The organism is Cohnella endophytica (assembly GCF_003628305.1).
Classification (GTDB): domain Bacteria; phylum Bacillota; class Bacilli; order Paenibacillales; family Paenibacillaceae; genus Cohnella; species Cohnella endophytica.
In genome coordinates, this window is sequence record NZ_RBZM01000017.1 from 1 (window position 1) to 57,671 (window position 57,671).

Consider the following 57,671-nt stretch of genomic DNA (forward strand, 5'->3'; position numbering starts at 1 on the left):
GCCACTAACCTAGAAGTTAGCAAGCTAACTTCTAGATTCGTTCGACTTGCATGTATTAGGCACGCCGCCAGCGTTCGTCCTGAGCCAGGATCAAACTCTCCATAATAGTGAAGCCGAAGCTTCTTATCATAGAGCCTTTTGAGGCTCAATCTGTATTGCTGGTTTGTCTCCGCCGACTCGAAAGTCGACCTCGACGATTGTTTGTTTCTTACGCTCAATGTTCAGTTTTCAAAGAACAATTCGTGTTGCTAGTTTGTTGTGCTTGTCTGCCTCGTCCGAAGCAGGAATTTCATCTTACCTCATCCCCGCCAAGCTTGCAACCCTCAATTTTTTCCAATCGATCGATTCTTTTCGATTCGTTTCGACCTTCGAATACTTGATAGTGTTCGTGGCAGGAAATACAATTTACCATAGGTTCGCATTGATTTGCAACCCCTCAAAATATTCCAGTAGATTAGAAGCTAACTACCGTTCCCTATCTTAACGCCGTCGGCAGTTCGATCTCCAAGGTCGTTCCTTCGTTTACGACGCTATGAATCGTGAGCTTCCCGTCGTGGGCTTCGATAATACGATGGCAGACCATCAAGCCAAGCCCCGTTCCGCTTTCCTTTAAGGAGAAGAAGGGTTCTCCTATTTTCTCCATGCGATCTTGAGGAATGCCGACGCCTTGATCGACGATTCTCGTAACCACGCTTCCTTCGGGCTTCGTATACATCGTAATTTCAATCGTACCTCCGCCTTGCATTGCTTCGATCGCGTTTTTAAGAACGTTAATATAGACTTGTTTGATCTGATTCGGCTCGCATTCGATCTGCGGAAGATGCGACTGCACGATTAGCTTGATCTCCACATTAAACAATATCGCTTGCGGATACATGAACACGATGACCCCATCCAATAACGTACGTAAATCAGACCGCACGAAATGCAAGGCCTGTGGCTTGGCCATGCCGATAAACTCGTTCACGATATAGTTAATCCGATCGATCTCCATAAGCATGATATCAACGTAATCCGTCTTTTTGGCTTGTAACAGCTGCATAAATCCCCTCAGTGCCGTCAATGGATTTCTGATTTCGTGCGCGACGCCTGCGGCAAGTTCGCCCGCAATCGATAGCTTATCCGATCTGCGGATCATCTCGTCCGTCTTCTTGCGCTCGGTCAAATCTCTTATGACGACTTGAACCACGGAATTGAGACCGGCTCTGTGTACGCAGATCGAAGACACTTCTACATCTACGAACACGCCGTCTAAGCATTTCAGCTTCAGCTCGATGAACTCCATATATTCGTCTACTTTAATTACTCTTGCCATTCTCTCCTGAATGATCTTGTGATACTCCGGATCGAAAAAATCCAAAATCGGCCGGTCTATGAAGTCTTCCTCTGAAATTCCTCTGAGCAGCTTGATCGCCATATCGTTCACGAAAGTAATAACGCCCGCCCGGTGTAGCAGGATCGGTTCCGGCGACATTTTGAGGACGCGGCTGAACTCCCTCTCCTTTGCTTCCAGTACGGATTCGGCTCTCTTTCGATCCGTCATATCCCGAAACAGCAATTGAATCGAACCGATTCCGTGGAAATCGATCGGAACCGCTCTGAATTCCACATGCAACATTTGCCCATCGAATCGGATTAACCTTTTCTCGAAGCTCTCCGATGCCGTGCCTTGAACGAACAACCTTTCGACATTCTCCACTAGCCCGGGATTATCATCCGGATGCAGGAAACGGGAGATATGCTCGCCGATAAGCTGGTCGGGATCTTCCGCTCCTATTAATCTTGCCGCTGCCGGATTCGCGTACACGATGGCTAAATCCTGAAAAACGACAATAGGCTCCGGCGAACTCTCCACCAGAACCCGATATCTTTCCTCGCTTATTTTGAGTTGGTCTTCGGCCCGTTTCTTATCGGTAACGTCTCTTTCGATAACGGCTATTCCAACCAACTCAGCTTCGTCATTATATACGTGGGATATCGTGACATCCGCGTAGAAATGACCGCCGCCCTTGGTATGCTTTACTGTTTCGTAAACGGTGACATCTTCGCCCCGCACAATCCTCTCGTATATCTCGTAAGAGATGATCCATTCTTCCGGCGTGAGCGGAACCTCTTTCCCGATGATTTCCTCCCTTGTCCAGCCATGCAATTCCTCGAACCGCTTGTTTACTTCAAGCACTTTTCCCTCTAGATTAATCAAGTACACGGCATCGGAGGTAAGGTTCAGGAAAGCATCCAGCACGCGCATTTTAAACTTATCGCTATTGAAATAAGAGTCTTCCATCGTTATCACCTGTCCGGAGGGAGTGTCGAAACCGTGCTAATGCGGATCTTGGTTTGAAGCTGCGGCTTCCCTCTCGGATAGTGTAAGTATTTGTACGGGTAGCAACTTGCTTTCGATATATTGAATAAAATGATTCGTCAGTTCGGGATCGAATTGCGTTCCGCGACATTGGCGTAATTCTTCCAACGCTTCTTCGTAAGACTTCGTATTCTGGTAAGGCCTTTCTGTCGTCATCGCGTCGAAGGAATCGATAATGCAAAGCATGCGCGCCAAGCGCGGTATTTCTACTCCTTTTAATCCATGCGGGTAGCCTCTGCCGTCATATCGCTCGTGGTGCAACTCCACTAACGGAACGAGGTCCTTGTACTTCTCCGTCACAAGTACGATTTCTTTGCCCCACAATACGTGCTTCTTAACGATCTCCCATTCTTCGGGAGTCAATTTCGTCTTTTTATTCAAGATATCCCTTGGAATTTCCAGCTTGCCGATATCGTGAATCAGTGCGCCGAGAACGAAGAGGCGCCGATCCTTTTCGCCTAATTGCAAGAAGTCGGCCATATCCACCGCGTAAGAGAACACGCGCTTCGAGTGTTTAAACGTATAGACGTCTTTGGATAAAAAGATCTTGAGATGCTGCTCCAGATCGTTAATATCCTGTTCAAGGCTTTGAGGAAGATGGTTTTCCTCTCCGTATACGGAAACCGTGTTCTTTCCTTTTGATTTGGCGGCATATAGCGCTTTATCCGCCCAATCGATCCATTGCGACTTGTCGTAGCTCTCCTGATTCATTTCCACGATTCCAGCCGAAAACGACACGCATCCATGAGGGAAAACATCCACTCCGTCGAAAGGCGTATCGTTCGTCTTTTTCCGAAGCTTGTCCATGAAATCTTTGGCTTCCGCCCCCGTAAACCCGGGCATTATGATGGAAAACTCTTCTCCGCCGTAACGAGCGGCGAAGAGTTCCCGAGGATTGCAAGCCTCTTTCATAAGCGAACCGAAGAAACCCAATAACTTGTCGCCCTGCGGATGACCGAAAGAATCGTTATATTTCTTGAAATCGTCCAAATCAAGCATGACCAACGACATCGGCGTGCCTTTTTCCTTCGCTTGCTGCATATATTCATCCAGCTTTTCTTCAAAGAAGCTGTGACTGTAGAGGCCCGTTCGCTGGTCCGTATTCGCTTTTTCGCTCATCTCGTTATACATCTTGAACAGTTGGCGGAAGGCATGGGACAGCAGCATACCGATAGCCAGAAATAAAAACAATCCGAATGAGTGGCTGTTACCCAACAACATAACGAGAACAATAGATAACAGGAGCGTACCCATGTAGGCAAACAATGTATCTTGTAATATATTTTTTACGAAATCATATAAAGTTCCTTTGTACATCAAGTAATAATAAACGCCCACAAAAAGTACGTTAACGGCGAAGTAAACGGCTAAAGCGAGCATATACGCGTATAGACCGCTAAGGCCGAATGCCCCCGTCTTACCTCCTAGCCAATCATACGTTAAGCTTGCGCAAATAATCATAAAGGTATATATCGCGAAATTAAGCGTATGTTTCCACCAGAGTATCGATCGATTATAGATAAGAGAAATAACAGAGCTGAACATCAAAATCAAAAGAGAAAAGCCCACCCCAAACACGAATAAGGCAGCCAGATAGATCGAAGAATCCATCGATTGCCGATTCCCTTCAGGTGGAAGTTGGAAAGTAAAATGCTCTAATATTAGCACCGCTGCTACCATTGAATAAATCGTGACCCATTCCGATAGTGAATAATCATGGAACGTAGTGCGATGAAAAGCGACAAAAAGTATTGCGCCAACTAGACATACAAGAAAAGCATAAGTATTCCTAGGTTGACGTAGCTGTTCGAAAAATCCGAGAGCGCCTCCCATTGTACCCGCCGACCCTTCGTTCTCTCTTTAAAATATTTTAAGGGAGACAGATAATTCTGCCCCCTTGAGTTTGAAGCTTATCCTATTTTATAGCCGGATGTTAGAGCGATGACTACCGAAGCAACGATTACCGCGTTAATGACGATGCGAGAAATTTTGATGCCTTCTAGTTTTTTCATATGTACATTCTCCTTTATTATGGAATGATTAGCCGATTTTATAGCCGGACGTTAGAGCGACGACGACGGAAGCTACGATTACCGCGTTAATGACGATGCGGGAAATTTTGATGCCTTCTAGTTTTTTCATCGATAATTCCTCCTTTAATTGGGGTTGATTAGCCGATTTTATAGCCGGACGTTAGAGCGACGACAACTGAAGCAACGATCATTGCGTTGATAAGAATGCGCGTGATTTTGATGCCTTCTAATTTTTTCATGAATGTCAGCCTCCGAATTATTAGATTTTATGTGAGTTTGTCTCGACAAAGGAAGATCTGTGTTTATGCGCGAGCAATATTTGCTGCAGATAAATAAAAATTCCGAAATTCATAATTACGTCGCCAATGCTAATGACTAGATTCCTAGGATAAGGTAAAGTTAGAGGGATGATATCCGCAAGAAACGGGAGAAACGTCGAATCATTCAATAGTGCGTGCTTCGATGCGATCGCCGTGTCCGTTAATGTCGCGGCATAGGTCGGATCAATTACCGAAATGGCATCTGCCGACACCGGCATCTTGCCGCCATTCAGAAGCATGACGAGAAAGTTGAGCCCCACACCCACGAATATCCACCAGAATCCTTTTTCCTTGCGATTCAGCCACAGCATGTACAACCCCGCAACATAGATGACCATAAACATGTAGCCGTTGTAATCTCGAATCAATTGAACCTTCTCGTGCAGGGAATACAACCCTAATTGGATCAGCAGCAGTACCGGGAAAATCCAACCGCCGCGTATCCGAATCTGCGAGAGTGCGGCTAGACCGTTACGCCAACCGGCTCGAATCCAACCTACAATCAGCCCAATCACGATTCCATCGTAGACCATCTTGGTAAATCCCTTCGAACAACTCGTAGTAGAATTAGATAGCGGTTTTCTTCAAGCCCGGCTTGGGTTGACCCTTCTGTAGGATATAGGTCTTGCCGAACTTCCGGCACTTAACCTTGCCTTCCCTGCATAGCCGTTTAACATGATCTTGGTGTACTCCCCACAGCTTGGATGCCTCTTCCGTGGACATAATCTCGTTCAGCGGGTTCATTGCCTATCCTCCTCCTCGTTTAGCGAGGGGTATTCAAAGGAAGCGGATACATTTATCATTCTGTAAACATTTGTAATTTGCTTCCTGACTAGATTATAGATTGTCCGACAACGGACGTCAACAATTTTTTTCTAAATCTTCCAATCTTTTTGTATTGATTAAAAACTAACCCTATTTTTTAGCGAAAAAAAGAACTCTAGCGCTGACGGCAAGAGTTCCTTCAATCTATCATATTAACTCATAACTGAAATTAGGACAGAAGCGCCCCGCCCTCGATCAGGACAACGGTGCCGGTCGTGAATCGGTTTTTGGCAAGGTAAACATAGGATTCGGCAATATCTTCCGGCTGTGCGATTCTACCGACCGGCAATTGCTGCGCGATCGAGTTGAACATGGATTTCCGATGCTCCTCCGGCATACCTGCGTAGACTGGAGTATCTACGATTCCGGGAGAAACCACATTGACCCGAATCGGAGCAAGGTCGACCGTCAACCCGCGCACCAACCCCTCCAACGCCGAGTTGATCGCGGCTAGCGTGGACGCACCCTTCGGAGGCCGCTTGCCGTAAACGCCGGAAGTCAATGAGATGGAACCTTCTTTGTTTAAATAGGGGATTGCGGCTTTAACGGTAATATACTGGCCCCAGAACTTGCTGTCAAAAGCGGTTTGCGCCTGTTCAACCGGCAATTCGCGGAAATCTCCCATCGCGCCTTCACCCGCCGTGATCACCAGGTGATCGAAATCGCCGACCTTATCGAAAAATTCCGAGGCTTTCTCTTCGCTGCGAAAATCCAATTCGTACGCTTCGACATTCCCGCCAAGCGTTTGTTTGGCTTCCGAGAGCTTGGCAGCGGAACGGCTAGCGATAACTACGTCTGCCGCTTCTGCCAGAAACGCCTTGGCAGTCGACAATCCGATACCGGAAGTACCTCCTACAACAACGACACGCTTCCCTTTTAATGACAAGTCTATCCCTCCATTTTCTGAAATAGGTTCCAACGATATAATCATAAGAAATTCAGCATGCAAAAACAAACCGCGGGAGGTTCAAGCTTACTCCCACGGATACTTGGACACCAGAAAGTCGGCGAACTTCTTGCTTTCCTCTCTTCGGTGTTTCCTCATTACGGTTCTATTTTCGGCAGTTTCATATAACTTCTTTTCCTCTTCTGTCTCCGGCACGATACGAGGGACAAGAATCGTCTTGTTCTGCTCGTCCAAAGCAACGAAAGTAAGAAAAGAGGTCGCCGCGATTTTCCTCTCGCCGCTTCTCAAATCTTCTCTGATCACTTTTACGAACACTTCTATTGAACTCTTCCCCGTCCACGTGACGAAGGACTCCAAGGAAACGGAATCCGTCGGCCTGATCGGATATAAGAAATCCACGGAATCCGTCGAAGCCGTCACCGTCGTTACTCTACACAATTTGGAAGCGGAGATCGAGGCAATATCGTCGATATAGGACATAAGCTTGCCGCCAAACAAGGTATCATGATTATTGACATCCGTCGGAAAAACTCTGGATACTTTAAAACATCGCGTTTCTTTTACGTACTTCTTCTCCAATTCATTCACGCAACTCTCTTCCGGAGTGCAGTTCTCCGGGATATTTTTCCCAATTATAAAGAGGCTATCCCTCCGGTCGCATTGGACCTCGAGGGACAACCTCTGTAATTGTTTCGCGCGGATTGATTAAGATTGAATTTCGTTTACGATTTGACGGAGAGCCTCATCAAGCGGCGTGTTCGGACGTCCTAGCAACTTCACGAAATCATCACTCTCGACCTCCAAAGCTCCATCGCGAATCGCGCTCTGAATCCCAACCAAAAACGGAACGAACGGTTCAGGAACGCCCGCGCCGCTCATGATGCTGGCATATGTGGCGTCATCCACTTGTTGGACGGGAACTTCCCGGCCCAAGATGCCGGCAAGCATCGAAGCCAACTCTTCTTGCGAAGTAAGCTTGCCTGACAACTCATAAACGGTATTCTCGTGGCCTTCGCCGGACAGTACCGCCGCTGCTGCCCGGGCATAGTCGCGACGTGTCGCCCAACCTACTTTGCCGGATCCCGCTGAAGTTAACCAAGGCGCTCCTCCAAGGACCGCTTGAATGCTGCTGGTCTCGTTCTCCAAGTACCAGTTGTTGCGCAGGAAGGAATAAGGGATACCCGTGTTTATAATTGCTTCCTCAGTGGCGCGATGCACAGGCGCCAGGAAAATCGTGTTCTCGCTTGCATTTCCTAGGCTAGTATACGCAATGAAACCGACATTAGCTCGCTGAGCTGCAGCTACGGCAGCGGAATGTTGTCGAATCCGAGTGTCGTTGTCGCCGTCCGTGGACACGATCAAGATGCGGTCGATACCCGCGAACGCTTTGTCCAGCGTTTCCGGTTGATCGAAATCTCCATGCCGTACGTCCACGCCGCGGGCGCGAAGGCTTTCCGCTTTCTCCGGGTTGCGGACGCTGACGGCCAGATTCTCGGCCGGTACGGTTTCCAACAACGTCTCTATTACGATCGATCCCAATTTCCCGGTTACGCCAGTCACTAAAATTTTCATCGCAATTCCTCCATTATGATTAATTTATTTTCTCCCATCGTTATAACCATTTTAGTTACAACAAAGGTATAAAAAAAGCTCTAAGAGCTTTTATTACACGAACTGAGCCGCAAGCTGACTTAAGTTCACTTGAGCCAATCTTTGTTCCATCGCGGATTGGGCTTCCTTCATTTCCGCACGAAGAGCTGCCTCGATGTTCCGGCCAACCGGGCACTCGGGATTCGGTTCATCGTGGAAATTAAACAGTTGACCATCCTCGATGACTTCCACGGCGCGGTATACGTCCAGAAGCGTGATCTGATCCCGATCCTTGAGCAAGGAAGCGCCGCCCACCCCGGGACGAATGTCCACTAACCCCGCCTTCTTGAGCATCCCCATAATTCTGCGGATGATAACGGGATTCGTGTTCACACTGCCCGCAATGTAATCGCCGGTACAATCTTTGGAGCTAACGGCGATCAGAGAAAGGATATGGACAGCAATGGAAAATCTGCTACTAATCTGTTTCACTAAGCATCACCACCGTTGTAACCATTGTAGTTACTTCGAAACGCAATGTCAACCCATGACCAATTTATTCTCGGCCATTAGAGAAAAACTTAATCGATAAATCGAACGTCGTTTCGCTGTCGAATATGATAGAATAGGGCGAGTTTCAAAGCAAGGAAAACGGGGCGAGGAGCAAGATTCTGAATGTTATTAATTCATCTATTCATCTATTTAGGTATCATAGCGGCAGGGGTTTCGGGAGCGCTCGTCGGGATCAAAAAAGAGCTCGACTTATTCGGCGTCGTTTGTTTATGCATTGCAACTTCGCTAGGCGGAGGAATCGTTCGCGATATTTTGATCGGAAACCTGCCTCCCGCGGCTTTCGTCGATGCAAAGTATTTTTTCGTTAGCTTGACATCCGGTCTGTTCACATGGATTTTCTACCAGAAAATCAAACGGATGAATCATCTCGTCATCAGCGACGCGATCGGCCTCGGCGTATTTACGGCGGTCGGCTCCAATACCGCAATGTCCCTATTTAGCGACAACTACTTTTTAATCTTGTCCATGGGGCTAATCACAGGTATCGGCGGAGGCGTTCTACGGGATATTTTTTCTAAGGAAATCCCTTATGTATTCAAAAAAGAAGTCTATGCCATCGCATCGATCGTAGGCGCTTTAAGCTTTATTCTCATTCACGGGACGGTCTCCAATACCTTCGCCATGTACGTCTGCTTGCTTGTCACGTTTTTAATTCGCATCATTGCGGTCATCTATAAAATAAACTTCCCCATCTACCGCGAAAAGACGGATCTCCCCTCTAATCTTTAACTCCGCCATGAATCAGGGGGGGGGGGGCGTCGCACTCCCGCCCCCTCTGTTGGCTCATCGCAATCCGACTTTCACCCAAAGATTGCGCTCATGCTGGACGCAACAAAAAACCCTTGCTTTCGCAAGGGTTTCTTCATAATAATATGGTGCGGTCGAGAGGACTCGAACCTCCACGAGATTGCTCCCGCCAGCCCCTCAAGCTGGTGCGTCTGCCATTCCGCCACGACCGCATATTCTTTTGTCGTCCGATCCGGCTCTCGCCTTACGGAGTAATAAACTGGTGAGCCATGAAGGACTCGAACCTTCGACACCCTGATTAAAAGTCAGGTGCTCTACCAACTGAGCTAATGGCTCGCAATGGTGACCCCTAGGGGATTCGAACCCCTGTTACCTCCGTGAAAGGGAGGTGTCTTAACCGCTTGACCAAGGGGCCTAAACCGGTCTGCGATTACCGTTCTTCGAGGTGCTCGTTTCAGACGACAAAAATGATTATATCCCACGCGCAAGCCAAGTGCAAGTCCTTTTTCGAAAAAATCCAAAGTTTTTTATTATCCATTATATGGGCGGAATTATTCAACCCAGAGTTTCTGTTTTCGAACGGACAGTACCAGAGGTCCTCCTCTGTTATGATGCCCATGCGAGCATTTCGTTCAGTCCGATTATCGGCGCGAAAGACGAATAATGGCGGAATTGAATTGATTCTATGTTGGCCAACATAATCAAAAAAAGCTCATCAGCGCAAGGCTGAGAGCTTCTTTAAGTCGGCTTATTGAAGTTACATGGCGGGGAGAGAGGGATTCGAACCCTCGCACGCATTACACGTCTACTCCCTTAGCAGAGGAGCCCCTTATAGCCACTTGGGTATCTCCCCATGGCTCCCCGAACAGGACTCGAACCTGTGACAACTCGATTAACAGTCGAGTGCTCTACCAACTGAGCTATCAGGGAATGTTCAAAAGCGACAAGTAGTAATTTATCATGTTTAGAAAATGAAGTCAAGCATTTCTGAAAAGTTTTTTATAACTATTGACTTGGAATCGAATACCAGGTAATTTATTGATTAATAAATAAAGTTTTCAGAACACTAACATTGCAGTCATATCCCCCTATTAAGGAGACGGAAAGCATTATGAGTTCTAAAGATGAAGTCGCTGCAAGCCGTAAAGATCAGATTCTGCGCAGCGCGGCCGATTTGTTCGCAACCCAAGGTTACTATAAGACGACTACCGCGCATGTAGCGGAAGCCGTAGGAGTCACTCAGCCTTATGTGTTCCATTTCTTCAAGTCCAAAGAACAGTTATATCTGGCGGTACTGGAGCATGCATTCAATCGCATGCAGAACGCTTTCGCGGCCGTTAACGCGCCCGCCGATCAATTGGCTCAGCAGATGGGCGAAGCCTTTAATACGCTGCTGGCAACCCATCGTAATGAATTATTGCTGCTCATGCAGTCTTACACGACGCCCGAGCCTCAAGTCCGCCAGTTCGCGAAGGAGCGTTACTCGGAAATCTACGAAAGAGTCAAAGAACGCTTCGAGAACGCGGGGATCTCCGATGCCGGACGGGAAGCCAGCGTATTCATCTCTTGCGGGCTAATCATTACGTTGTCCGAAATTTTGGAGATGCCGAAGTTGTCGCCATGGTGCGAATCTTGAGCAATCAAGGTTCTTCCCTGACTTCAATTTATTTATCAATAAATAAAAAAATAAAGGAGAGATTTATTCATGTTTACACCTGCACGCGTTAGATTACTGTTCGTCACCTGTATCGCCTTGTTCATGGCCATGCTGGATAACCTGGTGCTCGGCGTCGCCCTTCCTTCCATCCAAGACGACCTGGGAGCTTCCCTGTCCGATCTGGAATGGTTCATGAATGCTTACACGCTCGCATTCGCCGTATTGCTCATTCCCTTCAGCGTGCTCGGGGACACCATCGGCCGCAAAAAAGTATTTCTCGCCGGCGTCGTCGTCTTCACCTTAGGCTCGCTTTTCTCCGGCCTAAGCGACAGTTCGATCGGGCTAATCCTCTCTCGCGCTCTGCAAGGCGTCGGGGGAGCCGCGATCGTGCCGCTTAGCCTTACGCTAGTCAATTCCGCATTCCCGCCTGAGAAACGGGCTGCGGCGCTTGGAATCTGGTCTGGTATTTCGGGTTTGGGACTCAGCATCGGGCCTCTCGTCGGCGGATTGATTATGGAAGGCGCGCCTTGGCAAATGATTTTCTATGTTAACGTTCCGATCGGAGTGATCGCGTTCGTATTGGGATTGAAATGGTTGCCGGAAACGCATGGTGCTCGCAAACCGTTCGATCCTATCGGTATCCTGCTACTGGTGTCGGGATTGTTCGGAATTATTTTCGGATTGGAAAGAGGCAATGCGGAAGGTTGGGGGACGTTTAACGTGTACGGTTCTCTTGCCGGAGGAGCGTTATTGTTAATCTTGTTCTATGCATGGATGAAAACGCGCCGCACTCCGTTCGTGAATTTCGACTTCTTCCGGAATAAAAACTACGCGTTCTACGCCTTCGCTGGCTTCTGGATGAACGCGGGCGTATTCGGGGCTATCTTCCTGCTTACCTTGTTCTTGCAGAAAGCCCAAGGCAATTCTCCGCTCGGAGCAGGCGTTAGGGAAATGGCATGGACGACGATGACGATGATCGCGGCTCCTCTAGCCGGTCTAGCCATCAATAAGCTCGGGAACAGAACCGTGCTGCTAAGCGGACTGTTGTTCCAAACCGCGGCCCTTGCATGGTTCGCCTTCCTCATCCGATCGCAAGGTTTCGATTTCCCATTCTTATACATGCTTGGGCCTATGATGTTAGCCGGAACCGGGATGGGACTCAGCTTCACGCCGTTATCCCATGGCTTGATCAGCTCCGTACCGGAGAATGCCTCAGGCGAAGCAAGCGGAATGGGCAATGCAACTCGCGAACTCGGCGGTGTATTCGGAATCGCGATCAGCGGATTGATCTTCCAATCGGGAGGCAGTATTCGCGCTCCGCAAGACTTCGCCCATCATATCGTGCCCAGCCTCGGCGTCGGCGCCGCGATGATGGCCCTAGCGTTCCTGGGTATCGCCCTGTTCGTCCGCGGGCGCACCACAGCTAAAGCGCCAAGTCCGGTTGTAGTTGATGCCGCTATTCCGGTTCCAACGAAGCCTTAACCCGCGGCCGCGGATACGATCCTTTAATTGATCGTCTTATCCACCCCGCTACCGCCTGCCTCGACCTGAGCATCAAACAGCTTCAATCGTCCCCGGCATCGCCCGCACGCATACTTTCGCGGGTCGGTCCGTCGCTTGCGCGGATAGCTCATTCCGCAGGCTTGGCAGAGCAGCACGTATTTTACCGGCAACCTTCTAGCAGCTCCCGGCAAGGGCTTGCAGTGTCGGGTTGCGCCGACTTCGACCAATAATCGTTTGAAGTCGGCATCCCGATGCTGGTATCCCTTGCGCTGCAGATGCAGATGATAATGGCATAATTCATGCTTTATGATTGCTTCCGTCTCTTCCGCCCCGTGAACGGCGAGCTGATGGGGACTGATCTCGATATTGTGGCTCTTCGTGAAGTAACGTCCGCCAGTCGTCCGCAGCCTCGAATTAAACGACGCCCGATGCATGAACGGACGTCCGAAGAAGGCGAGCGATACCTTTTCGATCCATTGCTGCAGCTCTTGATCGTTCATGCCTTACCTCCTGGTTACATGCTCTTTATCCGGTCGAAATTAGCGGCGGATACGGCTTGTTCTACTTGAATTGTAGACTGTTGTTGGGCTACACTGTCAAGTAGAAAAGGTTGAGGGGAGAACTTGTCATATGCCTGAAATGTCTTACGTAATCTTGCAAGAAGAACAAGGCGGCCTTCTGTTCGTGGAGATGCCCGCATCCCATGCTTACCAGCTTAGCGCCTTGAATCTTCGACTTCATAAAGAATTGACCAAGCTAACGGCCGATAACGTGCCTAAGCTGCCCCGCGCGATCGCGGAATGCCGCGCCTTGGATTTGCTCGACGAGAATCAAACGCCGGCCGGAGGCCTTCAATACGTGAACGAGCTGGAACAAACTTTTTCTTCGATTCGCGAAGGTTCTTATCCGCTCGTGTCGCTGCTGACGGAAATCCGCGCGCTGCAAGCGCAATTGGAGCAATGGTACGAAGATGAGGATTTGCTGTAATCGCTGAACTCCGCATCGGACCTGCACGGTCATCCGCCTAATCCCATATGCTAATATACAGCATGAGACGGGAGGAGGACGTTTGGGATGCCGCAATGGCTTTGCAATCAGTTGATGTCCGCATTCCAGAAAAAAGATCGCCGGCAAATTCGTCTATTGAACGATTGCTGGTATTATTACCGCGCCAAGCCCGACAAAATGAATGAAACCTCAGGGACCAACCCTTGAACTTCGAAAAAAGGATCTTCCGCCCCGCCTCCCGGCAGGACGTGAAGATCCTTTTTGCATCCTGTTTTTCAACTTGCTTAGAGAGTGAATTCGTTCCAGTTCGTTACTTCGTCGACGGCCAACCTCACGGAAGGATGGCCTTCTTTCACCGCTTTACCGACCGCGATAAGCATGACCGGAACGTAACGTTCGCCGATCCCGAATTCCTGCACGAATTTCGCCGCGTCATAACCGCCCATCGGAACAGTGTCGTAACCTCTCGCTTTTGCCGCAAGCATCAGTTGCATGGAAACGAGTCCTCCGTCGGTGTAGATGATTTTTTTCATGGCTTCAGGCGGAAGGGAAGAGAACATCTTCGTATAATTGGCAACGAAAGCCTCGCCGGTTTCCTTGGGCATATGTCCAGCTTCAACCGCGCGACCGAAAATCGTAGGGAGAAGCTTGTAGCTTTCCAAATCTCCCAGCACCGCGATGATCGCGGAAGCTTCGACGACTTGTTGTTGATTGTAAGCGATCGGGAGCAGCTTTTCTTTTAACGGCTGCGAATCGATAACAAGAAACCGCCAAGGTTGGCCGTTAGCGGAAGACGGGGCGAGAATCGCTTCGCTTAGCAGGTCGGTCATTTCTTCCTTGGAAATCTTGAAGTTCGGATCATAACTTCTAACCGAGCGGCGTTCGCGAACGACCGAAGAGAAGGCCGGGTTTTGAATCGTTTGTGTTTGCGTCATAATAGGTTCCTCCGTATCATTTTATATTCTGAGTCAAAATCTACACAGTTAATCCGAAAATAATGAGCGTTATCACTTGCGCGAAGCCCGCCCAAAACTGCGTCCTTTTCCACACAGTATTGAGCAAAAAAATTAACTGTGTCTGTTATTGCACAGTATATTCCGATCTAAGAGAACTGTCAACTCCCCATATTCTCCAACTGCTCGAACGAATGGCCTTTGCAATCCCGGGCCCGCTCGGCGATCTGCCCGACGGTATAACGTCCGAGTACCTCCAGCAACGAACGATCCATTTCCGTAGTCAGCTCGCAGAAGATGGATTGCATGTTCTGGCCGAAAGCATGAGTGCCCGTCGTTTCTTTTATGCCCAAGCAAAGCGGGTCGCCGACTTGAAGAACGGTAAATACTTCGGCCAACGTGATCGAATAAGGATCTTTGCGCAGTCGGTAGCCGCCATCCCTGCCTTCGCGCGTTTCCAGGATGCCGCCTTTGGCAAGGATGGCCAGAATACGCCTTAGCAGTGTCGCCTCCGATTGCATATAAGTAGCGAGCTCGGCGCTCGGACAAGTCTGAACTCGGTCTTTCGACAAAATGACAAGCGCTTGCAGCGCTAATCCGAACCATTTGGGATGATGGGACCCGACGCATTTTTCCGGCTTCATTTTATCGCCTCCTCGCTCTAAATAGTATCGGAATACGTCAAGGTCGGCAAGAGGTAAATGTAAGCTCTTTCTTGAAAAAGAAAATCCCGGAACGGAACCGAAGCCCGCCCGGGTATAAATAAAAGATAACAATTTATTTCCTAACGCCGAAGACGGCTTGAATCGCTTCCAAGTAGCCCAATCCATTGACCGTGTCCGGCTCCAAGTAGCTTCCTTCCGTCCATTCGTTCCAGGAATTGACCGTAACGATCGGCGTGGTCAAATGTCCTCGGTCCAAATAATCCTTCACCGCGCGCAAAGCTTCCTTGAAATGCTCCGGCGTATTGTCTACCAATACGGGCGTATACGGATATCCTACGTTGGCATGAGTGTCGGACTGCGTCGTTCTCGGCGTAGAATCCCAACCCATCGACACGTTCGGATAATACGGCAAGCTATGCTCCCCTTGCAGCACGTCCCAATAGTCGATCGAGGTCTTGGCGTATTCGGGGTAAGAAACGGTCGGATAACCGTCCAACGGCGTGTGGTGAATCCATACGTAAGAGGTTACGGAATCGAAGCCCAGCGCTTCGACCAGTCGTTTCGGATCTTGAATTTTCGATTCGGTCGGCAAAATCTGGATTCCCCAAACGACGGCATTCAAATTCAACTCTCCGAGTCCCGCTTGTCTAACCCGCTCCCGAAAAGCCAGCAGCGCCTCTCTCGTTTGCTCGACTCCCCCCAAGCCCTTAATCAAGCTCCCAAGCTCGTACAACGAAAAGTAGAGCTTTCCGTCCACCCGCCAATAGGAAGGATGCGAGAAATACTTTTCGATCACATAGTCCGTCGCCCTATCGAATGACTCCCTAGGCGTCGGCCCCTTCGTTAATAAAGTAACGTCTGTCGAGCGCTTCAACGGAAATATATTGACCCAATCATGATTCGCCCACATCAAGGAAAACTTCAAGCGATCATTGTTGGCGGCTTGCATGAACCCTTCTTCAAGCGCGCGTTGCAGAAACGGCTGATCATCGTACCAATACCAGTCATAAATAAACGAAGTGACGCCATGATCGGCCGCCGCGGCGATTTGTTGCTCGGCTACGCGCGGATCGGATTCGTCCTGATATCCCCATAAGGGTATTTTCGGTTGCTGATGGCCGGGAAATCTCGGTGTTGCGGCTTTCACGAGATTCCATTCCGTCCATCCTGCGCCATGCCACTCCTCGTTGCGGGGATCGATATGATAATTAGGGAAATAATAGACGGCGACTTCATAGGGGTTCGGCATAGGAGCTCCTCCTTGATGATCGGGCTGTCTCCCCATTTTCTCTAATCGTCGGCCTCCAGATGAGGGAGCGAATTGAGATAATTTTTCGGAGATAAGCCTTCGATTTTCTTGAATACTTTGCTGAAATGGTGTCTATCTTGATAACCGACCAGTCCGGAAATTTCGTTGATCGTATATTTGTTCTCGGCCATCAGGCTTTTCGCTTTCTCCAACCGGAGCGTCGTTAAATACTCCAACGGAGATTTGCCCGTCGCTTGCTTGAATAACGTGCGGAAATAGTTCGGAGAGAGATACAACGATTGGGCAATGTCATTAATATCGATAGCCTCGTGCAGGTGGCTATACATGTATTGAATGGCTTCGGTTGCCTTCTCCCCTTGGGGATGGCTTTTCTTGACTCCCTCTTCGGTCGACATGTCTTTCACCATCTGATGAAGAATCCGCAGCATGAGCGATCGCATGATCAGATGATAACCGTAAGGCTTGCTCTGAAAAACGTTCAGCATCTCCCGGAACAGCGGCAAATACACGTGCGATTCATGCGAATGAATGACGTAAGGAAAATCGATCTCCGCCAGCTCGAACACCGGGCGGTCCACCAATTTCTCGTCGACGGGTACGTGATCCAGATTCGGATAGTCCACGTCCGTGTACACCACCGGATCGAAGTCGAAAGGCTCTCCCATATACGCGAGATCGAAGTGCAGCGCGTAATAATAAAACGTATTTCCATCGGGATCATAACAATGATGCCGGACGTGAGGACGCATGAAATGGATATCGCCGGGCCTTAGCAAATATTCGACGCCCTCGATGTTATAGAGACATCCGCCTCGGGTAACGTAAATGACTTCGTAATCGTAGATCACCCGGGGAGGCAATTTATAAAAAGACCCGGGCTCCGGAATATGTTCATGGATATATCGCACGTAAGGCGCCAAGTTCATGAAGTCGATTTTCTTGATCATATGTTCACCCATCAATTGTTCCTCCGGCATTCTCATCATCATTGTTCGTCATTCGCGATTACAGTGATTTTAGAATACCACAGAGGGATTTGGAAGACGGACGCAAGCGTTCGGTTATCCTTTAATGGCGCCGGCGGTCAGTCCTTTGATCATGTACTTCTGGGTGACGATGAACAGGAGAATAAGCGGCAAAGTAGCTAACGAGCATAAGGCGAAGATGCCTCCCCAATCGCTGGACCGTTCCGCCTTGAACACGAAGATCTGCGTAATCAGCGTCATCTTGTCCTTGTCCGTCAGATAGAGCAAGGGACCGATGAAATCGTTCCAGAAGCCGAATACGGTCGTCACGATCAGCGTTCCAGTCGCCGGCAGAAGCAACGGGAAAATGATTAGCCAATACATTCTAAGCGGACCGTAACCGTCTATGCTCGCCGCTTCCTCCAACTCTCTTGGAATGCCCTTGGTGAACCCGACGTAGATCATCGTGGCAAAAGGAATCGTACCCGCCGTATACAGCAAAACGAGCAGCGTTCTCGTATTCATCAGGTGGAGCGATTGGGCAAGCTTATAGATCGGCACCATGCTCGTCTGGAAAGGAATGATCATCCCCGCCAAAAACAAGACGAACAAAACCTGGAAAAGCTTGTGCCGGTTGCGGGAGATCGTGTAGCCCGCCATCGAAGCCACGATTATGAGCAAGACCAAAGTCCCTCCGCAGATGAGCAAGGTATTCCCTAACGCGCGTCCGATTTGAACCTTCGCGAATACGTTATGGAAATTTCCCCAATAAATCCGGCTCGGGAATTTAAGAGGCTCGTAAAATTCCTTCGGCAGCTTGACGCTGGCTTCGAACATGTAATAACAAGGATAAAGAACGAACAGGGCCAATAGGACCATCGCTATTTCGAGCAAGCGGTCGAAGAACTTCTCTCGTAAACTTCTAACGGAAGCGGAGCGCATTAATATTCGACCTCCTTGCTTCTCGTTAACTTGAGCTGAAACGCCGTAACGATGGATATCGCGATCATGAACAGAATACCGGCGGCTGTTGCGTAACCGAACGTATTGTTCTTGAAGGCGAAATTGTAGATGACGAGCGCCAACGTAGAAGTCGCGTCGCCCGGTCCGCCGTTCGTCATTATATAAGGCATTTCAAAAAATTTCAGCGCGCCGACCATTCCTAGAAAAGTGCATATCGTAAACGAAGGCATTAACAAAGGGAAGGTTATGAATCTGAATTTACTCCAACCCTTAGCGCCGTCGATCTGGGCGGATTCGTAAACTTCATGGGGGATGGATTGCAAGCCCGCCAAGTATATTACCGCTCCGTAACCCGTCCCGTACCATAGCTGAATCAAGATGATGGACGACAAGGCCGAAGACGTCGTTCCCAACCAATCTTGGATGAGATTCTCGGCACCGAGACGAATCAATAATTCGTTGAATACTCCGTCGTACTGCAGCAGATTGGACCAAGTCACGGATACGACGACGAGGGAAACGATTAACGGCAAGTAGAACGCCGTCCTGAGAAAATAACTGGAGCGAAACGGTTTATTTAGAACCAACCCGAGCAGCAAGGACAGCGGATTTTGCAAAATAACGACGAACAGGCAAATCGTCAGGGTATTCACGGCCGAACGGATAAATAATTTATCTTCCAGCAGGTTTCGGTAATTGTCTAATCCGATGAATTTCGGCTTGCTGACGATATCCCATTCCGTGAACGAATAATACAAGCTGCTGACGAACGGATAAAAGGTAAACATCAGAAAAATGATCAGTGCCGGAAGAGTAAAAGCGATTCCGTAGACGAGCCCCTTGCGCGTTGGATGCATATTCGTTCACCTTGCTTCCGGAAAGCCCGAAGAGGAGATCAGCGTCTCCTCTTCGCCGCGTTTCCCTAATTTTGAGGTTAGCTCAAGCCGGTCACGGTAAAATAATCAAGCTCTTGTCTTTCTCGTAATTTTTCGTGACTTCGTCCAACTCTCCGCCGCCCGCCTTGCCGCCGCCGATAATCTTCGTCACGAGATTCAGCAGACCCGTTTTGACGGATGGTGGATAATAGGCGCCCCACTGGTACGTGGTCGGATTGTTATTCAGAACGTCGATCAATTCCTTCATTGCGGGAAGCTTAGCTTCGATGATCGTGCTCTTCATGCCGGACATACCGCCGTCTCCCGCATGAACGGCGTTCACTTCCGGACTTAAGATAATGGAAAGCAAATCCTTGGCTTCCTGCGGATGCTCCGTCTTGGCGTTAATGGAGACGCTGTGATCCGGACCAACTCCCATGATCACTTTGCCGTTCTCGTCGCTGAGCGGGAAAAACCCGACTTCGAAAGGCTCGAAACCTTTGGTCTCGAAAGTTTCCTGCGCGACTTGCGCCATCCACGGACCTTGATTGATCATCGCCGCTTTGCCCGATGCGAACTCGATCTGGGTTTGCGGCCAATCGATGCTTAACGCGCTTTTGTTGAACATGTTCTTCTGCGCCAATTGCGTGAATTTGTCCACCGCGCTTTTCGTTTCCGGTCCGTCCAATTGCTGAGTTCCTTTATATACGTCGGCTTCGAATGTCGAACTTGTCAGCGCTTCAGCCAATTGAGCATAACCGCCGAAGAAATAATCCAACGTCCATTGATCCTTGAACCCCACCGTGATCGGGGTAATCTTGGCCGCGTTCAGCTTTTCGCCTGCCGCGAGAAGCTCGTTAAACGTCTTCGGAGGCGCAATGCCCAAGTCGGCGAAAATTTTCTTGTTGTAATAGAAGCCGAACGATTGGATCGTCGTCGCCGCTCCGTAGATTTTACCGTCGTAAGCCTCGACGATCTTGGTAGCGTCGACCATATCGTTCACCAGGGGCTCGCCGGACAAATCCATCAGATAACCGGCTTTGCCAAGGCTCGGCACTTGTTGGCTATAAATAATATCAGCAGCCGCGGAGGATGCGAGTTCGGCTTTGAGCTTGTCGAAATATTTCTCTCCCGTTAAGTTATCCCATTGAATGCTGCCGTTCGGGTACTTCTCTTTGAATTTCTCTTCGACGATCTTCTTGAATGCATCCGTCGTACCCTCTCCCTCGGTTAGGAACCATCCGGAGATTCTCAGCTTAAACGGCTTATCGTCGCTTGCGGACGGGCTTTCGTTGCCGGCGCTTTGACTTGCGCTCTCGACGGCGGATCCCGAAGGGGACGCGGATGAATTCCCGGCTTCGTTCTTGCCGCATCCGGCCAACGCGAGCGCGGTAACCAGGCTGGTCGTTAATAAGGTCAATAAAAGCTTTTTCATATTTATTCCCCCTATGTTTGTTCGTTACATCCGTAATTATAAGCGCTTACATAGATTTATGTATTTGGATAAAACGACTGTCGAGGGGGCTTTTTCACGCTTTCGGCGTTCGGTTTCAGAGAGACGCGCGGACGAATGGCCGGAAACCAAAAAGGCGGTGCAGTATTTCCCGCACCGCCGTTTCCTTATCCGGGCTGTCGCATGGTCAAGCTTACGCGGCCCTTCTTCATGTCCGTTCCGAGCACCCATACCGTGACCGTGTCGCCTACGGCGACGACTTCCGTCGGATGCTTGACGAATTTATTGCTGATCTGGGAAATATGAACGAGACCGTCGTTCTTGATTCCGATATCTACGAATGCTCCGAAATCGACTACGTTACGTACCGTCCCTTTTAGCTCCATGCCCGCTTTGAGGTCTTCGATATCCAGCACATCCGTATGGAATATCGGCGGCGGAAGCTCGTCCCGCGGATCGCGGCCCGGACGTTGCAAGCTGTCCACGATATCGCGTAGCGTAGGAACGCCGACCTCGAGACGAGCCGAGATTTCCTCCAGCCGAACGTCCTTCAATTTTTCCTTGAGCGGCTCCGAGCCGATATCCTTCAGATTCAAGCCGAGATCCTTGAACAGCCGTCCGACGACCTCGTAGGATTCCGGATGAATCGGCGTACGGTCGAGCGGATTTTTGCCGTCCGAGATGCGGAGGAATCCCGCGCATTGCTCGTAAGCTTTAGCGCCTAAACGCGGCACCTTTTGCAATTGCTTGCGTTCGACGAATTTGCCCGTTTCCTCGCGAAGCTTCACGATATTTTTGGCCAAGGTCGCGTTGATCCCCGATACGTAAGAGAGCAAGGACGGAGATGCGGTATTCACGTCGACTCCGACATGGTTAACCGCCGACTCGACGACGCCGGACAAGCTCTCGTCCAGTCTCTTCTGCGTGACGTCGTGCTGGTATTGGCCGACGCCGATCGCTTTGGGTTCGATCTTCACGAGCTCCGCGAGCGGGTCCTGAAGCCGTCGGGCAATCGATACGGCGCTTCGCTCGGATACGTCCAAATCCGGGAATTCCTCGGCCGCCAGCTTGGACGCGGAATAGACGCTAGCTCCCGCTTCGTTGACGATCAAATATTGCAGCTCGCGCTCCGGCATGCTATGGATGATGCCCACGACGAATTGCTCCGTCTCGCGAGAGCCGGTACCGTTGCCGATGACGATCAGTTGAATGCCGTATTGGTTGATCATTCGGCGGAATACGACCTCCGCCTCCGCTTTCTTGTTATGCGGAGGCGTCGGGTAAGTGACGGCCACTTCCATCAGCTTGCCGGTATCGTCCACGACGGCCAGCTTGCAGCCCGTGCGGTAAGCCGGGTCCACCCCAAGCACGACTCGTCCTTTAACAGGCGGTTGCAGCAGCAGATTGCGTAAATTCTCGGAGAAGATGCCGATCGCGTGCTCTTCCGCCTTCTCCGTCAATTCGCCGCGAAGCTCCCGCTCGATCGAGGGGGAAATCAGACGCTTATAAGCGTCCTCGGCCGCCACGGCAAGCGTATCCCTCGTAATCGAAGGGCCTTTTAACGTTCGTCTGTTCAGTTCTTCGACGATCCGATCCGAAGGAACGTCGATCGATACGCTAAGCACGTCTTCGCGCTCGCCTCGGTTCATCGCGAGCACTCTATGCGGCGGCAACCGTTTTACCGGCTCCGAATATTTGTAATACATCTCGTAGACGGATTCCGCTTCCGCGTCCTTGGCTTTGCTGAGTAGCACGCCTTGATCCCACGTGAACTTGCGTACCCAGCGGCGAATATCGGCATCGTCCGCAAGTCCTTCCGCCACGATATCGGAAGCGCCTTGAATCGCTTCCTCGGGCGCGTTCACGCCTTTGTCGGCATCGACGTAACGGGCCGCTTCCGCAAGAAGATCCCCTTGCCTAGGCTGCGAAAGAAGCCATTGCGCCAAAGGCTCTAATCCGCGCTCCTTCGCTACGCTTGCGCGAGTCTTCCGCTTCTGTCGATAAGGACGATACAAATCCTCGACTTCTTGAAGCTTGACCGCCTTCTCGATCGCCGCCTGCAGTTCCGGGGTCAGCTTGCCTTGCTCGTCGATCAGCCGAATGACTTCGCCTTTGCGATCCTCCAGCCCCTTCAAGTACGTACGGCGATCATCGATGGCGCGAAGCTGAACTTCGTCCAGCTCGCCCGTCATTTCCTTGCGATAACGCGCTATAAAAGGAATCGTATTTCCCTCATCCAGCAGCGTCGCCACGGTTCTCACTTGGCTTAGGCTAATCCCAAGCTCCGCCGCGATTTGCTTAACCATTCTTTCTTGGACGTTCTTTACAGCCGTCTCGTTGCCGACGCTCATCCTTCGTGCCTCCCGTTGCTTCATGCATTCCTTTATTATGAAGTTCCGGGACTAAAGAAATCAAGCCGTCAGCAAAATAGCTTCGAGCTTCGCGGCCATCTCGAACAAGGTAACGCCGCAAATCTGCGTCCCGAGTTCCACCTTGTCCGACGGTGCTCGGTTCCAGACCGGGCCGAATAACGTTCTCTCTTCGTCTCGTCCTTGATCCCATAAAATTAAGGCGTTACGAACGAGAACATCGGCGACCGTCGGGAAGCGAGAAGGAAAATCGGTAGCCAGATTCGCGGCGTAGCGAACGAGAATGCCTTTGAACAATCCTCCGTCCCCGTTCCCTTCTCCGGGCAGCAAGGCGGTATCCTTGTCCGTCAAACGTAGGATCGCCGCGTTCGCCGTCCGTTCGGCGTCGAGCAAGTAGCTTTCGTCCCCCGTTGCCGAGTAAAGCTCGTGCGCCGCGCCAATGAAAACGCCCTGGCAATAGGTGAACTCCCAATCCTTGTCGATCGTTCCGTCGCCCGTCCTGTTAATTCCATCCCAGACGAATCCGCTATCCGGATCGACCAGCGTTCGTTTCTGCCAATCGTAGATTCGAACCGCCCAATCCAGGTCCTCCGCTTTTCCGACAATCCGGTGAAGACGGGTTGCCAATATAACCGCGGGAGCGTTAGCCGGCGTGTTCTTGTAATCTAACTGACTTTTCTGCCAGGCGATTCCCCCGCCCATATGATCGTTCCAGCCGGTCTTGATGTCCTCCCACAAAACGAGCGCCGCTTGCTTGTATTTCTCCTCTTTCGTTGCCTCGTATGCTCTGAGCCAAGCGATAGCCATCCATTCCATGTCGTCATATAACGCGTTCGGCCATGCTCCTCCGTTACGCTTCAACAATCCGTCGAACAGCTCTGCAAGCGTAAACCGATAATGGGATTCCCCCGTCCTAACTAGACCGTCTACCAATGCCTCTACCGCGTGCGCCATCCACCAATAATGAAAGATCGTATTGCAAGCGCCGTCCGGACATGGAGTTTCGATATCGTACATGCCGATTTCCCTGTTCCAGAAATGTTCGCGAAGGGCCGATTGCGCCCGGTCTGCCCGAAAGTGTCCTGTTTGCAAGTTCATGATTTTCCGCTCGCTTTCGTCTTCATTTGGTTATCGATTTGAATCCGAACTTCTCCAGCGCCGCAGCTTGCTCCAGCAACATCGTTCCGCTGATCTGAGAGCTTAGCTGAACGAGCGCTTCCGGCGGTTGCGCCCAAGACGGCCCGAATCTGGCTTTATCGCCCGTTCGGCCGTAATCCCAGAGACTTTCGGCGTTCGTATAAATGAGTTCCTCGATCGGACCGCTCCGACTCTTGTCTTCCTCGACCAGCTCCGTCAAATACCGGATAAGGATGCCTTTGAACAAAGCGCCGTCTCCGTCGCCTTCATTGGGAAGCAATCCAGTCGCCGGACTGGCCATGGAATCGATGACGTTGTTGGCCGTCCGGCGGGCATCCGCCAAATACTTCTCTTCCCCGCCGATCCGGTAGAGCTCGATCGCGGCGCCGATGAAGACGCCTTGCCCATAAGTAAACTTCCAATCGGAGTCGATCGTCCCGTCCCCCGTCCGGTTGATTCCGTCCCAGACGAGCCCGGATGCCGGATCGACCAAGGTGCTCTTGTGCCATTCGTAAATCCGTTTCGCCCAGACCAGATCCTCTTCGTTGTCGAAATTCCGGTATAACCGAGCGGCCAGTATTACCGCGGGAGCGTTGGCCGGCGTATTCTTGTAATCCGACTGTTCTTTGCGCCAAGCGATGCCGCCTCCGTATTGCTCGTTCCATCCCGTCCGTATTTCCTTCCAAAGAATGAGCGACGCTTCTTTGTATTTCTCGTCTCCGAGCAATTCATAAGCTCGAAGCCAAGCCAGCGCCATCCATTCCATGTCGTCGTAATAATCGTTAGGCCACATGCCTGCGTTCCGGTTCAGAATGCCGTCGAACAGCTCGCCGATCATCTTCTTGACCGCCTCGTCCTTCGAGCGGGCGTAGATGTCGAGAAGCGTATCCGCCGCATGCGCCTGCCACCAATAATTGAAAGGATCGGTACACAGTTGCAGCAAACACGGGGACGCGTTATTGAACATTTGCCGCTTGCCGTCCCAGAACGATCGCTCAAGCTCGCCTGAAGCAGCTTCCGACCGCTCCTCCCACAGCCCCGAAGACGCTCCGTTCCCTGCTAAGCCTAATCGAGCTCCTGCGTGGTTCAGCAGAACCGCCGTCCCGGCTACGACAAGGGCAATCCCAATGCAGATCAGCCAAAGTCTCCGTTTTCCGCCAAGCCTAATCATCCGTCAACCTTTTACGCCGCTGAAGGCGATCCCTTGAACGAAGTACCTTTGAAGCAACACGAACAATATCAAGATCGGCAATATCGCGACGAGCGCGCCCGCCATCATCGGTCCGAAATCGGTCTGATGGTTATAGGAGAAAGCTTGCAATCCCATCTGAATCGTATGCTTCAGAGGGTCGTTCAGCACGATCATCGGCCACAGGAACGAATTCCATCCCGCTTGGAAAGTAAAAATACCGAGCGTTGCGAGAGCGGGCTTCGTCAAAGGAAGATAGATTCGCAAAAATATCCGGAACTCTCCCGCCCCTTCGATTCGGGCCATCTCCATCATGTCGCTGGGAAGCGTCAAGAAAAACTGCCTCATGAAGAACACCGCGAACGTACCTGACGCGCCGGGAAGAATGATCGCCAGGAACGAGTTGATTAAACCGTGTCCGCCCGATCCCGACCAGTCGTTTCCTCCGAAGAAGGGCAAATGCATGAGTACGTAGAAGCTCGGAATCATCGTGACGACTCCGGGAATCATCATTGCCGCCAGCAAGACGCGGAATATCGGTTTATTCAGCTTGAAATTGAGTTTGGCGAATGCGTAACCGCTTAGGGAACCGAAGAACAAGTTCGTCAGGACGCCCATGACGGCGAGAAAAAAGGAGTTGCCGAAGTACCTCAGGAAAGGGACGGTCGAGAAGGCGGCCGAGTAATGCTCGAAGGTGATCCGGGAAGGCAACCACCGAATCGGGAAAGCGAATATTTCGTCGTCCGGCTTTAGCGACGTGAGTACGCTCCATAAGAACGGCAGGAACATGGCCATGGACACGCAGAAAGCCACGATATAGAAAACGGCCGTGCGGAGCGCCCGGCCATATCCGGGATGAATAGAAGAAACAGATAATTTCATAACCGTTCACCGCTTTCTATACGATAGACTCTTCCGCTTTGGACAGCTTCATGTTGACCAAGGAGAAAATCAAGATCGCCAACGCCAGAACGAACGCCTGCGAGGATGCGTAACCCATCTGCAACTGATTGAAGCCCTGCTGATAGATGAGGTAGACCGGCGTTTTGGTCGCGTTGGCCGGTCCGCCTTGAGTAAGGACGAACGCCTGGTCGAACAGTTGAAGAGCGCCGATAATGGACATCGTGCTGACCAGGAAAGTCGTCGGGCGAAGCTGAGGCCAAGTAATGAAGCGGAACCGCTGTAAAGCGTTCGCGCCGTCGAGCTTCGCGGATTCGTACAAGTAATCGGGAACCCCCTGCAAGCCGGCCAGATAGATGACCATATTCGAACCGATCGCTTGCCACAGCGTCACCATGATGACGGAAGCCATCGCCGTATCCGTCTGAGACAACCATGCGGGACCGGTTATTCCGAAATAGCCGAGGAAACCGTTGAGCAAGCCGAATTCGGGATGCAGAATCCACAACCAGACCGTCGCCGCCGCCACCGCGGAAGTAAGCGTCGGCAAGTAATTCAACGTGCGGAACACTTTGACGCCCATCCTCGCTTTGTTAAGCAACAAAGCGACTAGCAAAGAGGTCAGAATGTTGAGCGGAACGAAAATAACCGTGTAATAGAGCACGTTGCGGAAAGTTTGCCATAATAAATCGTCGTTGATCAGCTTCCTGTAGTTGGCGAGGCCGATCCAATCCATTCGGCTTAAGACATCGTAATTGGTAAAGCTGAGGTAGAAAGCCATGAATACCGGGATGACGGTAAATACGGCGAACAGCAAAATCGTCGGGGAGATGAACAAATACGCCATTCGCGCTTGGTGTCCGTTCAGCTTGCGGGATCGTAACATGTTTCTAACCTCCTTTCGCTGCGATCTTCTATCTCTTGACCCGGATTCCGCACACGTCGAGCACCAACTCGCAATACATCATGTTCGCCCAAGAGAACCACTCCCTCGTGTACGCCGTCGGGTCGTCTTTATGGAAACCTTCGTGCATCATCCCTTTGCCGCCGTCCGTCCGCTCCAGAAGATCGAGCATTCGAACCTTCTCCTCGGGATCGTCCGACGTCAGCCCTTGCATGGCGATCGCGATCGGCCAAATATAATCCTTGGGCGTGTGGGGGCTCCCGATCCCCGATGCTTCCGTTCCCGCGTAGTAATACGGATTATCCTTACTCAGAATGAACCTTCTCGTGTTCGCGTAGACGGGATCGCCGTCCCTTGCGTATCCCAAGTACGGGATGGACAACAAACTCGGAACGTTGGCGTCGTCCATGAGATTAGAATGGCCGAGCCCGTCGGTTTCGTAAGCATAGATCCTTCCGTAGACCGGGTGATCGTAAGTTCCGAAAGCGGCGATGCCGTCGGCGATTTCCTTCGCGAGCGATTCCGCCCGCGCTTTCATAGCCGGGTCGTCGAGCACGTCTTCGGCGATTTCCGCAAGGTAGCCGAGCACGACGACCGCGAACATATTCGAGGGAATCAAGTAACCGAATTCGCAGGCGTCGTCGCTTGGCCGAAAGCCCGACCAGGTCATGCCGGTGACCCCCGTCGGCGTCCCTTTCCCGTTTCTTGGAAGCGTATCTGAAATCGGACAGTTCCCGCGTTCGAAACGGTATTCCGAATCGTGTTCATGGTTTTGTTCTTTCGTCCATACGTCGAGAATGAGGGACGCGGCTTTCTTGAAAGTCTCGTTAAAATGAACCGTTGACCCCGCGTTCTTCCATAATAAATAAGCTAGCTGAAGCGGATAGCAGAGGGAATCCACCTCGTATTTCCTCTCCCAGATCCAAGGCGTCATCACGGTATCGTCCTTCTGATGCCCTTGGCCGTTGGGAGAATCGTTAAACGCGTTGGCGTAAGGATCGTGAATGACGTAACGCAGCTGACTCTCCACGATTCCTTGCAGCAGGTTTTCAATCTCGGAATCTTGCGCGGCGAGCAGGAGGTAAGGTCTCGCTTGCGCGGCGGAGTCCCGTAGCCACATCGCCGGAATGTCCCCGGTAATGACGAAAGCGGTGCCGTCGGGCAGATGACGGAAAGTCGTTTCGATCGTATTGCGAATGCACGTTGCGAACATAGCCTGCGTCTTGGGACGATCCGGAAGCTTGTCTTGCACCGTTCCGATCCATTGATTCAAGTGTGCAAGCGAGTTGGCAAGTCGGGCCATGGCAGTTCCTCTCCTTCTTGCTTCTCTTTAATCCGATGGAAAAGGAAAAGGGAGGTTCGCCTCCCTTTTCTCGTTCCCATGCCGAACGCCGTTAGCGAAACGAAAGTTCGTTACTTCGCTTCCGCATTATCCTTTAGCAGTCGATCTCCCTGCTCTTGCGCTTTCTTGAGCGTCGTTGCCGCATCTTGCTTGCCTTCCAGGAACAATTGCAGGTTCGGAACGAGTCCGTCGCCTTCCATGACCGAGTAGCCCGGGTGTTGCGGTCTGATCTTCGCGAACTCGAGCGTATCGAGGAACGGCTTCCACGACGGATCGTCTTTGAAGAACGGGTCGTCGAGCGCCGGCTTGAAGCCGGGGATGTTCAAGCTCATCTTGGACCAAAGCAACACGTTATCCTTGTTGGCAAGCCACCATTTCTCGAATTCCCATGCCTCGTCCTTATGCTTCGAGCCTTCCGCGATAACGAGACCGAAACCGCCCATTACGCTTCCTTTGTCGCCGTTCGGTCCTGCCGGAGGCGGCACGACTCCGAAATCGAGGTCTTGGCCGAACTTCTTGTAGGTACTCAGCATCCAAGGTCCCGTGTAGAGCATCGCAAGTTTGCCGGTAACGAACGCGTCCGTTCCTTCTCCCAAGCCCTGCTCGAAACCGATTTTGTACACTTTATCTTGGTTCAGCATTCGGTCCCACAGGTTAAGGACGGAGATGCCCTTCTCGTTATTGAAATCGGTAGCGTCGTTGGCGGCGTTCATCATCCGACCGCCCGCTTGCTGCAAATACATATTGAAGAGTCCGGCATCGCCGAGCGAGAATCCCGCTACGTCTAGCTTGTTGCCGTTCCATTTCGTAAGCGCCTTCGCATCCGTCGCCAGCTCTTCCCAAGTCGTAGGCGGTTGCAGATTCGCCGCCGCGAACATTTTTTTGTTGTAGAAGAGGGCACGAGCATCGACCGTAAGCGGAAGACCGTATAGTTTGCCGTCATGGCTGAGTTCCTTAAGCGCTTCGTCGTAATAATCGCCCTTGTTGATGCCGTCTCGATCCATGTATTCGTTGATCGGGTGAAGCACGTTCTTCGGAGCGTATAGATCCGTGCGCCAACGGTCCCAGAACATGATATCCGGAGATCCGCCGGACGTAGCCGCGGTCAAGAACTTCGTGATCATGTCTTGCTGAAGCACGTATTTCACGCGAATCTTGTCTTGGGATTTATTGAAAGCGTCGACCATCGTTTCAAATTGCTTCTGGCCTTCTCCGCCCCAATCGCCCCAGAACGTAATCTCGACGGGTTTGCCGTTCTCGGCTTTTGGCGAGCTGCTCTCTTTTGCGGGCGATGAATTACCTGACGATGCTGCGTTATTGTCATTGTTTTTGCTGCATGCAGCCAATATCGATAAAACCATGAAGCAGGATAAGGCCAATCCCATCCACTTTTTCATTTCGGAAGCCCCCTACAAAGTTTATTAAGCGCTTACAGTTAGTATATTAATTCCACAATCTTAATATGTCAACATAAAAATATTTGCGAATTAATATACCAACATAGTGGGATTAAGTCGAAAAACGATAAAAAAGCCCGAATCTACATTCGGGCAATCAAGTTAATTCGTCGAATCGCCTTTAATAATCGTATAGGGAACCGTATTGTTGAAAGGAACTTCTTTGGATTCCCATTGCATCTGAAGCAGATCCGCGGCACGTTGTCCCATCGCGAATTCGTCTTGGTTGACATGGGTGAATAGGTATTTGTTAAAAGGATTGCGGGGGGAGTCGAAGCACACGATACTGCATTCTCCGGGTATGTCTTTACCCATGGAGAGGAGCACTTCCCTGAGGATCAATGCCAAATTGTACTCCACCGCTACGAATGCGGTAAGCTCGGGGTTAAGTTCCACGAATCGTTTGACGTTCTCGAAGTCTACTTGCACGTTGCGCTCTTCGAACGACCGAGGGACCGAACTGAATAGATTCGTCATCAAATGCTGCGGCTTAAGGCGTTGTCCGTGCTGGATAAGTGCGTCCGTATATCCTTGGATCCGATCTTCGATCGTTGACGTATTCTCCACGGGAAGCGAGATGAACCCGATCTGCGTATGTCCCTGGTCCAGCAAATACTTGGTAATGTCGAAAGCGGCGGCACGGTTGTCCGAGTACACGGAGCAAGCAGCGAGTCCTTTCAAGTAACGGTCGACGAAAACGAGAGGGTACTTATCCAGCACGAGCCGCAGCAACTCCGAATTGTAGTGCTCGCCGTGGACCGGAAAAATAATGAACCCGTCGACGCCTAATTGAAGGAAGGAACGAATGGCGGCTTCTTCTTCTTCCCGCTTGTCGTATGTAATTTTCATAAGCATCCGTCCGCCGAGCTCCGAGCATCTTTCCTCGACGCCATGTATAAGCCTTAAACCGTAAGAGTCCGCGAAATCAGGCAAAATCAAACCGACCAACTTCCAATTTTGAGGAGAATCGGCTTGCGGAAGGAGCGTTTCGCTCGATTCGGGCAACGTCTCGGCGACGAAGGAGCCTTTCCCTTGCACCCGCTCGACTAACCGATTGGCGGATAACATCTCTAACGCTTTCTTGGAAGTAATGCGGCTGACGCCGAACTGGTCGGCCAGTTCCTTTTCCGAAGGGACCCGTTCTCCGCTCTGGAGCTCTCCGTTTTTGATTTTCTCGTACACGTATTTATAGATTTGCTCGTAGAGTGGACCGTCCATTTCATCATCCCTTGATGTATCATGATATATCAACTATACAAAAAATAAACGAACCTATCAAGAAAAAAAGAGCGAACGCCAGCCCCTCCCTTATAGGGAGATGACTGCGCGCTCGCTCTTTACCTCTTTGCCCGATGTTAATGCTCTCAGAACGCCCAGTTCCCTTGGCGGAATACCGGCACGACCGTCCCGTCGTCCAATATGCCGTCGATATCCATATCCGCGGAACCGATCATGAAATCGACATGCATGATGCTCGAGTTTACTCCGCTGGCCGCTAGCTCCTCGGGATTCATTTTCTTGCCGCCCTCGACGTTGAAGGCATATCCGCTGCCGATCGCCAGATGATTCGATGCGTTCTCGTCGAACAACGTATTAAGGAACAAGATGTTCGATTGCGAGATCGGCGATTCATGCGGTACTAGAGCCACTTCGCCAAGGTAGTGGGAACCTTCGTCCGAATCCACGAGCTGTTGAAGGTTATCTTGCCCTTGCTCCGCTTCCACGCGAACGATTCTGCCGTCCTCGAATGTCAGCTTGAATCCGTCGATTATATTGCCGCCGTGGCTCAGCGGTTTCGTACTCGACACATAACCATTCACGCCGGTCTTGAGCGGCACGGTGAACACTTCTTCGGTCGGCATATTCGCCATGAACGGGAAGCCTCTCTCGTTCGTGCTGCTGGCCGCAACCCACAGATGCTTCTCCGGCAGTTCGATCGTCAGCTCGGTTCCGGGAGCGCGGTACTGAAGCTTGCGGAAATGTTTCTCGTTCAGGTAGTCGCTCTTCGCGTGCAAGTTCGCGTTATGCTCTGCCCATGCTTGAACCGGATCGGCAGCATCCAACCTAACCGACTTGAAGATCGCTTCCCACAACAGATCGACCGCCTGCTCCGCTTCATTGTTCGGGAACACCTTGGTCGCCCAATCCTTCGTGGACGCCGCTACGACCGTCCAGCTCACTTTATCGGATTGGATCGCTCTTCTGAATTCCGACAGCCCTTGGCCCGCGGCTTTCTGATAATTGCCGATCCGCGAAGAGTCGATTCCCTTAAGCAAATCCGGATTCGGGGAGATGAGCGAGATGAACGCGGCACCCTTCGCCACGAAATCGTTCCTCTTAGCCGATTCCCATTCGGGGAAACGGGTAAACACTTCGTCCGCCGCTTTCTCGTATTTCAATCGGGACAAGCGTTCGTCCGTCCAATCGACATGGACGTTGCTTGCTCCAGCTTCATAAGCTTTCCCTGCGATCAACCGAACTAGCTCGGCCATCTCGATAGAGCCGGTGATGAACACTTCCTGTTCGGGTTGAACGTTAACTCCAACTTTAACGATAAGCTCCGCGTACTTCTCAAATTGCCGATTCCAATCCGCCATTCTTCCACACTCTCCCATATGTAAGTATCGTAGTCACAAAAAAGGACAGGCAACCGCGTCGGCGGTCCCTGTCTCGCCTTAAAAATCAATTAACCCCACGCTAATCTGCAGGGCTTCGTCTACTTTGCGCATGGTATCGTCGTCGAGATGCGTGATTTTATCCGTTAACCGTTGCTTGTCGATCGTCCGAATTTGCTCTAGAAGGATTACCGAGTCCCGCTCCATGCCATGAGATTTCGCTTCAATCTCGACATGAGTCGGCAACTTCGCCTTCTGAATCTGCGCCGTAATGGCCGCGACGATTACCGTTGGGCTGAATCGGTTGCCGATATCGTTCTGAATGATGAGAACGGGACGCACCCCGCCTTGCTCCGAACCGACGACCGGCGACAAATCCGCATAGAAAACATCCCCGCGTTTCACGATCAAGGCTTACACCCCGCTTACTAAGCGCCCGAGTATGCTTTCGGCATCCTCTTCGGCGTGAAATGCCTCCGATGCCATGTGCAAATTGATCTTAGCCATCTCCAAATACCCGCGCTGCATCGCGTCGCGAATTAACCGCTTCTTGCGATCGACCAGGTAATGCTTCATAGCCTGGCGGATGATCTCGCTGCGATTCGTGTTTTCCTTGGCGACGACGAAATCGACTTCGCGCAGCAAATGATCCGGAAGACTGATCATTATGCGTTTCGTATTGTGTACATTGGCCACCGAACGGACACCCCCAAAGATTTACCAACAAGCACCCTATTTCCCAGTATGCATGAGACCGCCAATAAATATACGAAATGCTTTACATTCCCGTTTTAGACCTTATATTGAACCATTCGAGATTCATATCTTACATTCCTGCTTGAGGAAGACAAAAAGTACCTTTCATTTTCTTCCTGTAAGGACTAAGGACTAGCCTAGCAACGGATTCACGACCGATGCGACCTCGCCTTGACTCCGGTAAACTCTTGGAACCCGGGCAGCCAGCATGCAAGTCACCTCGTAATTAATCGTTCCTAGCTTATCCGCGATGTCATCGGCCGTGAGCGTCTCTTCGCCTTGACGCCCGATAATCACGACTTCTTCTCCCGGCATGAACGCCGGTTCGCCTTCCGCCAGAGCATCGTCCAATCGAATCATGCATTGATCCATCGCGATCGTTCCGACGACGGGAACTTTGCGTCCTCTAACCAATACTTCGGCTTTGCCGGTCAACATCCGGGTGAAACCGTCCGCATATCCGATCGGAAGCGTGCCGATCGTTTCCCGTCCGCTTGTGAAGTATCGCGTCCCATATCCGATGCCTTCGCCCGCAGCCAGACTTTTCACGTGTACGATCGAAGTCTTTAACGTCATTACCGGCTCCAGTTTCACCTCATCGGCGTTCACTTCGTTGCTCGGGTATAACCCGTACATCCCAATGCCGAGTCGAAGCATATTGCCCGCGTATTCCGGCAGATCGATTCCCGTCGCGCTATTGCCCGAATGAATGATCGGGATGGTCTTGCCCATCCGGCGTACGTCATCCGTTACGGATGCGAAGCGTTCGACTTGCAGCATCGTATAGGTCTTGTCTTTCTCGTCCGCGTTCGCGAAATGAGTGAACATGCCTTCCACTTCCAACTGAGGAAGCTCGAAAGCTCTCTCCAGGAACCGCTGCGCGCCTTCTCCGGGAAGCAGACCGAGTCTGCCCATTCCCGAATCGATTTTTACGTGCACCTTTAATTTATTACCGATGTCGGGGAGCATGGCGATCGCATCCAGCGAATCGTTCCGATATACCGTTACCGTAACGTCTTGCTCCCTCGCCAATCCCAAACCTTCCGGAGGCGTATATCCAAGCACTAGAATGGGAGCGTTAATTCCCGCTGCGCGAAGCTCCAATGCTTCGTCCAGGAATGCGACGCCCAAATAATCCACGCCTGCGGCAACCGCTCTCCGCGCGATTTCTACCGCGCCGTGACCATAACCGTTCGCCTTGACGGATGCCAGCAACTTCGTGCCGGCGGCGATTCGTTCTCGAAATGCCCCGATATTGCGTCCCAGGGCATCCAAGGAAATCTCGGCCACCGTGGGCCGATAATAGCCGTCCACGTACCCTCACCTACTCTGCTGCAATTGCTACAATAAATTAATGTTAACGGGAGCAGGAGATACTGTCAACGTTATTCAGGCTGGCAACCTTTTCCTGTCGGAGACAAGAGCGGACCGATCGTAACTCGATCGGTCCGCTTGTTCCTTCCTTATTTCCCCGAGGATACCTGGGTCGATTGCGCGATGCGGATCATATCTTCCTGAGGAAGATCTCCGCTGCTGAGCCGGTATTGGACCCCGTCGTACGTCCACGTTAGCGTGCTCGAATCGCCTTCGGTAAGATTTCCCCACGTAAATCCGAGATCGAGCACTCGTCCATTGTTTAGCGCGACCGCCCGGTCCTTGGATGCGGATTCGACGATCGTGAAATCGTAGCTGCCCGTATAGCGAAGCATGACCCCTTGATGATCGCCGAGATCGACGTCGAGCCGATCCTTTAACATTACGCCGGCAGGCAACGCGTCCACGTCCGGCTCGATGAACGAAAGCGTATCGACGATCGTTGGCTTATCGCCTGCTTGCTCCGGCTGCGCCGATGTTACGCCGTCGCTCGGAGAAGCCTCGGGAGACGCGCTTGTGCTTGCATTCGGGCTGGCATTTCCTTGCGCCGAATCCGAAGGCTTGGCTTTGGAGTCGATTCCCATGTTCTTATCCATGTCGAAGGCCGACTCGTCAAACTTCTTGCCGAAGGTAAACGAATCGAAATTGACTTCGACCATTTTGGTCCCGTTCGCGTCCGATACCTCGACCTTGTTCGGCGCGTAATTGTCCTGCGACAGCCAGATTTTCTGGCGGGCGAACGAGCCGTTCTGATAGTTGCCGGCCATTACGTCGAATACGTAGCTGTCCTTGTCCGTCGCGAACTGCCTGGAGTTGTCCGTGATGATGCTCTTCGCCAGCGTTTGGTACAAGTAGACTTGCCCCTGGTTGTCCGGCCAGTCGCTCTGGAAACGGTAGCTTTTGTTAAGCTGCGGGGTGAGGACGAATACCCCTTCCTTATTGCGAAGAACGATCTGGGTAATGTCGCGTTTCTCGTTCGTTAACGCGATGCGATACAAATCCGGTTTCTGGTACCAAACCTCTACCTTGTAGTTGAGCGGTTGTTGTCCTGTATGTAAGATCATCGTACCGCTGCCTTCATAACTCTCCATTTTGCCAACGACTTTGTCCAGGTCCTTCACGATCGTATCCGCGTTCTTGCTCCCGCATCCGGCCAAGAAAAAGACCGAAAACAGGGCAATAATGGCGGCGATCCATGAAATCCGACGACGCATGCGATCCACCCCTCTGCACATTAGTAATTCCATGGTTCATGTCTATGAGGGGACTTGACCGATTATGCAGACGAGTTCCGGCTTGGCCCAAGGAACTCGTCGCGCTAATCGGCTAGGAATGCGTGTCATTCTGGAAAAACGTCTATGCGTTCTGCAAAATGCCCTTTAGGAGTTTTACGAACTTTTCCCTGACTCTTCCGGCCACTTCGATTACTTCTTCATGATTAAGCGGTTGGTCGAGAATGCCGCATGCCATGTTGGTTAAGCAGGAAATGCCCAGTACTTTCATTTGCGAATGCTTCGCTACGATCGTCTCCGGTACGGTAGACATGCCTACCGCGTCCGCCCCCATGACGCGAATCATCCTGATTTCGGCAGGGGATTCATAAGCCGGACCGCTCCACCAGGCGTAAACGCCTTGCTGCAGGACGATACCTTGGCTTTGGGCAACGTTTTGGGCAATATTGCGCAATTCAACATCGTACGCTCTCGACAAATCCGGGAAACGCGTTCCTAATTCGTCGTTGTTCGGACCGATTAACGGATTCGTGCCCACCAAATTAATATGATCGGTTATGAGCATGAGATCGCCCGGACTGAATTCCGTATTGATGGCTCCGCAAGCATTGGTTATTACGATGGTTTCCACGCCGAGCGCCTTCATCACGCGAACGGGAAACGTAACTTCGTCCAAGCTATAGCCTTCGTAATAATGAAAGCGGCCTTTCATCGCGACGACGGTCTTACCTTCCAACTCGCCGATTACCAATTCGCTGGCATGTCCGACGGCCGTGGACCGTGCGAAATGAGGAATATCCTCATACGGAATGACGACGGAGTTCGTGATCTCGTCCGCGAAGCCCCCCAAGCCCGATCCAAGAATCAATCCGATGCGAGGGACCGTGTTCGTTTTGCTCCTAATAAAGTCCCGTGCTTCCATAATGTTCGCTGTTTGATGCATGTTGTAACCTCCTCGAAGTAATACAGCTTATTTCAGTTTGCTCAATTTTCCGTTTTCTCTTTACGGCACTCCTGTACAGACGTTTCGTCGTCTCCGGAATACATTATAGTACAAGTGGAAGCGAGGTGAAATAGATGGCTGCAAAATCGAAAATTACGAGGACCACCGCAAAACAATGGATCGGCAAGCCCGTGTATATCGAATTAATAGACGGTAGCTCTTATATCGGTTGGGTAACGGGGGCGGAGAGAGGCCAATTGGTTATTTCCGGACGGAAAAGTCCGTTTAACCCTAAAATGACCTCGTCTAAACGTGCCGGCAAAGCACGGGTTTCTAGCTTCTTGCCTGGAATGATAGGCTCGATGCTAGGGGGAGGTTCCCTATTCGGCGGCGGAGGAAACCTCGGAGCCGCCGGCGCTAACGCTGCGGGTGCCGCAGGTGCCGCGGGCGCTGCCGCCCCTCTGGGAGGCGGAGGCGGAGGCGGCTTTGGCGGATTAGGCGGAATCATGGGCTTCATGGGCAAGGCGATGCCCATGATGAAAATGGGATTCGGGATGATTAGAACCATCATACCAATGCTGCAGGGCTTTAAGTTGTAAGGCTCATTCAACTCCGTTCGGCATGAGCGCCGAAATAAATACGCCGCTCCCTAGAGTCGCTGAAGCGACCATTAAGGGGCGGCGTTCGTTAAATCGCGGGCAAGCAAGGAATACGGGTTGGTTTACAGGATCAGTCGAATCCCCGCTTGGAGAACAACGCGACCGAGCTTCTGGCGCACCATAACGAGAAAAGCACGAATAGAAGCGACCAGAAAACCGCCGGTACGTGCGTGGCTTGGCTTAGGTTGGAAGCATCCCCTGCCGTTCCGGATCTCTGAAGCGCAATCGAGAGCAAGATGATCGCGCTAATGACCGATTCTACCAAGCAGATGAAGGCGATGAGCAAATAATAACCTTTAATGAGTCCTGGCCTTGATAGCGTATAGACGAGAACCGTTACGGCGGCGAAACCTCCGCACCAAGCCATCCCGTAGCCATTGCGCACGAACAGCGCCAACCCTAAGGCGGCAACGATCGCGATTGCGATCAAGCCTGCTTTTTCTTTTTTCCGCGAGTGAAGGTAGAACAACAATAACGAGAACAATGCCGATCCCATGTATCCGGCAAGCGAGATCGGGATGGCTTTCCAGGCGGAAGCGTACGAGGAATACGTAACCCCGCTCTGATCGGAGTACAGATAGATGACTCTGACGCTCCCCGACAAAATCAAAGTAACCAACGCATGGGAAAGTTCATGGACAAGCGTATCGACGTTCCGGAAAAATTCGGAAAAAGGAACGAAACGCGTCAGGAATGCCGCAACCGTTAAGTAAATCGCCGTTTTGATCCACGCTCGGATGATAATCTCCTCTTTCTGGCCGTACATGGCGCCAGTTAGATTATACCATTCGCGAAATGCCTGTAAACGATCAATGATAGATTAGAGCATGGAGCAGGATCACGCCGTTGCGTTCGCTTTCGACGATCTGACGCGCATATGGACGATAATGAAAACAACGAGGAATAACGCCATGATACCCGCCGAGAAACGATACATAGACGCGTAGTCGGAAGCCGCAGAAATCGCCCCAAGGACTAATGCTCCCACCGCTACGCCCAGGTCCGTCGTGTTGTAGAACATGCTGTTCGCCATTCCGTATTGCGCCGGAGTCGACGTTCGCAGCATCCACGCTTGAAGCGATGGTTGGATCGCGCCGAACCCGAGCCCGTACAATAAAGCAGAGACAATTAGCATCGGCATCGTCGTCGCGTACGAGAGCAAGGCCAAACTAACGGTTACGCATAGGGAAGCAGGTACGAGTACCGCCGCATAACCTTTCCGATCGAATAATTTACCCGAGATCGGACGGACGATAATAATCGTAATCGCGTTAAACAGGAAGAATAAGCCTACCTGCCCGAGATGAACTTCATCCCCGAATAAAGCGAGGAAGCTTAGCACGCCTCCATACGTAATCGCGAGCATCGCATTTAGCGCCGCAGGAAACAATAGCTTCGAGTTAAATGGAACTTTAGCGTTAGAGGCCGATGCCTTCTTAACTTGAACGCCTGGATCCATGGGAACCGCCTTCGTAAATCCTAATATCGGAAACGCGAATACCAGCGTAATCGCCCCGATCAAAGCCAACGTACCGAATCCGGAATGCTTCATCACGTTTAAGCCGATCATCGGTCCGATGGACATGGCAAGACTGGTGGACAAACCGAAGTATCCGATCCCTTCTCCCATTCGCGATTTCGGAATGACCTGTGATACTAACGTCGGAACGATCGTGCTGGCCATGCCGAAGCCGATTCCGTAACCCACGCGTAGCAACAGCAAGAAGCCGAACGTATCGGCCAGCATGTATAGGAAAGTCATTATGCCGGCGATCACGAGTCCGATGTACAGCAACGTACTCCGCTTCGTCTTTTTCATAAGCGCCGCGGTCATAAACCGGCTGGCGATCGCCGTGAACGCGAACACGCTCGTGACGAGACTTAATTGAAAATCTCCGGCATGAAGCTCGTTCTTGGCATAAGACGGGAATGACGAGAACAGCATCTGCAAATTCAGGAACAATAGCAACGAACTAACAGTTAACGCGATGAAAGAACGCGTCCATAATCTTGTTGATGGTTCTTGTTGTGACATGGATAAGTCTCCTATTCTCGATCGACGACGATCTTGTCCAAATGTCGATTAATGATTTTCAGCAGCTTCATTAACGATTCGTATTCGTCATCCGAAATGCATTTCTTGACCTCGGTCGCGCTCATTCGCTCTACGGGAATCGTATCGCGGATCAACGACCTGCCCTTATCGTTAATATAGACATGAAAGGAACGCCGGTCATTATCCCCGACTTGCTTATAGATCAGTCCCTTATCTTCGAGCAGATCGAGTATTCTAGTTGTCGTCGGCCGGTCCTTGCCGGACCGTTCCGCGATTTCCTTCTGCATGAGCCCTTCTTCTTTATCGATCTGGTACAGCACCGACCATTGTTCCGGCGTAATCCCGTATTCTTTCAACCCGTTTTGGAAAAAAGCCGACATCTTGCGGTACGTCGTTCCCATAATGAAGCCCAACGATAAATCCAAGTCATATCCATGAGCATTGTCAGCCATGCCTACCGCTCCTTTCGATTGCCTTTATTGTTCGTCAGACAATAGTTGTTACGACAACTATATAATAAAGTTTGTATTTTGTAAATGGAAAAAGCTCGCCGCAAGAGCGACGAGCTTCAAAGTCAAAAATGAATTATGGCAATTCGATCGATACTTCGCGCCTTGCTTCCGCTGAACGAAGCACGCCGTCGATGATCGCTTGCTGAATGAGGATCTGTTCGCCCGGGATCGGAGCCGGTCTGCCGTCGCGAACCGCTTCGGCGAAATCCCTGACCTTCTCGTCGAACAAATTCAGCTTGTGCTCGACAAGCGGAATCGCCGTCTGCGTATGGCCGCCGTATTCGTCGTGGAAGAGCGTCATCGAGCCTACCGCGCCATCCCATACGCCGGACCATGGTCCGCTGCCGGCCGGAGTTACTTTTAACCCCGCATCCGTTCCAAGGAACATCGTCGCTCCGAGCGTATCCATATGCATAGCCCAGGAAATCTTAAATTGGAGGACGAGATCGTTCTCGAACCGCACCATCGCCGAGCCGAAATCTTCTACTTCGAATTTGTCGGCTTCGCGGTGATACAACGGATTGCGGCCGAAATGGTTCGAAGTGAACGCGGAAACGGTAATCGGACGCGGATATCCCATCGCGTTAAGCGCCATGTCCAACGAATAACAGCCGATGTCGGCCATCGCCCCCGCGCCCGCCAGTTTCTTGCTGATAAAGGTGCCGCCCGGCATTCCCCGGCGGCGTCCGCCCCCGGTTTCGGCGTAGTACACTTTACCTAGTCGGCCGGATTGCACGATGTCCTGCAACAGCTTCATGTTCGGGTCATACCGAGGCTGGAAGCCCAGCGTTAGCATATTGCCCGTCTCCCGAGCGGTTTGCGTCATCTCGAGCGCTTCCTGGAACGTTACGGACATCGGTTTCTCTAGCAGCACTTGTTTGCCGGCGCGAAGCGCATCCACTGTCGTAACGTGATGGGAGACGTTCGGCGTACAGATGCTCACTCCGTCCAGCTCTTGCGCGAGAAGCTTCTCGTGGCCGTCATAAGCCGCCGCTCCTACGAGTTGCTCCGCTTCGACGAACTGAGCCGCTTTCCCCGGAATAACGTCCGCTACGGCGACGATTTCGACGAAAGAAAGCTTACGGTAAGCCGATACGTGTGCTCTGGCGATTCCGCCGCTTCCGATAATCCCGATTTTCAATGTTTTACCCATGGATGATCCTACCTCTCTAATTGTAAGTGTCCGGACTTACGCGCCCCGGCCGAGCTTCGCCGGCATGCATCCTGCGATAAGCGGTCGGCGTGACTTCGAATTTGTTCTTGAATACGGGATACAAGTAATTCGGGTTCGCGTAACCGTGGCTGAGCGCGATCTCCTCGATCGGTTTCTCGGTATGAATAAGCTCCGAACAGATACGACCGATCCGAACGTGCTCCAAGTAGTCGCGGAAAGTCGTCTGCCCTTCGCTGCGGAAAATACGCTGAAGTTGCCGCGGGCTAATATTGATCGCTTCCGCCACCTGTTCCAAGGAAATCGGCAAACTCTCGTTATCCTGGATATATTGCGTCGCCAGCTGGTAGCGGTGAAATTGCATGTCCCGTTCGGGAATCGCCGGCTTGCCGTCCGATTCGTCCAAGACGCGAACGGTACGGAGCAAAATCTGTACGATCTCTTGCTTCATTAAAGTGTAGAAGCCGGAGGGCTGATCTTCCCATATCCGAAATGCGTCCAGAAATCCGTTCATCGCGTGGTAGCGATCGGCGAGGGGAACGGATGGCAAGCGGTTCAGCGCATCGATACAATGACTCGCCTCGTCCGCCTCCAACCGATCGCCCCATGCCTCTGCCAACTCCGTCTCCCCCAGGGGTACGATATCCAGGTGCAAGCATAGCTCATGCATCGGATCGTCCTGATCGGATTCCTGATAATGAACGAGATCCGGTCCTGTTAAATAGAACAACCCTTCGTGAAGATCGTAGGTCTGATCCACCAGTATGACTTTTCCTTTGCCCTTAGGAATATAATGCAGCTCGTACTCCGAATGCTTATGGAAATTAATGATATGACCCGGAGGAAATGCCACCAGATGGCAGCGCAATACCCGAATTCCAAAACCGCCCCAACGAAATCGCAAATCCAACCGATCAAGTGCGTCCATTCGGTTAACCATTCGGGCATATGGAAATGGACCTGCGTTAACCGTCGATCTGCGATCGTTCCGCGGCATGTTCGTTTCCTCGTTTCTATTTATTTAAGCAAGCTCGTCGATCCGAATCGGACGGCCCTCCGAAGCCGATCGAACGGAGGCCTCCATGAGTCGGGTCAGATCGACGGCCAAGTTAACGTTATCCGTCGCATCCGTATTTTGCTCGATATGCGATACCCATTGGTCAAAAGCCGCCGGAAGCGACGAATCGATCTCCAAGCGCTCCCATTGTCCGCTTCCTTTATTTGAACGCACGACCGCTTCTTCGTTCGGGAATCCGAACAACAAGGAGCCTTCCGTCCCGTGCAGTTCGATGGAGAACGGAGAGTGGCTATTGACGAAGCCTGCTTCCACGACGCCAAGCGCCCCATTCTCGTACCGAAGAATCGATATGGCGTTGTCTTCGACTTCCTTGCCGGTCACGTATCCGAAATTCGCGCTAACGCTCTCCGGCAAGCCCAGGAACAGGCGAACGAGATACATAGGATGGCAACCAAGGTCGATCAACGCGCCTCCGCCGCACTGCTCCAGCGAATAGAAATGCGGAGGTAGCCAATCCGCTATCGCCCCGTTATGGGATAACCGAACCCGCGCCATCGTAAGCTGACCTAGCAAGCCGGACTCGACGACTTTGGCGATCGTTCTCGTATAGCCTGCATAAAGGCGAGGCAACGATACGGCGAATTTCACTCCGGCATCCTTTACGGCAGATAGGATATCGCGAACCTCCCGATGCGTCGGCGCTACCACTTTTTCCGTGAAAATATGCTTACCTGCACGTGCGGCCTTCAACATGACCTCATGATGCAAATTCGTCGGCGCGTCTACGATAACGGCATCGATATCGTCCCGGGCGAGCATCTCGTCCAACGATTCGTAATAGGGAACGCCGTAAGTTGCTGCCTTAGCCTGTCCGCGCTCGGACTCCTCGTCCCAGATCGCGACCAATTCCGTACCCGGATTGCCCAACGCCTGCTGGGTATATTCGTCGGCGTGCACGTGCCAATAACTGATTTTTCCAATGCGAATCATGACTGATCCTCCTAGGTCTCTAACTTAAAATATACGACAATGTATAAAGATTACACAACAGATTCGCCATTGATAATGAGTTTTCGTGCCATTTAAACTACAAAATTACGACATCCATAATCGCGATAGCGAGATACATCTTGATTGTACGGTCTGGTAAGGGATAGGATAGTCTTATTGGATCAACTATCTGCCAAAAGGAGCTTCACTCTATGACGACAATCGCAAACGAATATAAAAATACGATACAAGACGCCATACAAGCCTACTCCCCCCGAATGACCGAAATCGCCGCTTTCATCGGCACCCATCCCGAGCTCGGCCACGAAGAGAAGCAAGCGTCGGCATTGCTTGCTTCCGAGCTTGAGACTCTGGGCTATCGCGTCGAACGTGGCGTGCTCGGCCTTGAAACGGCCTTCATCGCCGAATTCGTCTCCGATAAACCGGGTCCGATCATCGGACTGCTCGCGGAGTACGATGCGCTTCCCGAGATCGGCCACGCTTGCGGGCATCATCTTATCTGCACGATGGCTCTAGGCGCGGCTGCCGGACTCCGTTCCGTAGTAGAATCAACGGGCGGAACCATTCGCGTGTACGGCACGCCCGCCGAGGAGACGAAGGGCGCCAAGATCGATATGGCCGCAGCGGGTTTATTCGACGACTGCGACATCGCGATCATGGCGCATCCTTATCATCAGTATGAACGATCCGGCGCGTCCATGGCCATGGACGCGCTGCAGTTCGAGTTCCATGGCAAAGCCGCTCACGCGGCCGCGAATCCGGACCTTGGCATCAATGCCCTGGACGCCGTAATCCAATTGTTCAACTCGATCAACGCTTTGCGGCAACAGACGAGAACCGACGCCCGAATTCACGGCATCGTCTCTCACGGCGGCCAAGCGCCGAATATCATTCCCGACTATGCCGCCGCCCAGTTCTATGTCCGTTCGGCTTCGCGCGAATATACCGATGAGCTCGCCCGCAAAGTCGTCGCCTGCGCGGAAGCGTCGGGAATGGCTACCGGATGCAAGCTGACGACGACCAACTACGAATATTCGTACGACGAGCTCCGCACGAACGAAACCTTGTCGGAGGCCTTTACGGCGAACTTGATCGCAAGCGGCATCGCGGAACAAGACATCGCGCGCGGGCATGACAACGGCTCGCTCGATCTAGGCAACGTGTCGCTGCGCTGTCCCGTTATCCATCCCTACATCAAAGTCGTAAACGAGCCTTACCAGCTTCATACGATCGAATTCCGCGATGCCGCGCAAACCGATTCCGCATACGATGCGATGGTATTCGGCGCGAAGATGCTCGCTTATACGGCTTGCGACGTGCTAGCCGACACGGAGCTACTTCATCGGATTAAGACGGAGTTCGCCCGGATTCAAGCCTAAACGCAACAAAGCGATCGAAGTTCGCGACGCGTCCGATTGTCCGGCGCTTTCGTACCCGATCGCTTTTTCATTTTCCCTTAATAAGCTATAATGCACTTAGCTATACTTAATATACTAATGCTTGCTAGGAGGCATAATCTCCATGAATACGCCAATCGCGGCATCCTCGACCGTTCCGAAAGTTCCGGACATCATCGAGTGCTCGATCGAGAAAACGTTGGACGTGATCGGGGGCAAATGGGCTTTCCTTGTGCTTCGCGAGCTATTCTGCGGCACTCGCCGTTTCGGCGAGCTTCAACGCAGCATCTCTTCCGTGAGCCCTCGGGCATTAACTAGCACGCTTCGCCATATGGAAGAGAAGGGCGTGCTCACGCGTACCGTCTATCCTACCGTTCCCGTCACCGTAGAATACACCCTTACTCCGAAGGGCGAAGACTTGCACCAGATCGTCAAGGAAATGAAGCTCTGGGCGGCTAAGTGGACTTAACAATCAAAAAAAATGCAGTACAGAGATTATCTCTGCACTGCATTTTTTTATGTGTCATATCAAGTTTGAAGCGCGCAGCAACCTCAAGATCATCGTCGCTACTTCCGCTCGCTTGATCTGCGCTTTCGGAGCAAGCTCCTGCTTCGCGCGCCCTTGAACAATGGCTGCCTCCAGCGTTTCCGCCACGCTCGCAAGCGCCCACTTGTCCGCTTCCTTAGCATCCGTGAAGGAAGCGAGCAGCGATTTCTCTGTTTCCGGCTGCAGTTCCTTATGCAAGCCCGTAACCTTCATGGCTCTGGCAAGCATCGCCATCGCTTCCTGGCGCGTAATGAGCGCCGTCGGCTTGAACTTTCCGTCTGCATAGCCGTTCACGAGTTTAAACTCCGATGCTGCGGCGACGGCGTCATAGAACCAATCGGTTTTACGCACATCGCTGAAGCGCGCTCCTTCTCCCGCGCTGTTTTTCAGACCGAGCGCCCGTACGAGAATAGCCGCGAATTCGGCGCGCGTGATGGAACGATTCGGCTCGAATTTGCCGATTGTCGTACCCGTAACGACATTTCTCGTTGCCAAATCGTTTATCGTCGCTGCCGCCCAGTGACCTTTGGCGTCGCTAAACGAAATCTTCTGACCGATCAGCGCGAAAGGCCCGTTGTACAAGCTGCTGATAACCGCAAAACGTTTGCCGCCCCTGCTCTCGAAACGCGTCGGCATATGCAACAGGCTGCCGTCAAGCGCAATGGAAACGGCGGTCGTCGCTTCCGACGGCTGCGTACCGTCCGGAAGGCGAATTTCTCGCTGGACGTAACGATCGAACTGGTCGACGGACACCGTCTTACCGTTCAACTCCGCTCTAATCGCAAACCGTATGGGACTTCCCGTCAGAGCGGCCCCTTTCTTCTTCGCCAGTTCCTTCATTTTCTCCGCTGTGGATGGATCCGCCGGCGAAATCGTAAAGGTAATGGACACGTCTTCCAGCTTCTCCGGATTGCCTAGCGCAGCGAATAGCTTATCGCTATTTAACGCCGTAACCGGCACCGTATAGGAGCCTAACGCGGTCTCAATCCTTAGCGTTCCCGCAAGTTGTACGAGTCGCTTCAATAGTTTGCCGTTGAGGACGACATCCACGCTGGACGCTTCCGTAACTTGAGGAACCGTCAAAACGCTTCCTGTTGGAGCGGCAGTCAGCCGGCCGATTATCGCCTCATTATCTACGATAATCCGAGCGGCGTTCGGAGCCGTCTCATTCAGGCTGGCAGTGTCGCGTTGCAGAGCGCCGTTCAAAATCAAGTCGATCAACTTGCGCGCGGCTCCCGCGCTTCCACCATTATTCGTCTTAATTTCATCGAAGGAAATGATCTGGAAGCGGCTAAACCGGTTGATTTCGATCTCGATTCCCACAGGATTGCCGTTCTCGTACTGAATAACGCCGGTTAACAATTCCTTCGTTCCATCCGTATGTTCGACGAACACGCGAAGCGACGACGGATCCCGGCCTGAAAGCAATGAGCCGTTCAGCGGGAGGACGACTTTCGTCGGGCTTCCCGTTAAATTCGTTTCGATTTTTCTAGGAATGCCCAGAAGCTGAATGGGTTTGCCTTGCGCAGCCGTCTTCACCTGGCTGTCGGCATGAAGCGCATCGTTCGCCTCATGTTGCTCCGCGTTGTTCTGGACAGGTACAAGCCTGAAATACAAATCCGTACCTTGATCGGCCAGACGCTTCAACGCATTGCTGTCCAGCTTAATGCTGCCTTCATCCGTCCGAATAACCAGCAGGCCGTTCCGATCCGCGAGCGCCGAGATGGCGGAGCTTGGAATCTCCACGGCGATTTCATCCGCTGGACTGCCGGACGGCTGACTCATGCGAAGCTCTACCGTACGATTCTTTTCCTGTGCGTCGCCGGGATTAAACCGGTCTGCCAGTTGCTCAAGTTTTGCCGGATCGACGATGACGGTATCGATGTTGGTGCCGTCGGACAGCTTCGTGCGCAAAATGACGAATTGATCGCTGCTTGGCGTTCCGTCCGGGTTTACCGTCGCTTCCGCCTTTCTTGCCGTCGGCTTTCTCGTTTCGTCGTCGACTTTCGTCACCGTCAAGTTGTTGACGACGAGCAAGAACGTTTTCGTAACGGAAGCCGTTCCCCTGGAAATCGTCGCCGTAACCACGACGTGCGTGTCTCTGCTTTGCGGTCGATGAACGACCGCATTCGCTTGACCGTCTTTCATCGCAATCGCGATCGTGGCCGTGTCGGCGGAGGACCAGGCGATCGACGTGCCATACAAGCCTTGTCCTAGCAAAAGAACATCGCGCGTTACGGATTCCCAAGTGTCGCCCTGCGCGAACGCGAAGCCGTTATCCACCGTCAGGTTTCTCGCCGCTTCGCGAACGGCATCCTCGTCCGTCATCTTCATGACCTTCACGACAAATACTTTGGTTGTTACCGCGCCCGTCGTATCATCTTTAATCATTGCGGTCAGCGTAACGAAGACGTCTTGGTCATCCACGCCCGGACGGGAAATACGTCCGTTATTCCTCACGTGGTCGGCATCATCGGTCGTCCAAGTAATGCTCGTCTTGCCGGATTGTCCTTTGGCAGGCAGATAAAGCGTCTTGGTTACATGGTTCTCATTGTCTCCTGTCTGGTATCCGATAGCCAAAAGCTCTTGATCTTGCTTCAGGTAGCCGGATACAGGAGAAATATCTTCGTCGTTCAGCACGATGAGATGGAACTTCACGACTTTGCCATCCGCATCGACTTCATATACGCCGATATAGCGATTCACCTTCGCGTCTGCGCCAGGGATGTCGTCGCCCGTCGTGTATGGGTCGATGACGCCCGTACCTGTTGGTGCATCGTCGCCGATGTTCGGCGTACCGATCACGCCATTCGTCACTTTCAAGACTAGATGGTTGCCCGTTCCCGGCGTCACGTCAGGGATGCCCGTCGTGCCCGGCTTATTGCCCGGCGCCGGTTTCGGTGCAGGCGTAAAGCCCGGTGCAGGCGTTGGCTTCGATACGTCATCTTCGTTCAGAACGATGAGACGGAATTTCACCACTTTGCCTGCCGCATCGACTTCGTACAAGCCGATATAGCGGTTCACCTTCGCGTCTACGCCAGGGATGTCGTCGCCCGACGTATATGGGCTAATGACATTGTCTCCGCTCGGCGCATGATCTCCGATGTTCGGCGTTTCGATGATGACGGAAGACACTTTCACGACCAGATGATTGTCTGCTCCGGTCGTTACGTTAGGGATGCCCGCCGTACCAGGCTTCTTGCCAGGCTTCGGTTTCGGCACCGGCGTGAAGCCCGGCGCAGGCGTTGACGGAGATACGTCATCTTCGTTCAACACGATGAGACGGAATTTCACCACTTTGCCAGCCGCATCGACTTCATATACGCCGATATAGCGGTTCACCTTCGCGTCTACGCCAGGGATGTCGGCGCCTGACGTGTATGGGTCGATGACGCCCGTACCCGTTGGCGCGTCGTCGCCTTCGTTAGGTGTTTCAATTACGCTTGAAGAGATTTTCACGATTAATCGGTTGCCCGCTTCAGTCGTCACATCAGGGATACCCGTCGTGCCCGGCTTCGTGCCCGGCGCCGGTTTCGGTGCAGGCGTAAAGCCCGGTGCAGGCGTTGGCTTCGATACGTCATCTTCGTTCAGAACGATGAGACGGAATTTCACCACTTTGCCGGCCGCATCGACTTCGTACAAGCCGATATAGCGGTTCACCTTCGCGTCTACGCCAGGGATGTCGTCGCCCGACGTATATGGGCTAATGACATTGTCTCCGCTCGGCGCATGATCTCCGATGTTCGGCGTTTCGATGATGACGGAAGACACTTTCACGACCAGATGATTGTCCGTTCCAGTCGTTACGTTAGGGATGCCCGTCGTGCCCGGCTTCTTGCCAGGCTTCGGTTTCGGCGCAGGCGTAAAGCCCGGCGCAGGTATTGGCGGCGATACATCATCTTCGTTCAACACGATGAGACGGAATTTCACCACTTTGCCAGCCGCATCGACTTCGTACAAGCCGATATAGCGGTTTACCTTCGCGTCCACGCCCGGGATATCTTCGCCCGACGTGTATGGGGTGATGACATTGTTTCCGCTCGGCCCAAGATCTCCGATATTCGGCGTTTCGATGATGACGGAAGACACTTTTACGACCAGATGATTGTCCGTTCCAGTCGTTACGTTAGGGATGCCAGTAGTGCCAGGCTTTTTGCCGGGCTTCGGCTTCGGCACCGGCGTAAAGCCCGGAACCGGAGCTGGTTCAGGTTGCGGCGTACCAGAATCCACATCTTCTTCGTTCAGCACGATGAGATGGAATTTCACTACTTTGCCAACAGCATCGACTTCGTACAAGCCGATATAACGGTTTACTTTCGCGTCCACGCCCGGTATGGCAGCGCCCTTCACGTACGGATCGATGACGCCCGTTCCCGTCGGCGCGTTATCACCGACGTTCGGCGTCGCGATCAGGCTGGATGACACTTTCACGACTAGATGGTTGCCCGTAACCGGCGATACGTTCGGAATGTCCGTCGTTTCCGGATCCGGCCCCGGCTCAGGCTCAGGCACCGGGTTAAAGCCAGGCACGGGTTCCGGCTTCGGTCCTGGATTCACGTCCTCGTCGTTCAGCACGATGAGACGGAATTTCACCACTTTGCCCGCGGATGTCACTTCATACAAGCCGATGTAACGATTGACTTTCGCATCCACGCCCGAAATGGCAGTACCTTTCACGTACGGGTCGATGACGCCCGAGCCGGTCGGCGCATCGTCGCCGACGTTCGGCGTGGCGATCAGGCTGGATGACACTTTCACGACTAGATGGTTGCCCGTAACCGGCGATACGTTCGGAATGTCCGTCGTTTCCGGATCCGGCCCCGGTTCAGGCTCAGGCACCGGGTTAAAACCAGGCACGGGTTCCGGCTCAGGCGTTACGTCCTTCTCGTTCAGTACGATGAGCCGGAACTTCACCACTTTGCCCGTCGACGTCGCTTCGTACAAGCCGATATAACGGTTTACCTTCGCGTCCACGCCCGGTATGGCAGCGCCCTTCACGTACGGATCGATGACGCCCGTTCCCGTCGGCGCGTTATCACCGACGTTCGGCGTCGCGATCAGGCTGGATGACACTTTCACGACTAGATGGTTGCCCGTAACCGGCGATACGTTCGGAATGTCCGTCGTTTCCGGATCCGGCCCCGGCTCAGGCTCAGGCACCGGGTTAAAGCCAGGCACGGGTTCCGGCTTCGGTCCTGGATTCACGTCCTCGTCGTTCAGCACGATGAGACGGAATTTCACCACTTTGCCCGCGGATGTCACTTCATACAAGCCGATGTAACGATTGACTTTCGCATCCACGCCCGAAATGGCAGTACCTTTCACGTACGGGTCGATGACGCCCGAGCCGGTCGGCGCATCGTCGCCGACGTTCGGCGTGGCGATCAGGCTGGATGACACTTTCACGACTAGATGGTTGCCCGTAACCGGCGATACGTTCGGAATGTCCGTCGTTTCCGGATCCGGCCCCGGCTCAGGCTCAGGCACCGGGTTAAAGCCAGGTACCGGCACCGGCTCAGGTGTTACGTCCTTCTCGTTCAGCACGATAAGCAGGAACTTCACCACTTTGCCCGCCGACGTCGCTTCGTACAAGCCGATATAACGGTTTACCTTCGCGTCCACGCCCGGAATGGCAGTGCCCTTCACGTACGGATCGATGACGCCCGTTCCCGTCGGCACGTTATCACCGACGTTCGGTGTCGCGATCAGGCTGGATGACACTTTCACGAGCAGATGATTGCCCGCGACCGGCGTCACATCAGGGATTTCCGTCGTTTTTGGCCACGGTCCCGGCTTCGGTATAGGTATCGGCCAGAACCCAGGCGCCGGGGGTTTCCCTCCCGTCGTGAACGTCCAAGTCGTCTTGCCGACGATTCCCGCGTACGGCATATCGAACGCGTTCTTGAACGCCCCTGCGTCGATCTCTACGTAATATGCCGTATTGTAAGCCAGATAACCGTCCGAATCGAGCGGAGTCAGACTTGTCTTCGCACGATTGCCGGACACGCTCATTCGGCTCAGGTCAACGACCGAAAATTCGCGAAGCACGCTGTTGTCCGACACCCGCTTGATCCGCATATTTTTCCCCGCTACGGCCTTCACGTTCTGGTTGAACGTCAACGTAAGCTCCTGGTCTATCGGAACGTTCGTCGCTCCGTTCGCCGGAGAGTATGCCGTAACCGCGATGACGGTCGGCGTGGCGGTCGCCGTCTTGAAGCTCCAAGGGCTTTCGTCTATTTCTACATCAGTAGGCACGCCATCATCCGAAAACACGTTGTCGTAGGTGACATTGCCCCCAAGACCCGCATAAGCGTTGCCTTTGCCGTGAGCGTCCCGAAACGCGCCTTCGTCAATGACGACGTAATAATGGCCTCCGCTCGTTCCTTTGCCTAGGTTTACGCCCGGATTAACCGTTACGACGGCACCGTCGATCGTCACTTTGCTCGTATCCGCGACGAGTATTTTAGCCTTGACGGCCCCCGCTACGCGGCCTTCGCCGTAAGAGGTTCTGTCCGGTTCCCTAATCGTCAAGTATTTGCCTGGAACCGCCGCGACGTCGTCGTTAAAAGTGATCGTCAATGCCGTATCCTGCGGCACGTTCGTAGCGTTGTCCAAGGGTGACAGCTTCGTCACCTTCAGCTCCGTCGTGTTCAACCATCGGGCGTACAGCGTCATGCTTGCTTTCACCGTGTCGTTGGCGAAATTCCATTCGTTTGAGAATGTCGTATCCGTATACCATCCGCCGAACGCATAGCCCTGCCGTGTCGGGTCGGTCGGTGCTACGATTTTCTCTCCGTCTTCTACGCCGGCGATCGGATCGACCGCGCTGCCCGAACGGGAATCAAACGTGACGCCGTAGCCTTGGGAAGGAAACGGAATAATCCCCGAAGTCCCGAAAATCGGGCCGTATAGCATCGTTATATCATGACCTAGCTTGATCGTATTGACTACGGCGCGCGTTGCCGTATCGATTATGTTTATGACGCCGAGATGGAGACCAATATCGTGAAACGGTGCTCTTTCTACCGTATAGAGATATTTCCCGTCCGCCGACATCTCGACGGTAAACGTCTGCAATGTGTTCTGAGTTTCAATCGGATAGTTCTCAAGCTTATTCGTTTGGATATCGAATGGGCGGATGCCGCCCTGCGTGCGGCGAGCGATATACAGGTATTTCTCGTCGGCGCTGACCGCACTCGATCCGAAGTCGGCGGGTTTCCCGAATACCGATTGGCTTACGAATGTTTTCTTGGCCACGTTGATCACGGTGACCGTTCCGGTTTCCGGGTCAGTTGCATAAATTTTCGAGCCGTTCGGATTGACCGATAAGTAATTTACGTTGCTCGTGCCCAGGGAGAATCCCCCGACAATATTGTCGGTATTCGTGTCGATGATCGAGATGACCCCTTGCATTGACAAGTACAATTTAGTGCCGATCGTGACCATCATCGTCGGTACGTATGATTGATGTTTGGTAAATCCTTCAAGTACTTTGTCCACTGTAAGCGTCTCTGTATTTATGACAGTGAGTACGCCCTTAACCGGATCGAACACGTACGCTTTGCTTCCATCCGCGCTGAATCCGATTGTCCTCGGAAACGAGCTGTCCGGGAACAAATTAATCCTTTTGATAACAGCACCCAGATTCGTACCGCTTTGCGGATCGATGACGGCAACGCCACCGTCATTCCCGTTTCCGCTCAGAACGACGAACACTTGCTTGCCGTTGGGATTCATTCTGGCTGCGAGCGTCGAGGAATCTAATTCGAGGCTTCCCAGCAGCTTCCCGCTGCTCAAATCTACGACATCTATCACGCCCTTATTCATACCGAGCATGTTAGGAACATAGACCTTCTGGAACACGGACGGATCGGGATTAGGAGGACTGGTCCATTTCGCGTACAGCGTCATGTCCGACCTCACGATATCCGTCTGAGAATTCCAAATCTTCGTCAACGACGGCTCCGTATACCAGCCGCCGAACAAATAGCCTTCGCGGCTCGGTTCGAACGGCTCGGCCATCAGAGATCCCGACGGGATATTGGAGATCGGCGCGACCGCGCTGCCCGACCGGGAATCGAAGCTTACGGTGTACCGGGCAGTGCGTTCCCTGGCCGCGGTCGTAATCATGAACGAGCCGACCATATTCGAACCGCCGCTGATCGTCAGCGTCGCTTTGTTCGCTTTCGCGGTCAGATCGTACACGTTAAAGGTGTTATCGCTGCCGTTCACCGAATACGCGAGATTGCCGTCCGCCGACAGGCCGATCAGCATCGGGCCGCTGCCGACCGAGAACTCTCCGGACGGAACCCGTTTATTCGTCTCGGTATCGATTATCGCGACCTGATTTTTTCCCTTAAGCGTGACGTATACGTATTTCCCGTCGGGAGATACCTCGGTCGCCGACGGCGATGCTCCGGTTCCTAAGTCAATCGTCGCTTCCACGTAACCGTTCGCGGGATTGATGACCGAGACGTCGTTGCTGGACGTATTGGCCACGTACAGCTTCTGGCCCCACGGATCCGCGGAGATGCCGCTCGGCGAACCACCAACCATGATGGTATATGTCGTTTCATTGTCCATGTCGATCATCTCTACAAAGCTTCCCCAGCTCGACGTTGAGAACAATTGGTTGCCGGCGACAGCCAAAGCGCCAGGGCTTCTGATGTCGGCAATCGTGTGGCTCACGCTAAGCTTGGCCGTGTCGATTACCGAAATGCTGTTGCCTGATTTGTTGGCCACATAGGCTTTGCTTCCGTCGGCGTTAAACGCGATGCCTTGCGGACCTCCACCTACGGTTATCGTCTTCACGACGGTATCGGTAGCCGGATCGATCACGGAAACGGTGCCGCTGCCCGTATTCGATACGAGCACTTGCTTGCCGTTCGGATTGACCGCCGCGCTGACCGGTTGACTTCCGACGGTAATTTTTCCTTTCTCGACGGTGTTGTTCGTTAAATCAACGACATCCACCTTGTTCGAGGACATGCTTGCGATATAAGCCTTTTGAAACGCCGACGCGCTCTCGGCCGCCGCCGAGACCGTTCCCAACCCCGTCGGAAGCACCCCCGCGAGCATGGAAAAGAGCGTCAGCATCACGATTGTACGATATGCGATTCTCTTCATTTCTCATCATCCTTCCCCAAGAAAAATATCTCATGTTGCTGCAAATGCAAAATATATACCACTATACCATCCGGCATCTCTCAAAAATCTCTCAAACTTTTTGCTGCGGAAAACGAAAAAAAGCTCCCCATCAGCCTATCGGCCAATGAGAAGCTTTGTTTGTTATCGTTTTGGCGTTTCGCCCTTCTTACATCATTCCGCCCATGCCGCCCATGTCGGGCATACCGCCGCCAGCTGCGGCTTTAGGCTCAGGCTTATCGGCGATAACCGCTTCGGTCGTCAAGAAGACAGCCGCTACGGAAGCAGCGTTCTGCAATGCTGAACGCGTTACCTTCACCGGGTCGATAATGCCCGCTTCGAACATGTTAACCCACTCGCCGGAAGAAGCGTTGTATCCAGTACCAACCGCTTCCTTCTTCAAGCGCTCGACGATAACGGAGCCTTCTTGGCCCGCGTTAGCCGCGATCGTGCGGATCGGCTCTTCCAATGCGCGAAGGATGATGTTCACGCCTGTTTTCTCGTCGCCTTCCGCAGTAACTGCAGCAACGGCGCTGTATACGTTAACCAGGGCTGTACCGCCGCCGGAAACGATTCCTTCTTCAACTGCCGCACGAGTCGCGTTCAGAGCATCTTCAATGCGAAGTTTGCGCTCTTTCAACTCGGTTTCGGTAGCTGCGCCGACTTTGATAACCGCTACGCCGCCGGCCAATTTAGCCAAACGTTCTTGCAATTTCTCGCGATCGAAGTCCGAAGTCGTATCTTCGATTTGCGCTTTGATTTGGTTAACGCGAGCGTCGATATCGGCTTTGTCTCCAGCACCGTCTACTACGATCGTGTTTTCTTTGTTTACGCGTACTTGACGAGCCGTACCCAGTTGTTGAATCGTCGTGGATTTGAGCTCAAGTCCGAGTTCTTCGGTAATGACTTGACCGCCGGTAAGAGCGGCAATATCCTGCAGCATCGCTTTGCGGCGATCGCCGAAGCCCGGAGCTTTAACTCCGACGCAAGTGAACGTACCGCGAAGACGGTTGACGACGAGCGTGGACAACGCTTCGCCTTCGATGTCTTCGGCGATGATCAGCAATTGCTTGCCGGATTGAACGACTTTCTCCAGAACAGGCAAGATCTCTTGGATGTTGGAGATTTTTTTGTCGGTGATGAGGATCAATGGATTCTCAAGGTTAGCTTCCATTTTATCCGTATCGGTAATCATGTATGGTGTGATATAACCGCGGTCGAATTGCATACCTTCGACGACTTCGAGATCCGTGTTAAAGCCTTTGGATTCTTCAACGGTAATGACGCCGTCTTTGCCGACTTTATCCATAGCGTCGGCGATCAATTGACCGACTTCATCGTCAGCAGCCGAGATAGCGGCTACTTGAGCGATATCGTTGCGGCCTTCGACCGGTTTGGAGATCTTTTGCAGTTCTTCAACCGCAGCTCTTACCGCTTTGTCGATGCCTTTGCGAATAACCATAGGGTTAGCGCCTGCGGTTACGTTTTTCAAGCCTTCGCGAATCATAGCTTGAGCAAGAACGGTTGCGGTAGTCGTACCGTCCCCCGCGATATCGTTCGTTTTCGTAGCGACTTCTTTAACGAGTTGTGCGCCCATGTTCTCGAACGCGTCTTCCAGTTCGATTTCTTTGGCAATCGTTACGCCGTCATTCGTGATCAGGGGAGAACCGAATTTTTTCTCGAGAACGACATTGCGGCCTTTCGGTCCGAGCGTTACTTTAACTACGTTCGCCAAAGCATCGACACCGCGTAGCATAGCGCGGCGAGCGTCTTCGCTGAATTTAATTTCCTTAGCCATTATTAATTGCCCTCCTTATTAAGTACGTTTGTAATTAACCCACGATTGCGTGGATGTCGCTTTCCTTCATGATCAAATACTCTTTACCTTCGTATTTGATTTCCGTACCCGCATATTTAGAGAACAATACACGGTCGCCTGCTTTTACTTCCAGCGCGATCCGTTCACCGTCTTTAGTCAAAGCTCCGCTACCCACCGCGATAATCGTTCCTTCTTGCGGCTTTTCTTTCGCAGTATCCGGCAGTACGATACCGCTGATCGTTTTCTCTTCTTTCGCGTTCGCTTCTACGAGTACGCGGTCACCCAAAGGTTTAATCATGTAAATAGCCTCCTTCTTATTGGCGTATTATGGTGAAGCCATTCTGTTAGCACTCAATTGTCTCAAGTGCTAATAACCATTTTCTATGATACGGTTTTTATGGATGGTTTTCAAGTCCTTTAGGTTAAATCGCGAACAAAAAAATGCGAATCCGCTAGTCGAGCGGATTCGCACCTCTAAGGGCTTCATACCCTTGTTTGTTTTATGGCTTACTTAGGTCTTGAAGTTGCCTACCAATCCTTTAAGCCTGGAAGCCATCGAGCTTAAGTTCTCGGCCGTGCGTGCCATCTCTTCCGTGGATGACAATTGCTGCTCCGTCATTGCCGACACTTGTTCGGTAAAGGAAGCCGTTTCTTCCGTAATACGGGCGATGTCTTGAATAGACTGCACTACGGATGTGCTTCCGGCCGACATTTGCTCAACGGAAGCGGCTACGTCAACGATATTCGAGCTCAGCAGACCGACCTTGCCAACGATCTCGCGGAATGTTTCCTCCGCGTTTTGCATGCCGGACACCGCGGAGAATACTTGACCCGCGCTCTGTTCGAACATCGTAGCCACTTGGCCGATATCGCTGGACATCGTTCCGATCGTATCTCCGATTTGAACGGCCGATTGCTGGGTCTGGTCCGCAAGCTTGCGGATCTCGCCCGCGACGACGGCGAAGCCTCGTCCGTGCTCGCCTGCGCGAGCAGCTTCGATCGCGGCGTTAAGCGCGAGCAAGTTGGTTTGGTTCGCAACCTCGGAAATATATCCGATGACTTCGCGTACCTGCTCGGACTTGTGATTCAATCCCCTAACGACTTCTTGGAGGGAACGGAACGCTTTCTCTACCTGGACGATATCCTTCGACGTGGATTGCAGCAATTCGGAGCCTGCTTCCGCGCGGCTAACCGTCGTTTGCGCCGTGTCCGACACCCCGGTCGTCGTAGCCGCTACCTGATTCAATCCATCCAACGTTTCCTGCATCGTTGCGGAAATTTCCTGCGATTGGGCGACTTGCGTCTCGGAGCCCGCGGCGACTTTCTCGACCGCTTTGGATACTTCGCTGCTGACGCGCGCGTTCTCGTCCGCGCCTTGTTTAAGCTGAATCGCAGAGGCCGCAAGTTCCGCCGTACTGTCGCGAAGCTCCCTCATCATCTTCTGCAGCCC

48 protein-coding genes, 5 tRNA genes and 1 rRNA gene (1 of these 54 running past the window's edge) are annotated in these 57,671 nt (G+C 52.2%); 8 read left to right on the plus strand and 46 right to left on the minus strand.

What is annotated here, in order from left to right; genetic code table 11:
- The 9 genes from D7Z26_RS26230 to D7Z26_RS26275 all read right to left on the minus strand — a co-directional run.
- Positions 1 to 106, minus strand: a 16S ribosomal RNA gene (locus D7Z26_RS26230); the annotation flags it as partial.
- A gap of 369 nt (positions 107 to 475) precedes the next feature.
- Positions 476 to 2,284, minus strand: a complete 1,809-nt coding sequence (locus D7Z26_RS26235; RefSeq protein WP_120979998.1) for a PAS domain-containing sensor histidine kinase — start codon at positions 2,282 to 2,284, stop codon at positions 476 to 478.
- A 36-nt stretch (positions 2,285 to 2,320) separates the two neighbouring features.
- Positions 2,321 to 4,195, minus strand: a complete 1,875-nt coding sequence (locus tag D7Z26_RS26240) for a bifunctional diguanylate cyclase/phosphohydrolase (RefSeq protein WP_120979999.1) — start codon at positions 4,193 to 4,195, stop codon at positions 2,321 to 2,323.
- Between the two features lie 459 nt (positions 4,196 to 4,654).
- The gene (locus D7Z26_RS26250; RefSeq protein ID WP_120980001.1) at positions 4,655 to 5,248 is read right to left on the minus strand and encodes a DUF5317 domain-containing protein; all 594 of its coding nucleotides are present in this window, start codon (positions 5,246 to 5,248) and stop codon (positions 4,655 to 4,657) included.
- 34 nt (positions 5,249 to 5,282) lie between these two features.
- Positions 5,283 to 5,459, minus strand: a complete 177-nt coding sequence (locus tag D7Z26_RS26255) for a helix-turn-helix domain-containing protein (RefSeq protein WP_120980002.1) — start codon at positions 5,457 to 5,459, stop codon at positions 5,283 to 5,285.
- Positions 5,460 to 5,709: 250 nt separating this feature from the next.
- Positions 5,710 to 6,426: an SDR family oxidoreductase gene (locus D7Z26_RS26260; protein ID WP_120980003.1), complete on the minus strand. Its 717-nt coding sequence runs from the start codon at positions 6,424 to 6,426 to the stop codon at positions 5,710 to 5,712.
- 87 nt (positions 6,427 to 6,513) lie between these two features.
- A complete protein-coding gene (locus D7Z26_RS26265; RefSeq protein WP_120980051.1) occupies positions 6,514 to 7,026 on the minus strand; it encodes an acyl-CoA thioesterase in 513 nt (170 codons plus the stop codon).
- A 126-nt stretch (positions 7,027 to 7,152) separates the two neighbouring features.
- Positions 7,153 to 8,019 carry an SDR family oxidoreductase gene (locus D7Z26_RS26270; protein ID WP_120980004.1) on the minus strand — a complete coding sequence of 289 codons (867 nt, stop codon included), beginning with the start codon at positions 8,017 to 8,019 and terminating at the stop codon, positions 7,153 to 7,155.
- 93 nt (positions 8,020 to 8,112) lie between these two features.
- Positions 8,113 to 8,529, minus strand: coding sequence for an Rrf2 family transcriptional regulator (locus tag D7Z26_RS26275; RefSeq protein WP_120980005.1), 417 nt, complete (start codon positions 8,527 to 8,529; stop codon positions 8,113 to 8,115).
- Positions 8,530 to 8,712: 183 nt separating this feature from the next.
- Here D7Z26_RS26275 and D7Z26_RS26280 point away from each other — a divergent pair, with 183 nt between their 5' ends.
- Positions 8,713 to 9,339, plus strand: coding sequence for a trimeric intracellular cation channel family protein (locus tag D7Z26_RS26280; protein ID WP_120980006.1), 627 nt, complete (start codon positions 8,713 to 8,715; stop codon positions 9,337 to 9,339).
- A 144-nt stretch (positions 9,340 to 9,483) separates the two neighbouring features.
- Here the strand turns inward: D7Z26_RS26280 and D7Z26_RS26285 are convergent.
- The 5 genes from D7Z26_RS26285 to D7Z26_RS26305 form a co-directional block, all read right to left on the minus strand.
- Positions 9,484 to 9,569 (minus strand) — tRNA-Leu (locus D7Z26_RS26285).
- Positions 9,570 to 9,617: 48 nt separating this feature from the next.
- A tRNA-Lys gene (locus tag D7Z26_RS26290) sits at positions 9,618 to 9,693 on the minus strand.
- 4 nt (positions 9,694 to 9,697) lie between these two features.
- Positions 9,698 to 9,772 (minus strand) — tRNA-Glu (locus D7Z26_RS26295).
- A 347-nt stretch (positions 9,773 to 10,119) separates the two neighbouring features.
- A tRNA-Ser gene (locus D7Z26_RS26300) sits at positions 10,120 to 10,210 on the minus strand.
- 1 nt (position 10,211) lies between these two features.
- Positions 10,212 to 10,287, minus strand: a tRNA-Asn gene (locus tag D7Z26_RS26305).
- Positions 10,288 to 10,468: 181 nt separating this feature from the next.
- Between D7Z26_RS26305 and D7Z26_RS26310 the strand changes: the two genes are divergently transcribed.
- Together D7Z26_RS26310 and D7Z26_RS26315 are read left to right on the plus strand one after the other, a co-directional pair.
- Positions 10,469 to 10,993, plus strand: a complete 525-nt coding sequence (locus D7Z26_RS26310; RefSeq protein ID WP_120980007.1) for a TetR/AcrR family transcriptional regulator — start codon at positions 10,469 to 10,471, stop codon at positions 10,991 to 10,993.
- A 69-nt stretch (positions 10,994 to 11,062) separates the two neighbouring features.
- Complete coding sequence (locus D7Z26_RS26315; protein ID WP_120980008.1) at positions 11,063 to 12,496, plus strand: MFS transporter; 1,434 nt, start codon at positions 11,063 to 11,065, stop codon at positions 12,494 to 12,496.
- A gap of 23 nt (positions 12,497 to 12,519) precedes the next feature.
- On the opposite strand, the gene D7Z26_RS26320 is transcribed toward D7Z26_RS26315, so the two are convergent.
- The gene (locus tag D7Z26_RS26320; protein ID WP_120980009.1) at positions 12,520 to 13,017 is read right to left on the minus strand and encodes a SprT family protein; all 498 of its coding nucleotides are present in this window, start codon (positions 13,015 to 13,017) and stop codon (positions 12,520 to 12,522) included.
- 130 nt (positions 13,018 to 13,147) lie between these two features.
- Between D7Z26_RS26320 and D7Z26_RS26325 the strand changes: the two genes are divergently transcribed.
- Together D7Z26_RS26325 and cmpA are read left to right on the plus strand one after the other, a co-directional pair.
- On the plus strand, positions 13,148 to 13,504 hold the full coding sequence (locus D7Z26_RS26325) for a hydrolase/acyltransferase (RefSeq protein ID WP_120980010.1): 357 nt from the start codon (positions 13,148 to 13,150) through the stop codon (positions 13,502 to 13,504).
- Positions 13,505 to 13,591: 87 nt separating this feature from the next.
- Complete coding sequence (cmpA, locus tag D7Z26_RS26330) at positions 13,592 to 13,732, plus strand: cortex morphogenetic protein CmpA (RefSeq protein WP_120980011.1); 141 nt, start codon at positions 13,592 to 13,594, stop codon at positions 13,730 to 13,732.
- A gap of 77 nt (positions 13,733 to 13,809) precedes the next feature.
- Here the strand turns inward: cmpA and D7Z26_RS26335 are convergent, their stop codons facing one another.
- The 21 genes from D7Z26_RS26335 to D7Z26_RS26430 form a co-directional block, all read right to left on the minus strand.
- On the minus strand, positions 13,810 to 14,460 hold the full coding sequence (locus D7Z26_RS26335; RefSeq protein ID WP_120980012.1) for a nitroreductase family protein: 651 nt from the start codon (positions 14,458 to 14,460) through the stop codon (positions 13,810 to 13,812).
- 179 nt (positions 14,461 to 14,639) lie between these two features.
- Positions 14,640 to 15,122 carry an Rrf2 family transcriptional regulator gene (locus tag D7Z26_RS26340; protein ID WP_120980013.1) on the minus strand — a complete coding sequence of 161 codons (483 nt, stop codon included), beginning with the start codon at positions 15,120 to 15,122 and terminating at the stop codon, positions 14,640 to 14,642.
- Positions 15,123 to 15,255: 133 nt separating this feature from the next.
- Positions 15,256 to 16,392 (minus strand): glycosyltransferase WbsX family protein, encoded by a 1,137-nt coding sequence (locus D7Z26_RS26345; RefSeq protein WP_158602451.1) that lies wholly within the window; start codon positions 16,390 to 16,392, stop codon positions 15,256 to 15,258.
- A gap of 41 nt (positions 16,393 to 16,433) precedes the next feature.
- Positions 16,434 to 17,372, minus strand: a complete 939-nt coding sequence (locus D7Z26_RS26350; RefSeq protein ID WP_158602452.1) for an AraC family transcriptional regulator — start codon at positions 17,370 to 17,372, stop codon at positions 16,434 to 16,436.
- A 102-nt stretch (positions 17,373 to 17,474) separates the two neighbouring features.
- Complete coding sequence (locus D7Z26_RS26355) at positions 17,475 to 18,320, minus strand: carbohydrate ABC transporter permease (protein WP_120980016.1); 846 nt, start codon at positions 18,318 to 18,320, stop codon at positions 17,475 to 17,477.
- A complete protein-coding gene (locus D7Z26_RS26360) occupies positions 18,320 to 19,198 on the minus strand; it encodes a carbohydrate ABC transporter permease (RefSeq protein WP_120980017.1) in 879 nt (292 codons plus the stop codon). Before D7Z26_RS26360 ends, D7Z26_RS26355 begins: the two co-directional genes overlap by 1 nt.
- A gap of 91 nt (positions 19,199 to 19,289) precedes the next feature.
- On the minus strand, positions 19,290 to 20,651 hold the full coding sequence (locus D7Z26_RS26365; RefSeq protein ID WP_120980018.1) for an ABC transporter substrate-binding protein: 1,362 nt from the start codon (positions 20,649 to 20,651) through the stop codon (positions 19,290 to 19,292).
- A 185-nt stretch (positions 20,652 to 20,836) separates the two neighbouring features.
- The gene (locus D7Z26_RS26370; RefSeq protein ID WP_199731787.1) at positions 20,837 to 23,020 is read right to left on the minus strand and encodes a Tex family protein; all 2,184 of its coding nucleotides are present in this window, start codon (positions 23,018 to 23,020) and stop codon (positions 20,837 to 20,839) included.
- Between the two features lie 60 nt (positions 23,021 to 23,080).
- Entirely contained in the window at positions 23,081 to 24,136 is a 1,056-nt protein-coding gene (locus D7Z26_RS27625) for a glycoside hydrolase family 76 protein (RefSeq protein WP_199731788.1), read from the minus strand.
- 22 nt (positions 24,137 to 24,158) lie between these two features.
- Positions 24,159 to 25,346, minus strand: a complete 1,188-nt coding sequence (locus tag D7Z26_RS27630) for a glycoside hydrolase family 76 protein (protein ID WP_199731789.1) — start codon at positions 25,344 to 25,346, stop codon at positions 24,159 to 24,161.
- A gap of 3 nt (positions 25,347 to 25,349) precedes the next feature.
- Complete coding sequence (locus tag D7Z26_RS26380) at positions 25,350 to 26,246, minus strand: carbohydrate ABC transporter permease (protein ID WP_120980020.1); 897 nt, start codon at positions 26,244 to 26,246, stop codon at positions 25,350 to 25,352.
- A gap of 16 nt (positions 26,247 to 26,262) precedes the next feature.
- Positions 26,263 to 27,150: a carbohydrate ABC transporter permease gene (locus tag D7Z26_RS26385; RefSeq protein ID WP_120980021.1), complete on the minus strand. Its 888-nt coding sequence runs from the start codon at positions 27,148 to 27,150 to the stop codon at positions 26,263 to 26,265.
- A 28-nt stretch (positions 27,151 to 27,178) separates the two neighbouring features.
- Positions 27,179 to 28,471, minus strand: a complete 1,293-nt coding sequence (locus D7Z26_RS26390; RefSeq protein WP_120980022.1) for a glycoside hydrolase family 125 protein — start codon at positions 28,469 to 28,471, stop codon at positions 27,179 to 27,181.
- Between the two features lie 110 nt (positions 28,472 to 28,581).
- Positions 28,582 to 29,907: an ABC transporter substrate-binding protein gene (locus D7Z26_RS26395; protein ID WP_120980023.1), complete on the minus strand. Its 1,326-nt coding sequence runs from the start codon at positions 29,905 to 29,907 to the stop codon at positions 28,582 to 28,584.
- Between the two features lie 162 nt (positions 29,908 to 30,069).
- The gene (locus tag D7Z26_RS26400; protein WP_120980024.1) at positions 30,070 to 31,185 is read right to left on the minus strand and encodes a GntR family transcriptional regulator; all 1,116 of its coding nucleotides are present in this window, start codon (positions 31,183 to 31,185) and stop codon (positions 30,070 to 30,072) included.
- A 146-nt stretch (positions 31,186 to 31,331) separates the two neighbouring features.
- Positions 31,332 to 32,564: an aminopeptidase gene (locus tag D7Z26_RS26405; RefSeq protein ID WP_120980025.1), complete on the minus strand. Its 1,233-nt coding sequence runs from the start codon at positions 32,562 to 32,564 to the stop codon at positions 31,332 to 31,334.
- A gap of 78 nt (positions 32,565 to 32,642) precedes the next feature.
- A complete protein-coding gene (locus tag D7Z26_RS26410) occupies positions 32,643 to 32,993 on the minus strand; it encodes a type II toxin-antitoxin system PemK/MazF family toxin (protein ID WP_120980026.1) in 351 nt (116 codons plus the stop codon).
- A gap of 3 nt (positions 32,994 to 32,996) precedes the next feature.
- Positions 32,997 to 33,278: a CopG family ribbon-helix-helix protein gene (locus D7Z26_RS26415; protein WP_120980027.1), complete on the minus strand. Its 282-nt coding sequence runs from the start codon at positions 33,276 to 33,278 to the stop codon at positions 32,997 to 32,999.
- A gap of 192 nt (positions 33,279 to 33,470) precedes the next feature.
- On the minus strand, positions 33,471 to 34,652 hold the full coding sequence (gene alr, locus D7Z26_RS26420; protein ID WP_120980028.1) for an alanine racemase: 1,182 nt from the start codon (positions 34,650 to 34,652) through the stop codon (positions 33,471 to 33,473).
- 149 nt (positions 34,653 to 34,801) lie between these two features.
- On the minus strand, positions 34,802 to 35,926 hold the full coding sequence (locus tag D7Z26_RS26425) for an outer membrane lipoprotein-sorting protein (protein ID WP_120980029.1): 1,125 nt from the start codon (positions 35,924 to 35,926) through the stop codon (positions 34,802 to 34,804).
- A 142-nt stretch (positions 35,927 to 36,068) separates the two neighbouring features.
- Positions 36,069 to 36,887, minus strand: a complete 819-nt coding sequence (locus tag D7Z26_RS26430) for a purine-nucleoside phosphorylase (protein WP_120980030.1) — start codon at positions 36,885 to 36,887, stop codon at positions 36,069 to 36,071.
- A 134-nt stretch (positions 36,888 to 37,021) separates the two neighbouring features.
- Here D7Z26_RS26430 and D7Z26_RS26435 point away from each other — a divergent pair, with 134 nt between their 5' ends.
- Positions 37,022 to 37,486 carry a hypothetical protein gene (locus D7Z26_RS26435; protein WP_120980031.1) on the plus strand — a complete coding sequence of 155 codons (465 nt, stop codon included), beginning with the start codon at positions 37,022 to 37,024 and terminating at the stop codon, positions 37,484 to 37,486.
- Positions 37,487 to 37,616: 130 nt separating this feature from the next.
- Here D7Z26_RS26435 and D7Z26_RS26440 read toward each other — a convergent pair whose 3' ends face one another.
- The 6 genes from D7Z26_RS26440 to D7Z26_RS26465 all read right to left on the minus strand — a co-directional run bounded on the left by D7Z26_RS26440 (position 37,617) and on the right by D7Z26_RS26465 (position 43,293).
- Positions 37,617 to 38,312, minus strand: a complete 696-nt coding sequence (locus tag D7Z26_RS26440; RefSeq protein WP_120980032.1) for a M50 family metallopeptidase — start codon at positions 38,310 to 38,312, stop codon at positions 37,617 to 37,619.
- Between the two features lie 72 nt (positions 38,313 to 38,384).
- On the minus strand, positions 38,385 to 39,581 hold the full coding sequence (locus tag D7Z26_RS26445) for an MFS transporter (RefSeq protein ID WP_120980033.1): 1,197 nt from the start codon (positions 39,579 to 39,581) through the stop codon (positions 38,385 to 38,387).
- A gap of 11 nt (positions 39,582 to 39,592) precedes the next feature.
- On the minus strand, positions 39,593 to 40,054 hold the full coding sequence (locus D7Z26_RS26450; RefSeq protein ID WP_120980034.1) for a MarR family winged helix-turn-helix transcriptional regulator: 462 nt from the start codon (positions 40,052 to 40,054) through the stop codon (positions 39,593 to 39,595).
- Positions 40,055 to 40,187: 133 nt separating this feature from the next.
- Positions 40,188 to 41,267 carry a Gfo/Idh/MocA family protein gene (locus D7Z26_RS26455; RefSeq protein ID WP_120980035.1) on the minus strand — a complete coding sequence of 360 codons (1,080 nt, stop codon included), beginning with the start codon at positions 41,265 to 41,267 and terminating at the stop codon, positions 40,188 to 40,190.
- A 16-nt stretch (positions 41,268 to 41,283) separates the two neighbouring features.
- Entirely contained in the window at positions 41,284 to 42,282 is a 999-nt protein-coding gene (locus D7Z26_RS26460; protein ID WP_120980036.1) for an AraC family transcriptional regulator, read from the minus strand.
- A gap of 24 nt (positions 42,283 to 42,306) precedes the next feature.
- Complete coding sequence (locus D7Z26_RS26465) at positions 42,307 to 43,293, minus strand: Gfo/Idh/MocA family protein (protein ID WP_120980037.1); 987 nt, start codon at positions 43,291 to 43,293, stop codon at positions 42,307 to 42,309.
- Positions 43,294 to 43,505: 212 nt separating this feature from the next.
- Here D7Z26_RS26465 and D7Z26_RS26470 point away from each other — a divergent pair, with 212 nt between their 5' ends.
- Positions 43,506 to 44,693 carry a M20 family metallopeptidase gene (locus tag D7Z26_RS26470; protein ID WP_120980038.1) on the plus strand — a complete coding sequence of 396 codons (1,188 nt, stop codon included), beginning with the start codon at positions 43,506 to 43,508 and terminating at the stop codon, positions 44,691 to 44,693.
- A gap of 142 nt (positions 44,694 to 44,835) precedes the next feature.
- Positions 44,836 to 45,180 (plus strand): winged helix-turn-helix transcriptional regulator, encoded by a 345-nt coding sequence (locus D7Z26_RS26475; protein ID WP_120980039.1) that lies wholly within the window; start codon positions 44,836 to 44,838, stop codon positions 45,178 to 45,180.
- Positions 45,181 to 45,234: 54 nt separating this feature from the next.
- Here D7Z26_RS26475 and D7Z26_RS26480 read toward each other — a convergent pair whose 3' ends face one another.
- From D7Z26_RS26480 to D7Z26_RS26495, 4 genes are all read right to left on the minus strand, one after another.
- Complete coding sequence (locus D7Z26_RS26480) at positions 45,235 to 54,384, minus strand: InlB B-repeat-containing protein (RefSeq protein ID WP_120980040.1); 9,150 nt, start codon at positions 54,382 to 54,384, stop codon at positions 45,235 to 45,237.
- A 187-nt stretch (positions 54,385 to 54,571) separates the two neighbouring features.
- On the minus strand, positions 54,572 to 56,200 hold the full coding sequence (gene groL, locus D7Z26_RS26485) for a chaperonin GroEL (protein ID WP_120980041.1): 1,629 nt from the start codon (positions 56,198 to 56,200) through the stop codon (positions 54,572 to 54,574).
- Positions 56,201 to 56,234: 34 nt separating this feature from the next.
- A complete protein-coding gene (groES, locus tag D7Z26_RS26490; RefSeq protein ID WP_120980042.1) occupies positions 56,235 to 56,519 on the minus strand; it encodes a co-chaperone GroES in 285 nt (94 codons plus the stop codon).
- 213 nt (positions 56,520 to 56,732) lie between these two features.
- Positions 56,733 to 57,671, minus strand: partial view of a methyl-accepting chemotaxis protein gene (locus D7Z26_RS26495; RefSeq protein ID WP_120980043.1) — the 3' portion only. The gene runs 333 nt beyond the window's last position; the window shows 939 of its 1,272 coding nt (coding positions 334-1,272); the start codon falls outside the window, past its right edge — the gene reads right to left on this strand; the stop codon is at positions 56,733 to 56,735.

What these genes read in the sequence shown, in the direction of transcription:
- D7Z26_RS26435 (WP_120980031.1), top strand. Translation starts at nt 37,022, where the DNA reads ATGGCTGCAAAATCGAAAATTACGAGGACCACCGCAAAACAATGGATC.
- D7Z26_RS26345 (WP_158602451.1), bottom strand. Translation starts at nt 16,392, where the DNA reads ATGCCGAACCCCTATGAAGTCGCCGTCTATTATTTCCCTAATTATCAT.
- D7Z26_RS26255 (WP_120980002.1), bottom strand. Translation starts at nt 5,459, where the DNA reads ATGAACCCGCTGAACGAGATTATGTCCACGGAAGAGGCATCCAAGCTG.
- D7Z26_RS26425 (WP_120980029.1), bottom strand. Translation starts at nt 35,926, where the DNA reads ATGCGTCGTCGGATTTCATGGATCGCCGCCATTATTGCCCTGTTTTCG.
- D7Z26_RS26270 (WP_120980004.1), bottom strand. Translation starts at nt 8,019, where the DNA reads ATGAAAATTTTAGTGACTGGCGTAACCGGGAAATTGGGATCGATCGTA.
- D7Z26_RS26320 (WP_120980009.1), bottom strand. Translation starts at nt 13,017, where the DNA reads ATGAACGATCAAGAGCTGCAGCAATGGATCGAAAAGGTATCGCTCGCC.
- D7Z26_RS26280 (WP_120980006.1), top strand. Translation starts at nt 8,713, where the DNA reads ATGTTATTAATTCATCTATTCATCTATTTAGGTATCATAGCGGCAGGG.
- cmpA (WP_120980011.1), top strand. Translation starts at nt 13,592, where the DNA reads ATGCCGCAATGGCTTTGCAATCAGTTGATGTCCGCATTCCAGAAAAAA.
- D7Z26_RS26335 (WP_120980012.1), bottom strand. Translation starts at nt 14,460, where the DNA reads ATGACGCAAACACAAACGATTCAAAACCCGGCCTTCTCTTCGGTCGTT.
- D7Z26_RS26390 (WP_120980022.1), bottom strand. Translation starts at nt 28,471, where the DNA reads ATGGCCCGACTTGCCAACTCGCTTGCACACTTGAATCAATGGATCGGA.
- D7Z26_RS26395 (WP_120980023.1), bottom strand. Translation starts at nt 29,907, where the DNA reads ATGAAAAAGTGGATGGGATTGGCCTTATCCTGCTTCATGGTTTTATCG.
- D7Z26_RS26380 (WP_120980020.1), bottom strand. Translation starts at nt 26,246, where the DNA reads ATGAAATTATCTGTTTCTTCTATTCATCCCGGATATGGCCGGGCGCTC.
- D7Z26_RS26355 (WP_120980016.1), bottom strand. Translation starts at nt 18,320, where the DNA reads ATGCGCTCCGCTTCCGTTAGAAGTTTACGAGAGAAGTTCTTCGACCGC.
- D7Z26_RS26310 (WP_120980007.1), top strand. Translation starts at nt 10,469, where the DNA reads ATGAGTTCTAAAGATGAAGTCGCTGCAAGCCGTAAAGATCAGATTCTG.
- D7Z26_RS26370 (WP_199731787.1), bottom strand. Translation starts at nt 23,020, where the DNA reads ATGAGCGTCGGCAACGAGACGGCTGTAAAGAACGTCCAAGAAAGAATG.
- D7Z26_RS26440 (WP_120980032.1), bottom strand. Translation starts at nt 38,312, where the DNA reads ATGTACGGCCAGAAAGAGGAGATTATCATCCGAGCGTGGATCAAAACG.
- D7Z26_RS26430 (WP_120980030.1), bottom strand. Translation starts at nt 36,887, where the DNA reads ATGCATCAAACAGCGAACATTATGGAAGCACGGGACTTTATTAGGAGC.
- D7Z26_RS26400 (WP_120980024.1), bottom strand. Translation starts at nt 31,185, where the DNA reads ATGGACGGTCCACTCTACGAGCAAATCTATAAATACGTGTACGAGAAA.
- D7Z26_RS26460 (WP_120980036.1), bottom strand. Translation starts at nt 42,282, where the DNA reads ATGCCGCGGAACGATCGCAGATCGACGGTTAACGCAGGTCCATTTCCA.
- groES (WP_120980042.1), bottom strand. Translation starts at nt 56,519, where the DNA reads ATGATTAAACCTTTGGGTGACCGCGTACTCGTAGAAGCGAACGCGAAA.
- D7Z26_RS26445 (WP_120980033.1), bottom strand. Translation starts at nt 39,581, where the DNA reads ATGTCACAACAAGAACCATCAACAAGATTATGGACGCGTTCTTTCATC.
- D7Z26_RS26250 (WP_120980001.1), bottom strand. Translation starts at nt 5,248, where the DNA reads ATGGTCTACGATGGAATCGTGATTGGGCTGATTGTAGGTTGGATTCGA.
- D7Z26_RS26455 (WP_120980035.1), bottom strand. Translation starts at nt 41,267, where the DNA reads ATGGGTAAAACATTGAAAATCGGGATTATCGGAAGCGGCGGAATCGCC.
- D7Z26_RS26405 (WP_120980025.1), bottom strand. Translation starts at nt 32,564, where the DNA reads ATGGCGGATTGGAATCGGCAATTTGAGAAGTACGCGGAGCTTATCGTT.
- D7Z26_RS26240 (WP_120979999.1), bottom strand. Translation starts at nt 4,195, where the DNA reads ATGGGAGGCGCTCTCGGATTTTTCGAACAGCTACGTCAACCTAGGAAT.
- D7Z26_RS26325 (WP_120980010.1), top strand. Translation starts at nt 13,148, where the DNA reads ATGCCTGAAATGTCTTACGTAATCTTGCAAGAAGAACAAGGCGGCCTT.
- D7Z26_RS26470 (WP_120980038.1), top strand. Translation starts at nt 43,506, where the DNA reads ATGACGACAATCGCAAACGAATATAAAAATACGATACAAGACGCCATA.
- D7Z26_RS26315 (WP_120980008.1), top strand. Translation starts at nt 11,063, where the DNA reads ATGTTTACACCTGCACGCGTTAGATTACTGTTCGTCACCTGTATCGCC.
- D7Z26_RS26480 (WP_120980040.1), bottom strand. Translation starts at nt 54,384, where the DNA reads ATGAAGAGAATCGCATATCGTACAATCGTGATGCTGACGCTCTTTTCC.
- D7Z26_RS26235 (WP_120979998.1), bottom strand. Translation starts at nt 2,284, where the DNA reads ATGGAAGACTCTTATTTCAATAGCGATAAGTTTAAAATGCGCGTGCTG.
- D7Z26_RS26385 (WP_120980021.1), bottom strand. Translation starts at nt 27,150, where the DNA reads ATGTTACGATCCCGCAAGCTGAACGGACACCAAGCGCGAATGGCGTAT.
- groL (WP_120980041.1), bottom strand. Translation starts at nt 56,200, where the DNA reads ATGGCTAAGGAAATTAAATTCAGCGAAGACGCTCGCCGCGCTATGCTA.
- D7Z26_RS27630 (WP_199731789.1), bottom strand. Translation starts at nt 25,346, where the DNA reads ATGATTAGGCTTGGCGGAAAACGGAGACTTTGGCTGATCTGCATTGGG.
- D7Z26_RS26465 (WP_120980037.1), bottom strand. Translation starts at nt 43,293, where the DNA reads ATGATTCGCATTGGAAAAATCAGTTATTGGCACGTGCACGCCGACGAA.
- D7Z26_RS26450 (WP_120980034.1), bottom strand. Translation starts at nt 40,054, where the DNA reads ATGGCTGACAATGCTCATGGATATGACTTGGATTTATCGTTGGGCTTC.
- D7Z26_RS26340 (WP_120980013.1), bottom strand. Translation starts at nt 15,122, where the DNA reads ATGAAGCCGGAAAAATGCGTCGGGTCCCATCATCCCAAATGGTTCGGA.
- D7Z26_RS26360 (WP_120980017.1), bottom strand. Translation starts at nt 19,198, where the DNA reads ATGCATCCAACGCGCAAGGGGCTCGTCTACGGAATCGCTTTTACTCTT.
- D7Z26_RS26365 (WP_120980018.1), bottom strand. Translation starts at nt 20,651, where the DNA reads ATGAAAAAGCTTTTATTGACCTTATTAACGACCAGCCTGGTTACCGCG.
- D7Z26_RS26350 (WP_158602452.1), bottom strand. Translation starts at nt 17,372, where the DNA reads ATGGGTGAACATATGATCAAGAAAATCGACTTCATGAACTTGGCGCCT.
- D7Z26_RS27625 (WP_199731788.1), bottom strand. Translation starts at nt 24,136, where the DNA reads ATGAACTTGCAAACAGGACACTTTCGGGCAGACCGGGCGCAATCGGCC.
- D7Z26_RS26475 (WP_120980039.1), top strand. Translation starts at nt 44,836, where the DNA reads ATGAATACGCCAATCGCGGCATCCTCGACCGTTCCGAAAGTTCCGGAC.